Annotated in this window: 52 protein-coding genes, 1 pseudogene and 1 riboswitch (2 of these 54 only partly in view); of the genes and pseudogenes, 21 read left to right on the forward strand and 32 right to left on the reverse strand. The window is 70.1% G+C overall.

The window, feature by feature from the left end:
- On the reverse strand, window positions 1–495 hold the 5' portion of the coding sequence (locus U3653_RS30150) for a GlxA family transcriptional regulator (RefSeq protein WP_195083024.1). 441 nt of this gene lie to the left of the window's left edge; 495 of the gene's 936 nt are visible here — the first part of the coding sequence; it begins with the start codon at window positions 493–495; the stop codon falls past the left edge of the window.
- A gap of 71 nt (window positions 496–566) precedes the next feature.
- Here U3653_RS30150 and U3653_RS30155 point away from each other — a divergent pair, with 71 nt between their 5' ends.
- A complete protein-coding gene (locus U3653_RS30155) occupies window positions 567–902 on the forward strand; it encodes a cupin domain-containing protein (RefSeq protein ID WP_195083025.1) in 336 nt (111 codons plus the stop codon).
- 268 nt (window positions 903–1,170) lie between these two features.
- Here U3653_RS30155 and helR read toward each other — a convergent pair whose 3' ends face one another.
- The 7 genes and pseudogenes from helR to U3653_RS30190 form a co-directional block, all read right to left on the reverse strand.
- The gene (helR, locus tag U3653_RS30160; protein WP_195083026.1) at window positions 1,171–3,393 is read right to left on the reverse strand and encodes an RNA polymerase recycling motor ATPase HelR; all 2,223 of its coding nucleotides are present in this window, start codon (window positions 3,391–3,393) and stop codon (window positions 1,171–1,173) included.
- A gap of 148 nt (window positions 3,394–3,541) precedes the next feature.
- Window positions 3,542–3,718, reverse strand: a pseudogene (locus tag U3653_RS30165) (nitroreductase family deazaflavin-dependent oxidoreductase); the annotation flags it as partial.
- 2 nt (window positions 3,719–3,720) lie between these two features.
- Window positions 3,721–4,704 carry a glycine betaine ABC transporter substrate-binding protein gene (locus U3653_RS30170; RefSeq protein WP_195083028.1) on the reverse strand — a complete coding sequence of 328 codons (984 nt, stop codon included), beginning with the start codon at window positions 4,702–4,704 and terminating at the stop codon, window positions 3,721–3,723.
- On the reverse strand, window positions 4,701–5,438 hold the full coding sequence (locus U3653_RS30175) for an ABC transporter permease (RefSeq protein ID WP_195083029.1): 738 nt from the start codon (window positions 5,436–5,438) through the stop codon (window positions 4,701–4,703). The genes U3653_RS30170 and U3653_RS30175 overlap by 4 nt, the downstream gene beginning before the upstream one ends.
- Window positions 5,435–6,715, reverse strand: coding sequence for an ATP-binding cassette domain-containing protein (locus U3653_RS30180; protein ID WP_195083030.1), 1,281 nt, complete (start codon window positions 6,713–6,715; stop codon window positions 5,435–5,437). Before U3653_RS30180 ends, U3653_RS30175 begins: the two co-directional genes overlap by 4 nt.
- Window positions 6,712–7,356, reverse strand: coding sequence for an ABC transporter permease (locus U3653_RS30185; protein WP_195083031.1), 645 nt, complete (start codon window positions 7,354–7,356; stop codon window positions 6,712–6,714). The genes U3653_RS30180 and U3653_RS30185 overlap by 4 nt, the downstream gene beginning before the upstream one ends.
- A 629-nt stretch (window positions 7,357–7,985) precedes the next feature.
- On the reverse strand, window positions 7,986–8,567 hold the full coding sequence (locus U3653_RS30190) for a TetR/AcrR family transcriptional regulator (protein ID WP_195083032.1): 582 nt from the start codon (window positions 8,565–8,567) through the stop codon (window positions 7,986–7,988).
- A gap of 91 nt (window positions 8,568–8,658) precedes the next feature.
- On the opposite strand from U3653_RS30190, the gene U3653_RS30195 reads away from it, so the two are divergent.
- Window positions 8,659–9,594: an SDR family NAD(P)-dependent oxidoreductase gene (locus tag U3653_RS30195; RefSeq protein WP_195083033.1), complete on the forward strand. Its 936-nt coding sequence runs from the start codon at window positions 8,659–8,661 to the stop codon at window positions 9,592–9,594.
- 88 nt (window positions 9,595–9,682) lie between these two features.
- Here the strand turns inward: U3653_RS30195 and U3653_RS30200 are convergent, their stop codons facing one another.
- Together U3653_RS30200 and U3653_RS30205 are read right to left on the reverse strand one after the other, a co-directional pair.
- The gene (locus U3653_RS30200) at window positions 9,683–10,609 is read right to left on the reverse strand and encodes a helix-turn-helix domain-containing protein (RefSeq protein WP_323124640.1); all 927 of its coding nucleotides are present in this window, start codon (window positions 10,607–10,609) and stop codon (window positions 9,683–9,685) included.
- Between the two features lie 41 nt (window positions 10,610–10,650).
- Window positions 10,651–12,390 (reverse strand): hypothetical protein, encoded by a 1,740-nt coding sequence (locus U3653_RS30205; protein WP_323124639.1) that lies wholly within the window; start codon window positions 12,388–12,390, stop codon window positions 10,651–10,653.
- A gap of 175 nt (window positions 12,391–12,565) precedes the next feature.
- On the opposite strand from U3653_RS30205, the gene U3653_RS30210 reads away from it, so the two are divergent.
- The gene (locus U3653_RS30210) at window positions 12,566–13,399 is read left to right on the forward strand and encodes a class I SAM-dependent methyltransferase (protein WP_195083034.1); all 834 of its coding nucleotides are present in this window, start codon (window positions 12,566–12,568) and stop codon (window positions 13,397–13,399) included.
- An 86-nt stretch (window positions 13,400–13,485) separates the two neighbouring features.
- Here the strand turns inward: U3653_RS30210 and U3653_RS30215 are convergent, their stop codons facing one another.
- Both U3653_RS30215 and U3653_RS30220 read right to left on the reverse strand, forming a co-directional pair.
- The gene (locus tag U3653_RS30215) at window positions 13,486–14,592 is read right to left on the reverse strand and encodes a class II histone deacetylase (RefSeq protein WP_195083035.1); all 1,107 of its coding nucleotides are present in this window, start codon (window positions 14,590–14,592) and stop codon (window positions 13,486–13,488) included.
- Between the two features lie 205 nt (window positions 14,593–14,797).
- Window positions 14,798–15,385 carry a hypothetical protein gene (locus tag U3653_RS30220; RefSeq protein WP_323124638.1) on the reverse strand — a complete coding sequence of 196 codons (588 nt, stop codon included), beginning with the start codon at window positions 15,383–15,385 and terminating at the stop codon, window positions 14,798–14,800.
- 244 nt (window positions 15,386–15,629) lie between these two features.
- Here U3653_RS30220 and U3653_RS30225 point away from each other — a divergent pair, with 244 nt between their 5' ends.
- Window positions 15,630–16,529 carry a MurR/RpiR family transcriptional regulator gene (locus tag U3653_RS30225; protein WP_195083036.1) on the forward strand — a complete coding sequence of 300 codons (900 nt, stop codon included), beginning with the start codon at window positions 15,630–15,632 and terminating at the stop codon, window positions 16,527–16,529.
- Here U3653_RS30225 and U3653_RS30230 read toward each other — a convergent pair.
- The gene (locus U3653_RS30230) at window positions 16,508–17,941 is read right to left on the reverse strand and encodes an amino acid permease (protein WP_323124637.1); all 1,434 of its coding nucleotides are present in this window, start codon (window positions 17,939–17,941) and stop codon (window positions 16,508–16,510) included. The two genes, U3653_RS30225 and U3653_RS30230, sit on opposite strands and share 22 nt — an antisense overlap.
- 157 nt (window positions 17,942–18,098) lie before the next feature.
- Between U3653_RS30230 and U3653_RS30235 the strand changes: the two genes are divergently transcribed.
- The 3 genes from U3653_RS30235 to U3653_RS30245 are packed head-to-tail and all read left to right on the forward strand — an operon-like array spanning window position 18,099 to window position 21,817.
- A complete protein-coding gene (locus U3653_RS30235; protein ID WP_195083037.1) occupies window positions 18,099–18,872 on the forward strand; it encodes an enoyl-CoA hydratase/isomerase family protein in 774 nt (257 codons plus the stop codon).
- Window position 18,873: 1 nt separating this feature from the next.
- The gene (locus tag U3653_RS30240) at window positions 18,874–21,024 is read left to right on the forward strand and encodes an acetate--CoA ligase family protein (protein ID WP_195083038.1); all 2,151 of its coding nucleotides are present in this window, start codon (window positions 18,874–18,876) and stop codon (window positions 21,022–21,024) included.
- On the forward strand, window positions 21,017–21,817 hold the full coding sequence (locus U3653_RS30245) for a crotonase/enoyl-CoA hydratase family protein (protein ID WP_195083039.1): 801 nt from the start codon (window positions 21,017–21,019) through the stop codon (window positions 21,815–21,817). Before U3653_RS30240 ends, U3653_RS30245 begins: the two co-directional genes overlap by 8 nt.
- Here U3653_RS30245 and U3653_RS30250 read toward each other — a convergent pair.
- A complete protein-coding gene (locus tag U3653_RS30250; protein WP_195083040.1) occupies window positions 21,814–22,326 on the reverse strand; it encodes a Dps family protein in 513 nt (170 codons plus the stop codon). The genes U3653_RS30245 and U3653_RS30250 overlap by 4 nt on opposite strands.
- A 176-nt stretch (window positions 22,327–22,502) precedes the next feature.
- On the reverse strand, window positions 22,503–23,405 hold the full coding sequence (locus U3653_RS30255; RefSeq protein ID WP_195083041.1) for an aromatic prenyltransferase: 903 nt from the start codon (window positions 23,403–23,405) through the stop codon (window positions 22,503–22,505).
- Window positions 23,406–23,582: 177 nt separating this feature from the next.
- Between U3653_RS30255 and U3653_RS30260 the strand changes: the two genes are divergently transcribed.
- From U3653_RS30260 to U3653_RS30275, 4 genes are all read left to right on the forward strand, one after another.
- Window positions 23,583–26,291 carry an ATP-binding protein gene (locus tag U3653_RS30260; RefSeq protein WP_195083042.1) on the forward strand — a complete coding sequence of 903 codons (2,709 nt, stop codon included), beginning with the start codon at window positions 23,583–23,585 and terminating at the stop codon, window positions 26,289–26,291.
- Between the two features lie 178 nt (window positions 26,292–26,469).
- Window positions 26,470–27,501, forward strand: coding sequence for an alpha/beta fold hydrolase (locus U3653_RS30265; RefSeq protein WP_195083043.1), 1,032 nt, complete (start codon window positions 26,470–26,472; stop codon window positions 27,499–27,501).
- 189 nt (window positions 27,502–27,690) lie between these two features.
- The gene (locus tag U3653_RS30270) at window positions 27,691–28,119 is read left to right on the forward strand and encodes an SRPBCC family protein (RefSeq protein ID WP_195083044.1); all 429 of its coding nucleotides are present in this window, start codon (window positions 27,691–27,693) and stop codon (window positions 28,117–28,119) included.
- Window positions 28,119–28,295: a hypothetical protein gene (locus U3653_RS30275; RefSeq protein WP_195083045.1), complete on the forward strand. Its 177-nt coding sequence runs from the start codon at window positions 28,119–28,121 to the stop codon at window positions 28,293–28,295. Before U3653_RS30270 ends, U3653_RS30275 begins: the two co-directional genes overlap by 1 nt.
- 121 nt (window positions 28,296–28,416) lie before the next feature.
- Here U3653_RS30275 and U3653_RS30280 read toward each other — a convergent pair whose 3' ends face one another.
- The gene (locus U3653_RS30280) at window positions 28,417–29,268 is read right to left on the reverse strand and encodes an alpha/beta fold hydrolase (RefSeq protein WP_195083046.1); all 852 of its coding nucleotides are present in this window, start codon (window positions 29,266–29,268) and stop codon (window positions 28,417–28,419) included.
- 214 nt (window positions 29,269–29,482) lie between these two features.
- Between U3653_RS30280 and U3653_RS30285 the strand changes: the two genes are divergently transcribed.
- The gene (locus U3653_RS30285) at window positions 29,483–29,788 is read left to right on the forward strand and encodes a hypothetical protein (protein WP_195083087.1); all 306 of its coding nucleotides are present in this window, start codon (window positions 29,483–29,485) and stop codon (window positions 29,786–29,788) included.
- A 33-nt stretch (window positions 29,789–29,821) separates the two neighbouring features.
- Here U3653_RS30285 and U3653_RS30290 read toward each other — a convergent pair whose 3' ends face one another.
- The 5 genes from U3653_RS30290 to U3653_RS30310 form a co-directional block, all read right to left on the reverse strand.
- Window positions 29,822–31,033 (reverse strand): Dyp-type peroxidase, encoded by a 1,212-nt coding sequence (locus tag U3653_RS30290; RefSeq protein WP_323124636.1) that lies wholly within the window; start codon window positions 31,031–31,033, stop codon window positions 29,822–29,824.
- A complete protein-coding gene (locus U3653_RS30295; protein ID WP_195083048.1) occupies window positions 31,026–31,598 on the reverse strand; it encodes a copper chaperone PCu(A)C in 573 nt (190 codons plus the stop codon). Before U3653_RS30295 ends, U3653_RS30290 begins: the two co-directional genes overlap by 8 nt.
- A 441-nt stretch (window positions 31,599–32,039) precedes the next feature.
- Window positions 32,040–32,567 carry a hypothetical protein gene (locus tag U3653_RS30300; RefSeq protein ID WP_195083050.1) on the reverse strand — a complete coding sequence of 176 codons (528 nt, stop codon included), beginning with the start codon at window positions 32,565–32,567 and terminating at the stop codon, window positions 32,040–32,042.
- A gap of 129 nt (window positions 32,568–32,696) precedes the next feature.
- Window positions 32,697–33,401 carry an endonuclease/exonuclease/phosphatase family protein gene (locus U3653_RS30305; protein ID WP_323124635.1) on the reverse strand — a complete coding sequence of 235 codons (705 nt, stop codon included), beginning with the start codon at window positions 33,399–33,401 and terminating at the stop codon, window positions 32,697–32,699.
- A gap of 75 nt (window positions 33,402–33,476) precedes the next feature.
- A complete protein-coding gene (locus tag U3653_RS30310; RefSeq protein WP_195083052.1) occupies window positions 33,477–34,106 on the reverse strand; it encodes a TetR/AcrR family transcriptional regulator in 630 nt (209 codons plus the stop codon).
- A 106-nt stretch (window positions 34,107–34,212) separates the two neighbouring features.
- Between U3653_RS30310 and U3653_RS30315 the strand changes: the two genes are divergently transcribed.
- Window positions 34,213–35,346 (forward strand): lipase family protein, encoded by a 1,134-nt coding sequence (locus U3653_RS30315; RefSeq protein ID WP_195083053.1) that lies wholly within the window; start codon window positions 34,213–34,215, stop codon window positions 35,344–35,346.
- A gap of 18 nt (window positions 35,347–35,364) precedes the next feature.
- Here the strand turns inward: U3653_RS30315 and U3653_RS30320 are convergent, their stop codons facing one another.
- A complete protein-coding gene (locus U3653_RS30320) occupies window positions 35,365–36,807 on the reverse strand; it encodes an MFS transporter (protein ID WP_195083054.1) in 1,443 nt (480 codons plus the stop codon).
- 155 nt (window positions 36,808–36,962) lie between these two features.
- On the opposite strand from U3653_RS30320, the gene U3653_RS30325 reads away from it, so the two are divergent.
- The 6 genes from U3653_RS30325 to U3653_RS30350 all read left to right on the forward strand — a co-directional run bounded on the left by U3653_RS30325 (window position 36,963) and on the right by U3653_RS30350 (window position 41,639).
- The gene (locus U3653_RS30325) at window positions 36,963–37,412 is read left to right on the forward strand and encodes a MarR family winged helix-turn-helix transcriptional regulator (protein ID WP_323124634.1); all 450 of its coding nucleotides are present in this window, start codon (window positions 36,963–36,965) and stop codon (window positions 37,410–37,412) included.
- Between the two features lie 84 nt (window positions 37,413–37,496).
- A complete protein-coding gene (locus U3653_RS30330) occupies window positions 37,497–38,192 on the forward strand; it encodes a response regulator (RefSeq protein ID WP_195083056.1) in 696 nt (231 codons plus the stop codon).
- 71 nt (window positions 38,193–38,263) lie between these two features.
- Window positions 38,264–39,274 (forward strand): HAMP domain-containing sensor histidine kinase, encoded by a 1,011-nt coding sequence (locus tag U3653_RS30335; RefSeq protein WP_323124633.1) that lies wholly within the window; start codon window positions 38,264–38,266, stop codon window positions 39,272–39,274.
- A gap of 287 nt (window positions 39,275–39,561) precedes the next feature.
- Window positions 39,562–41,010, forward strand: a complete 1,449-nt coding sequence (locus tag U3653_RS30340; RefSeq protein WP_323124632.1) for a DUF4153 domain-containing protein — start codon at window positions 39,562–39,564, stop codon at window positions 41,008–41,010.
- Between the two features lie 34 nt (window positions 41,011–41,044).
- Entirely contained in the window at window positions 41,045–41,323 is a 279-nt protein-coding gene (locus U3653_RS30345; protein ID WP_067809176.1) for a hypothetical protein, read from the forward strand.
- Window positions 41,316–41,639, forward strand: a complete 324-nt coding sequence (locus U3653_RS30350; protein WP_195083059.1) for a ribbon-helix-helix domain-containing protein — start codon at window positions 41,316–41,318, stop codon at window positions 41,637–41,639. The genes U3653_RS30345 and U3653_RS30350 overlap by 8 nt, the downstream gene beginning before the upstream one ends.
- A 54-nt stretch (window positions 41,640–41,693) precedes the next feature.
- Here U3653_RS30350 and U3653_RS30355 read toward each other — a convergent pair whose 3' ends face one another.
- The 5 genes from U3653_RS30355 to U3653_RS30375 all read right to left on the reverse strand — a co-directional run bounded on the left by U3653_RS30355 (window position 41,694) and on the right by U3653_RS30375 (window position 46,778).
- Window positions 41,694–43,139, reverse strand: coding sequence for an alpha/beta fold hydrolase (locus U3653_RS30355; protein WP_323124631.1), 1,446 nt, complete (start codon window positions 43,137–43,139; stop codon window positions 41,694–41,696).
- Between the two features lie 247 nt (window positions 43,140–43,386).
- Window positions 43,387–43,881, reverse strand: coding sequence for an SLOG cluster 4 domain-containing protein (locus U3653_RS30360; protein ID WP_195083060.1), 495 nt, complete (start codon window positions 43,879–43,881; stop codon window positions 43,387–43,389).
- On the reverse strand, window positions 43,878–44,720 hold the full coding sequence (locus U3653_RS30365) for a DUF72 domain-containing protein (RefSeq protein ID WP_195083061.1): 843 nt from the start codon (window positions 44,718–44,720) through the stop codon (window positions 43,878–43,880). The genes U3653_RS30360 and U3653_RS30365 overlap by 4 nt, the downstream gene beginning before the upstream one ends.
- Window positions 44,721–44,741: 21 nt before the next feature.
- Window positions 44,742–46,103, reverse strand: a complete 1,362-nt coding sequence (locus U3653_RS30370; protein WP_195083062.1) for a purine-cytosine permease family protein — start codon at window positions 46,101–46,103, stop codon at window positions 44,742–44,744.
- Window positions 46,099–46,214: riboswitch (TPP riboswitch) on the reverse strand. Its footprint overlaps the gene before it by 5 nt.
- Before the next feature lie 168 nt (window positions 46,215–46,382).
- Window positions 46,383–46,778 (reverse strand): hypothetical protein, encoded by a 396-nt coding sequence (locus U3653_RS30375; RefSeq protein WP_195083063.1) that lies wholly within the window; start codon window positions 46,776–46,778, stop codon window positions 46,383–46,385.
- Window positions 46,779–47,251: 473 nt separating this feature from the next.
- Between U3653_RS30375 and U3653_RS30380 the strand changes: the two genes are divergently transcribed.
- Window positions 47,252–48,508, forward strand: coding sequence for a cytochrome P450 (locus tag U3653_RS30380; RefSeq protein ID WP_195083064.1), 1,257 nt, complete (start codon window positions 47,252–47,254; stop codon window positions 48,506–48,508).
- A 12-nt stretch (window positions 48,509–48,520) separates the two neighbouring features.
- Here U3653_RS30380 and U3653_RS30385 read toward each other — a convergent pair whose 3' ends face one another.
- On the reverse strand, window positions 48,521–49,723 hold the full coding sequence (locus U3653_RS30385; protein WP_195083065.1) for a styrene monooxygenase/indole monooxygenase family protein: 1,203 nt from the start codon (window positions 49,721–49,723) through the stop codon (window positions 48,521–48,523).
- A 123-nt stretch (window positions 49,724–49,846) separates the two neighbouring features.
- Between U3653_RS30385 and U3653_RS30390 the strand changes: the two genes are divergently transcribed.
- Window positions 49,847–52,390, forward strand: a complete 2,544-nt coding sequence (locus U3653_RS30390) for a helix-turn-helix transcriptional regulator (RefSeq protein ID WP_195083066.1) — start codon at window positions 49,847–49,849, stop codon at window positions 52,388–52,390.
- A 74-nt stretch (window positions 52,391–52,464) separates the two neighbouring features.
- Here U3653_RS30390 and U3653_RS30395 read toward each other — a convergent pair whose 3' ends face one another.
- The 4 genes in view from U3653_RS30395 to U3653_RS30410 are tightly spaced (at most 36 nt apart) and all read right to left on the reverse strand, a layout consistent with a single transcriptional unit that may run on beyond the window.
- Window positions 52,465–53,142 (reverse strand): class I SAM-dependent methyltransferase, encoded by a 678-nt coding sequence (locus U3653_RS30395; RefSeq protein WP_195083067.1) that lies wholly within the window; start codon window positions 53,140–53,142, stop codon window positions 52,465–52,467.
- Window positions 53,143–53,151: 9 nt separating this feature from the next.
- Complete coding sequence (locus U3653_RS30400; RefSeq protein WP_195083068.1) at window positions 53,152–53,928, reverse strand: ATP/GTP-binding protein; 777 nt, start codon at window positions 53,926–53,928, stop codon at window positions 53,152–53,154.
- 36 nt (window positions 53,929–53,964) lie between these two features.
- A complete protein-coding gene (locus U3653_RS30405; protein WP_195083069.1) occupies window positions 53,965–54,927 on the reverse strand; it encodes an AvrD family protein in 963 nt (320 codons plus the stop codon).
- Window positions 54,928–54,938: 11 nt separating this feature from the next.
- Window positions 54,939–57,315, reverse strand: the end of a protein-coding gene (locus U3653_RS30410; protein ID WP_195083070.1) for a type I polyketide synthase. The gene runs 3,896 nt beyond the window's last position; 2,377 of the gene's 6,273 nt are visible here — the last part of the coding sequence; its start codon lies beyond the right edge, outside the window — the gene reads right to left on this strand; it ends in the stop codon at window positions 54,939–54,941.

Here is a 57,315-nt window from a genome sequence, read left to right on the forward strand (position 1 = left end):
GCACAGGTCGATGCCCGCGCCCGCTCCGGCGCTCGTGGCGACATCGCCGTGGTCGACATAGAGCACGTCCGGTTCCACCCGCACCCGGGGGAATTCCCGCGCCAGCTGTGCGGCGCGCGCCCAGTGCGTCGTCGCCGAACGTCCGTCCAGCAGGCCCGTGCGAGCCAGCGCGAACACTCCGGAGCAGATCGTGACGAGCCGCGCCCCACGGGCGTGTGCGCGCAGCAGCGCGCGGTGTACGGCGGCCGACAGCGGCGCCTGGACCGGCGCCCACCCCGGGATCAGGACGGTGTCGGCGGAAGCGAGCGCCGAAAGGCCCTGCGACACCTCCAGCGTGTATCCGGCCGAGGTCGGCACCGGCCCCGGCGTCTCCGTGCACACGTCGAATTCGTAATAGTGCGGCACTCCGGCCCGCTGGGTGCCGAATACCTCCGCGGCGCAGCCGAGTTCGAAGGTCGACTGCACCGGCCGCACCAAGGCGACCACACGATGCATGGCAAGATCGTACCCAGTGGTGTCCAACTGGACACTTTCTCGGAGCGCTCGCGCGCGGCACCGTGAGAGCTATGCATTCGGAAATCCTCGCCCAGGAGGGCTACACGTCGGTCTCCGTCGCGGACTCGCCGGTCCGGGAGCTGTTTCCCGGCATCCGGGTACGGCACCTCTGGACCGGGCCGTCCGGAGCGAGCGCCAACGTGCTGGAGATGGACCGGGGTACGTCGTGGCCGCACCGCGACATCCATGAGCCGGGCCCGGAAGAGGTCTACGTGGTAGCTGGCACGTTCAACGACGGCGCACGCGACTACCCGGCCGGGACTTTCCTGCACGCCCCGGCCGGATCGTGGCACGTGCCCGCCACCGCCACCGGCTGCACGCTGTTCGTCTTCTACCCGGAGGGTTAGCGGCGCCGCCGGTCATTGTGGACCACCGTTCACCGGGGTGAACGAAGGTGCGGTGGGAGCGGCGCTGGCCGGTGCCCGACGAATCCCATCAACGAATCGGCCGCCCCCCGAACCTCGTGCCGACGTCGTTCACCGGTGCGTCGGCGATCGACCCGGCCACGTCCTCGGGCCTACCGCTGACGATCGGAGATGCACCCCATACCAAGGCATCTATTTCGCAGAACACTGCCGCAATGGGTCTTCGCGCCGCACTGTCGACCGGGCCGGATCATTGTGATCCGGCCCGACTCGACACCCTGTGCCCGTGATCCCCGGCCCCGACGGGCGCCCCGGCTTCGGCGAGGCCGGTGAGCGCCCGCGGCAGTGGGCCTCGGTGCAGCACGCCGAGGCGTTGGGTGGCGCGGGTGAGGGCGACGTAGAGCTCGGCCGCGCCGCGAGGGCCGTCGGCCAGGATGCGTTCCGGCTCCACGACGAGGACGGCGTCGTATTCCAGTCCCTTGGTCTCCGCCGCCGCCACCGCGCCCGGCACATCCGGTGGCCCGATCACGACGCTGGTGCCTTCCCGTGCAGCTTCATCGCGCACGAAATCGTCAATGGCGGTTCGCATCTCGTCCGCGGTGACCTGCCGGGACCACGGCCGCACACCGCACGCGCGAACCGACTCCGGCGGCTGGACGCCGGGTGCGAACTCGGCGAGCAACTCGGCGGCGACGGTCATGATCTCCGCCGGGGTGCGGTAGTTCACCGTCAGCGATCGGTAGACCCACCGGCCGGGCACGTAGGGCTCCAGCATCGCGTCCCACGAGATCGCTCCGGCGGCCGACCGGCGTTGGGCGAGGTCGCCGACGATCGTGAAGGAGCGGCCCGGGCAGCGCCGCATCAACACTCGCCAATCCATCTCGGACAGTTCCTGGGCTTCGTCCACCACGACGTGCCGGTAGGTCCAGTCCCGGTCCGCCGCGGCGCGTTCGGCGAGTTCCCTGGTGTCGCGTTCGAGGAAGCGATCCGCCAGGTCCTCCGCGTAGAGCAGGTCGTGGGCGAACAAGTGGTCCTCGTCGTCCATCATGTCCTCGCGCCCGACCAGGATGTCCAGCACGCCCGCCGCGTACTCGGCCTGGGCCTTGCGTTCCCGCTCGGCGTCGTCGTCCGGTTTCTCGCGCCCGAGCAGATCGACCAACTCGTCGAGCAGCGGCACGTCCGACACCGTCCAGGCATAACCGTCGCGGCGCAACAGCGCCCGGTCGGCGCCCGCCGCTTCCAGCCGCTGCGGGGACTCGTACAGTTCCGCCAGCAACCGCTGCGGCGTCAGGATCGGCCAGAGGTCGTCGAGCGCGGCGGCGAACCGGGCGTCGTCCGCGAGTTCGGCGCGCAGGTCCGACCGCAGGTTCTCCCATGCGTCGCGGTCCTGCCTGGTCAACCAGCCCCGGCCGATGCGCGCTATCGCGCGCTCGGTGAGCACCCAGGTGACGATCTCGGCGAACACGGCGCGGGCTTCGTTGTGCGGCAGCCCGCTCGCCCGCGCCTCCTCCCGGCCCCACTGCGCGGTCTCGGCGTCGATGCGCACTGTGACATCGGATAATTCGATCGGCACCGGATGCTCCGGCAGCCGCTGCCGATCGGCCACGGCCGCCGCGAGCACGTCCAGGATCGCCAGGGAACCTTTGCGCCGCGCGGCCTCCGGGTCGTCCTCTGCGGTGACATGCAGGCCGGGCACCAGATCGCCGGTGGTCGTGAACACGACATTCGTCTCGCCCAGCGCCGGCAGCACGCGGCCGATGTGGTTCAGGAACGCCGGGTTGGGGCCGACCACGAGCACGCCGTGGCGTTCCATCCGCTCCCGCTGGGTGTAGAGCAGATACGCGACGCGGTGCAGCGCCACGACGGTCTTGCCGGTGCCGGGGCCGCCTTCGATCACCAGCACGCCAGGGTGGTCGAGCCGGATGATCTCGTCCTGTTCGGCCTGGATGGTCGCCACGATGTCGCGCATCCCCTCGCCGCGCGGCGCGTCGACCGCCGCGAGCAGCGCCGCGTCGCCCCGCTCGCCACCGTCGGGGCGGCCGAGGATCTCGTCGGTGAAATCGACCACACGACGGCCCTTGGTGTGGAACTGCCTGCGCCGTCGCATGCTCTCCGGGCTGGCGGCGGTGGCGACGTAGAAGGCGCGCGCCGCGGGCGCCCGCCAGTCGAGCAACAGCGGTTCGAACTCGTTCTCCGCGTCGAACAGGCCGATCCGGCCGATATAGGAGTGTTCGCCCGACAGCGCGTCCAACCGGCCGAAACACAGCCCGTTGTCCGCCACCTCCAGCCGCTTCACCTCCCTGGCCAGCGTGCGCACTTCGACGTCGCGTTCCATCGGGCTTCCGCCGTTGCCACGCAACGCGGCGGTGTACCCGCTCTTGGCTCGCGCGCGCTCGGCGTCGAGCCGAGCGTAGAGCCCGGCCACGTAGCCGCGCTCGGACCGCAATTCGTCCTCGTACCCCTGAGTTGACACAGGCCCCTCCGCTTTCCTGGCTCGACGATCCCGCGCGAACGCCGTTTCTCGCCTGCCCGAGTCGAGCAGCGGCGCCGCAGCCAGCGATTCTGCGGCACGACCCGGGTCTTGCCGCAAGCCCCCGGGTGCGCTATAGGTTGGAGGTGGAGGGGGTCAGGCGGGGCTCACCCGACTTGGCGCCCGTGGTGTGCGGCAAAAGAAGCCTGCCGCCCGGCAAGCCGCTGACCTCGCCGCCGTTGGCGCGGAACTCCGCGACCATGCCGCGGTTGAGGCCGTCCAGCGCGGCGGTGTCGGAAGCCAGTCCGTCGTAGTCGATCTCGGTCATGGTCACTCCACCAGCTTCTCGCTCTTCAGCCAGTCGTAGGCGACATCGGCGGGGTCCTCGCCATCGATGTCGACGCGGCCGTTGAGGTCCTGCATCAGTTCGTCGGTGAGGTGTTCGGAGATGGTGCCGAGCAGGGCGCGCAATCGCGGGTGACGCTCGATGACCGCGCCGCGCACGACCGCCGTGCCGCTGTAGGGCAGGAAGAACTTCCGGTCGTCGTCGAGCACCGCCAGATTCAGGTTCTTGACCCGCCCGTCGGTGGTGTAGATCATGCCGAAATTGCACGGGGCGCTCTTGGCCGTGGCCGTGTAGACGACACCGGCGTCCATCCGCGTGACATTCCCGGACGGGACGCCGTTCGGATCGTTGTAGGGGATCCCGTATTTCTGCAGCATCGGAATGAAACCGTCGGAGCGACTGAAGAATTCGTCGTCGACACAGAAGGTGCGCTCGGGCACAGGGAGCGCCGCCACATCGGACAGCGACTCGACGCGCAGGCGTTCTGCGGTCGGCGTCGACGCGCCGAACGCGTACGTGTCGTTGAAGTTGGCCGGCGGCAGCCACTCCAGATCGTGGTCGCGCTTCTCGATGTCGTGCACGCGCTGCCAGAGTTCGGCGGGGTCGGAGATCGTCTCGGTCTGATTGTGGTAATTGACCCAGCCGGTGCCGGTGTACTCCCAGAGCACATCGGCGTCGCCGTTCAGCTGAGCCTGCCGGGACGAGGCCGACCCCGGCGCACCGGTGAGGTCGGTGACCTTCGCACCCGCCGCGGCCAGGTAGGTCGCGGTGATCTTGCCCAGCAGGACGCCCTCGGTGAAGCTCTTCGACGTCACGACCAGCTCGGCGCCATCCAGCGGCCGGTCACCGCCGGGCAGGCGCGCGTCGTGGAAGGTTCCCGACGAACTCACCAGACCGCACCCGGCGACCGCGGCCGACACGACGAGTGCGCACAGCAGGCCGAGCACCCGGGCTCGTGGCGATCTCATGAGATCCCTCGCGGGGTCGCGGCCAGTTCGACGAGGCGGCCGAGCCAGTCGATGATCAGCGCCAGGAGTCCGACCAGGATCGCGCCGGAGACGAGCAGTTTGGGCAGGAAGAGGGTGACCCCGGTGGTGATCAGCGTGCCGAGGCTGGTCGCGCCGATGAACGTGCTCAGTGTCGCGGTGCCGACCAGGATCACCAGCGCCGTGCGCACCCCGTTGAGGATCACCGGCACCGCCAGCGGCAGCTCGACCTGCAGCAGCGTGCGCGCGGCCGAATAGCCGATGCCGCGCGACGCCTCGATGGTGCGCTGATCGACCTGCCGCAGTCCCACGATCGTGTTCTGCAGGATGGGCAGCACCGCGTAGACGACGAGGCCGACGATCGCGGTGCGGAATCCCGTGCCCAGCCAGAAGGTGAACAGCACGAGCAGTCCGACCGCAGGTGCGGCCTGTCCGATATTGGCGATATTCACCGCGACGGGCTCCAGCCGCTTCAGTGCCGGGCGGGACAGCGCGACGCCGAGCGGAATCGCCACGACCACCACGATCACCGTGGCCACCACGGTCAGCTTGATGTGCTGCACGATCGTGGTCTGCAGGTTGTCCCAGCCGAGGGACGCCTGCTCCGTCGCGGTGAAGCTCGTCGACCGGTACCACAGGATGTATCCGGCGGCGATGACGAGGATGACCAGCGGTTCGAACCACACGTCGATCGGCACGCGGCGCAGGCGGCTCATGACGGCTGGTCCGATCCGAGTTCCTCGTCGGCGGCGACCACCGGCGTCGGGGCCGGATCGGTTCCGTCGACGTAGGTCGTGTAGGACAGATCCGCCTCGTCGGCGCGCCCCTCGGCGAGCTTGGTCCGGATCACCTCGGTGACCGTGTCGATGCTCAGCGAGCCGAGCACCGCGCCCCTGCCGTCGGTGACGAGCGCGGCGCCTTGGCTGGTGGCGAGCATGGCGTCGAGCGCGTCGTTGAGCGTCGAGGATCGCGCCACGACGGGCAAACGCCGATCGAGGTAGTCGGAGACCTCCGGTTTGGTCGCCACTTCCGCGAGCGAAGGCCACGACCGCGGCCGCCCGGCCTCGTCGACCACGACGACCCAGGTCTGCCCCGCGGCCTCGGCCCGTTCGATGACGCCGCGGGCGGGTTCGCCGATCCGTGCGGTGACGACGTCGTCATAGGCGACGTCGCGCACCCGCGACACGGTGAGATACGCCAGCTTCGCGCCGGACCCGACGAACTCCTCCACGAACGGCGTGGCCGGATCGGTGAGGATCTCCTCCGGACTCGCGTACTGCTCGACGTGTCCTCCTTCGGACAGGATGAGCACCTTGTCACCGAGCTTGGTGGCCTCCTCGAAATCGTGGGTGACGATCACGATGGTCTTGCCGAGTTCCTGCTGGATGGCGATCAGGCTGTCCTGCAGGCGCACCCGGGTGATCGGATCGACCGCGCCGAACGGCTCGTCCATGAGCAGCACCGGCGGGTCGGCGGCGAGTGCGCGCGCCACGCCGACGCGCTGCTGCTGTCCGCCGGACATGTCCTTCGGCAGCCGGTCGGCGAAGGTGGCGGGGTCGAGGCCGACCAGATCCAGCAGGTACTCGGTGCGCTCGGCGATCCGCTTCTTGTCCCAGCCGAGCACCCGGGGGATGGCGCCGACGTTCTTGGCGACCGTCCAGTGGGGGAACAGCCCGCCGGACTGGATGACGTACCCGATCGACTGCCGGAGCTTGTCGGGGTCCTCTCGGGTGACGTCGCGGCCGCCGATGAAGATGCGGCCCTCGGTCGGCTCGATCAGGCGGTTGATCATCTTCAGCGTGGTGGTCTTGCCGCACCCGGACGGGCCGACGAACGCCACGATGTCGCCCGCATCGATCTCGAGGTCGAGGCGCCGCACCGCGGGCTCGTCCTGGCCTTTGTAGCGCTTGACGACCGAGTCCAGTGTGATGGAGGCGCCGGTCACCGGCCGTTGCGGCGTCGCGGGAGCGGGCCCGTCGGTCACGTCGGTCATGACAGTCCCTTCGCGATCGTGAGGCGTCCGAGCAGGACGAGGAGTGCGTCGAACACCAGCGCGATGATGACGATGAGGATGGTTCCGGTGAGCGCCATCTCCAGGGAGTTCGCACCGCCGAGACGGGAGAGGCCGTTGAAGATGAGCGATCCGAGGCCGGGCCCGAGGACGTAGGCGACGATCGCGGCGACGCCGACGATCATCTGGGTGGACACTCTGATGCCGGTGAGGATCACCGGCCAGGCGATCGGCAGTTCGACGGTCAGCAGAATGCGCCGGCGTGAAAGGCCGATTCCGCGGGCGGATTCGACGACCGAGGCGGGCACCGACCGCAATCCCACGATCGCGTTGCCGACCACCGGCAAAGCCGCGAAGAATGCCAGCATCACGAACGACGGCACCACGCCCAGCCCGAACGGAACCAGCAGGATCGCCAGCAGCGCCAGCGAAGGAATGGTCAGCGCGACTCGACTCGAGGTCAGCGAAAGCGCGGACAGCAGTGGGAACCGATAAACCGCCACCGCCACGAGGACGGCGACGACGGTGCCGACCAGAACCGTCTGGAACGCGAGCGAGGCGTGCTGATAGGTGAGGAATGCCAGCACTTCGCCCCGCCCCCGGATATAGCTCCATAAATTCACGGGATTCCCATCGTCAGGCGAAGACCGGTCGGGAGTTGTTCACGGACAGCCACCCGGACCGTCGAAAAGCAGTCGGTTTCGCGGGATCGATTTCCGGCGGCGTGCGGAAAGCGAATCGCCGCGCCGCCGAATTCGCGCTCCTTTCCGACCGTAACCGATGCGCTGCGACACAGGAGTTCGGCGGGCACGAGTCGTCCCGTCGGCAGGAGGGCTATGCGGCCCGTGTGACGGGTGCGGCCGTCGAGTAGCACTCGGCGTCGCACACGCTCATGCTGCTCGGCGCGCCGCCGACGGGAATGGCTCTGCTCGGCGTGCGGCGGATGAGCTCGCGGTGCTCGGCGGACATGCCACGGCCTTTCGCTCGAATCGGACGACCGGGTCCGAGGAAACCACGCCAACTCGGGTCCGGCCAGCATTACGGTCAGCCGGATCGAAATGGGCGGACCGGACCTTCCGCCGGCCGGGCCGACGCGATATCGCCACCGTGGCACCGCGCGGGCGTCGTCGCGGCTCTGGACAGGCCCGACCGCCGGTTGAGTGCCCTTGCTGGTGCGGGCGCGTCCCCGTGCACGACGATCCTCCCGACCGAGAACCGCGCAGTCGATGGGACCGCACGGCAGGGTGCGCATTCACGACGACGGGTGCGCGATCCGCGGTCGCAAGCCGTCGACGAGCAGGTCGAGCAGCCGCCCGGCCTGTTCCCTGCGTTCCTGGCTCTCGGTGGCGAGCGATATGCCGCTGAGGCCGACGAGTAGATCCTCGGCCGCGACGTCCGCTCGAAGGGTTCCGGCCGCCTGTCCCGCCCTCAGCAGCGTGGTGACCGCGGTGGTCAGGCGGTCGCGGCTTTCGGAGAACGGATCGCCGCCGGAGGCGATGACGGCGCGCAGGGCCTCGCCCATCCCGCGCTTGGTGGTGGTGTAGTCGACGAAGCGGTCCATCCAGGTGCGCAGCGCCCGGTCCGGCGGGAGGCCTGCCAGCAGGTCGGCGACCGAGTCGCACAGCCGGGCGAGCTCGTTGCGGTAGGCGGCGTCGACGAGTGCCTCGCGGGTGGGGAAGTGGCGGTAGAGCGTGCCGATGCCCACGCCCGCTTCCTTGGCGACGGCTTCCAGCGTGACGTCCGGTCCGTCGTGGGAGAACGCGCGCACGGCGACCTCGAGCAGCCGGTCTCGGTTGCGTCGTGCGTCGGCGCGCAGCGGGCGTTCGGTCGTCATCCATCCTCCCGGGGAACAAAGCGGAGGCATCTCCGGTTATGGGTAGTACCGGAGCGTCCTCCGGTTCGAGTCTACCGAGATGGGACACGTCATGACCGATCGCATCACCACCCCGTTCACAGCCGAGTCCACCGCGGCGGAGGTGCTCGCCGGCGTCGATCTCACCGGGCGGCGCGCCGTCGTCACCGGCGGCGCCTCGGGGATCGGCGTGGAGACCGCCCGCGCGCTGGCCTGCGCCGGGGCCGAGGTGACTCTCGCCGTCCGCGACCTCGCGGCGGGGGAACGCACCGCGGCCGATATCGCAGGCGCCACCGGCAACGACACGGTGCGTGTCGCTCCACTCGATCTCGCCGATCGAGCGTCCGTCGCGGCGTTCGTGGCCGCTTGGGCGGGTCCGCTGCACATGCTGATCAACAACGCGGGCGTGATGGCCTCGCCGCTGTTGCGCACGCCGCAAGGGTGGGAGATGCAGTTCGCCACCAACCACCTCGGCCACTTCGCGCTGGCCACCGGACTGCGTCGGGCGCTGGCCGCGGCGGGGACGGCGCGGGTCGTGTCCGTGAGCTCCAGCGCGCATCATCGTTCGCCGGTCGTGTTCGACGACATCCACTTCGAACGCAGGCCCTACGACCCGTGGTCGGCTTACGGACAGTCGAAGACGGCCAACGTGCTGTTCGCCGTGGAAGCCACCCGGCGGTGGGCCGAGGACGGCATCACGGTCAACGCGCTGATGCCCGGTGGTATCCGCACCAACCTGCAACGGCACGTGTCGGAGGAGGAACTCGAGCGGCTCCGCGCGGCCGCGGGCGGGGCGAGCGTGTGGAAGACGCCGCAGCAGGGTGCGGCCACCTCCGTTCTCGTCGCGGCGTCGCCCTTGCTCGACGGTGTCGGGGGACGCTACTTCGAGGACTGCAACGAGGCCGTGGTCGGTGTTCTCAGCGCCCGCAACGGAGTCGCCGAGTACGCGCTCGACCCCGACGCCGCCGCACGGCTGTGGCAGGTGTCGAGCGACACGCTGGCCGGGTGAAGATATGCCTCGGTCTCGAAGTTTCCCACCCGGGAGTGCGCCGACGGGAGCGCTCCCGGGCGGCGGGGCGCCGTGCGCCGCGGATCGCTCACCGGCTGGTCGGCGAGCCCGCCACGGACCGGCGCAGCGGCCGCGAACCCGGTGAGCAGGCACCGCCGACCGGCCAGTCCCGCTCGGCCGGAAAGAACGTTCCCCAGGCCCGGTAGCGATGCCGCGAGAGGGGGCTGAGCGGTTGCGCCGTGAGCGATCCCGGCGTGGTCTCGGCGAAACTCGACACGTCCCGGCACAGGTGGGACTGGTCGGTATAGCCGCAGGTCACCGCTACATCGGCGGCGGGAATGCCCGCGAGCAGGCCTTCGACCGCATGCCGGAACCGCACCAGCATCGCGGCGCGTTTCGGGGTGAGTCCGATCTTGGCTTCGAATCTGGCCCACAGCCGTTTGCGGCTCCACCCGCAGGATCGGGCCAGCGCATCGATGCGCACCTGTCCTCGGCCTGCGACGATGCGTTGCCAGCTCGCGGTGACTTCGGGGTCCGGCGTCCGGGTCGGCTCGGCACACCGCCGCAGGAACGAGTTCGTCAGCGCGAACCGTTCTTGCCACGTCGCGGCATCCGCGAGCCGCTCACACAGCGACAGCGCCCGGCGGCCCCAGAGATCCTCCAAGCCGACGACCGTGCTGCCCAGAGCGGCCGGGTCGATACTCGACAACGAATAGGCCTGCAGGGGCGACAAGCGCACCTCGACGCATTCGGCCCGCTCGGTACGCACACGCATGGTTCCGTGTGGGAATCCGGAGACGAAGCCGCTGAACGCCTGCCGCCCCGCCGTGCTGTCGACGACGAGTTCGTTTCCCCCGAACTCGATCAGCACCGTGACCGCGGGCAGCGCGGTGACCCGCAGGTCCAATCCGCCCGCGCCGCGAGCGCGATACCCGATCATCGCCGCGCCGCTCACGGCCGGACGGCGGAAAACCCATCCGGTGTCATGGCCCCGTTCGAGCCCGGTCGCTCCCACTCGCCCAGGCTGACCGCACCTCCCCGTACCGGAGTGTCCGGTCAAGGCCGGTCGACGCGGTCGAGAGCGAAGCGGGCCAGATCGGTGGAGATGATCTCCGGTCGCCCGCCCGATTGTTTCGCCGCGGCGGTGAGCACGTCGAGGTGGTGGTAGCCGGGGGCGATCACCGTCTCGCCGTGACTACGCGCCCCTGCCGCGACGACGATTCCGGCGCCGCCGATCAGGTTGAGGGTCCGATCGGCGAGGACACCGCCGGGATGGGTGCGGTGCCGGGTGATCTCGGGGGCCTGCGCTTGGAAGACGTCGAACGCCAGTCGCATCGGGAAGTATCCCTCGATGAAATCAAGCGGTTGCGCGGCGAGGCTGCGCGAGAGGTCCGCGATATCGGTGACCTCATGGGTGGCATCGGTGAACGGTGCGCCGTCGCGGTCGGGCACGCCCGCGGTCACGGCCGGCGCGTCGTAGTCGAGCCAGGTGTAGAGCGGGCCGCCGGGCTGATCGGGAATAGCTTTGCGATCCGGACCGAACAGCATGCCGGTGAGGCCGCGCAGCGCCGGGAACGCGGCGACGTCGCCGGGAAGCGGGAAGTCCTTGTCCGCGACGGAGCCGCCGTCGAAGAAGCCGAATCCCGCTTGCAGCAGGGCGAGCGGCTGGGAGTTGGCGTCGAGGAACGCGCCGAGCGCGGCGGCGTTCGTGATCCGGAAATCACGGACCGACGGGGAACCGGACGCGGCCGCCGCCGCGTCCCGCGACAGCAGCAGGCGGTAGGTGGCCTCCTGGTTGACATTGCCCGGAACGTAACGCGCGAGGTCGGATTCGGCTTCCGGCGCGAGATGAGCCGCCAGCCCCGCGATGCCGAGCAGGTTCATCGTCTCGGGGTTGATGACCGCGGGCAGAGCCAGCACTCGGGGCAGCACGCCTCGGTCCAGCGCTGCCTCGATCGCGGTGGAGCCGATGCCGCCGACGGAGAGGTCGAGGAAGTCCGGGATGCCGTTGAGCGCCGACAGCGAGGTGTCGATCGCGGAGTCCAGGGCGAAATAGCCCGCACACTGGTCGGCGCCCGCGACCCCGCCGAAATCCCATTCGGCGAAGAACGCGGTGAGGACCCCGCCCAGCGAATGCCCACCGCACAACGTCTTCCGCTTCCGCGACACCGGATCGGGCAGTTCCGTGGTGAGCAGATCGTATTGGTCCTGAACGGTCTGTGCGACACCGACGTGACCGAGCCACCCGAGCTGGTCGTCCGGCACCACGCCGCCGAATCGGCGGCCGTCGATCTCGGCGCCGCGATAGTAGTAGTCGACGGCGAGATGCACGTCGCGGGCCGCCAGACCGGCCTGCCTTCCGAGGTGGTCCTCCAGACAGTTGGAACGCCGGTCCAGCGCCCAGAACTCCAGGTGCCGACCCTGTTCCGCCGCTGCGGCAACGGTATTGCGCGCGAGACTGTCGAACGCGCCCGCGCCCTCGAAGATTCCCGGCTGCGCCACCAGCACGGCGTCGGCGTCGGCCGAGCGCACCGGGCCCGCGACATCTCGGTAGCGCAGGTACGACAGCCGGTCACAGGCGGCGGGATGCGGCCCGACCGAATCGGGCAACGGAAGGCGAAGGCTGACAACGGACTCCGCCACGGACGTGATCGGTGAGGAGGAGACCACCGTGGTCTCGATACGTTCCGTACCCTCGGCCCGCGCCGTGACGGCGGGTGTCGCGACCGCGACGATCAGTGCGGCGGCCGATATGCCGGATCTCAGGAATCGCAGAATTTCGTCCCGATGGCGCACGAATCTACCGTGGCTCACCAACAATTGCGTCGACATCGACGACCTCTCGTCACGACAGCGGAGCGGCCGTATCGCCGAAGTTTCCGCATCGGTGCGAGGAAACGTATGGCGGCGGCGCTCGGTTGTCAACGCCGGTGCTATCAGAATGTCTCGCAGCGGTCGGTAGGGTGGCGGCATGCGGGTCGGTGAACCGAGTAGTACCGCCATGGCCGTGGCGCGAGCGCGGGCTCAGCATCAGGTCGTCGATGAGCCGCCGGTGTTCAGCGATCCGCTGGCGTCGCGCATCGCCGGTGAAAGCGCCTTCGGGGCAACTGAATTCGACCGAGGCGTCGACGAAGATCTGGCTCGTCGGCGGCGCCTGTTCATCGCGGCGCGCAGCCGCTTCGCCGATGACGTCGTGGCGGCCGCCGTCGCCAGGGGTGCGCGCCAGGTGGTCGTGCTCGGTGCGGGGCTGGACACCAGCGCTTACCGCAATCCCCACGAGAACGTGCGATTCTTCGAAGTCGATCACCCCGACACCCAGGAATGGAAGCGGCGCAGGCTGGCCGAGACCGGAATCGCCATCCCGCCTTCGCTGACCTTCGCCCCCGTCGACTTCGAACAGTCGACACTCGCCGCCGGGTTGGCGGCGGCGGGACTGGACCGCACCGGCGACGCGGTGTTCGTCTGGCTGGGCGTCGCCGTGTATCTGACCAGGACGTCGGTCGATGACACGCTGCGCTACATCGCCGGTCACGGTGCGGCCGCGGAAGTGGTCTTCGACTACGTCTACCCGCTGTCCGACGCCGCGGCCGACGGCAGGCGGGCACGCGCGGATCGAGTCGCCGCGGTGGGCGAACCGTGGCTCAGTTTCTTCACGGCGGAGGAGATCCGCAGTGCGTTGCTGTCCTTCGGCTTCACCCGCGTCGAAGACCACACCGCGACAGAGTTGCTCGGCGGCTATGGCGTCGAAACCACCGCTCAGCCTGTCGACTCGGTGCCGCACCTCGTCCACGCCAGCACGGTGTGAGCCCACCTCGGCGGCCTGATGACCGCTGGCCCGTCGAATCCCGATGCGCCCGTTCGGTCACCACCACGGCGGTCGACCGATCGGAGTCAAAGGTCGGCGACCAAGGCCGCGGCCGCTTCGATCGCGGCGGCCTCGTGGTCGAGGAGGACATCTCCGCCTTGGGTCGTGACGATCGGGGTGTACGGGTCTTCCACGTACTCCTCGCCCAGTAGCTCGCGCAGCACGGCCAGCCCGCAGAACGGAACATAGTGCGGGCTGTAGCCGCCTTCTTGTACGAAGGCGATCCGGCCCGCGCAGGTGGCGGCGGCGATGTCCAGCATCCGGCGGGTCAGGTGCCGGAAGCCGCCGCTGGTGACCATTTGCCGAGCCAGCGGATCGAGGATGCTCGCGTCGAAGCCGGAGGCGACGATGATCAACTCGGGCGCGAAGGCGTGCAGCGCCGGTTCGACCACTCGGTCGATCGCATACAGGTACGCGGCGTCTCCGCTGCCCGGCGGGAGCGGCACGTTGATCGCGTACCCGTGTCCGTCGCCGGCGCCGCGCTCCTCCCGGTAGCCGGAGTTCGGCGGGAAGCACAGATGCTGGTGGATCGAGAGGGTCAGCACCGACGGGTCCTCGTACCAGATGTCCTGGGTGCCGTTGCCGTGGTGGACATCCCAGTCGACGACGGCGATGCGCCGCACGCCGAGGACCTCTTTGGCGTAGGCGGCGGCGATGGAGACGTTGTTGAAGATGCAGAAGCCCATGCCGGTGGCGCGGGTGGCGTGGTGGCCCGGCGGATTGACCAGTGCGTAACCGTTGTCGACCGTCCCCGCCAGCACCTGTTTCACGAGTGCGATCGCACCGCCCGCCGACAGCGCGGCGATCTGGTATCCGCCCTTGCCGAACGATGAGACGCCGTCGCCGGCGTCACCGCCCTTGGGCTGCAGATTCTCCGCCTTGATCCGCTCCAGATGCTGCGCGGTGTGCACCCGCAGGATGTCGGCCTCTTCGGCGGGTTCGGCCTTGATCGAGTGCACCTTGTCCAGCAGTCCGGACACCGAGACCAATTCGTGGAAACGCCGTTTGGTGTCGGGATGCGCGAGGTGGTGGCCGATCGGCTGGAGACCGACCGTCACGTCGGACGGGAACAGACTTCCGCTGCCGGTGTCGGCCCACCCGTAGAGGGTGTTCCATACGTATCCAGTTGTCATCGTGAACTCCTAGCGGTCGGCGGACCGCCACGCCGTCCGCCTGGGTCTCGTCCCGCCTGGGCGGGTGCTCGGGCTCATTAGAGGCACAGCAGCGACCGCTCCGCAACCGGACGAGTCGCCACCCATGGCGGCGCGTGCGCGATCTCTTCGCTGCCGAGTTGCGCACGTCCCGATCCGGCCGGGTCAGAACGTGCAGACTGCCCCATCAGGCCGCAAACGGGGGCAATGCCGCGAAATCCGGGGCCAGCCGGGCGGTGGGGACGGTGTGCGCGATCCAGCGACGGGCACGGCTGAGCGGATGATCGGGGAATTCCGCGTCCCAGCGCATGTCGTCGGCGGCGTTGTACGGTAGCCGCCCCCGCACCTCGGGAGCGTAGGGATGCGGCGGGTACATGCCGTCGAAGCCGATCTTGGTGGCCAGCAGGGCCTCGCGTAGTCCCGTGGTCCCGGCTTCGGGACACAGGATCTGGAGAGCAGCGCTGCTGCGGGCCTTCGGAACGATGACGGACGCGGCGAACACCAAGCCTCGGGGCTGGTTGGGCAGGGGCAGTTTCTCCATCCGCAACAGCGCGGGCTGCGCGTCGAGCCACACCACGAATGCCTCGATCAGACAGCCGTTCTCGGCGCTCCGCTCGGCCAGGCGACGGCGCAGGGTCGGCAGATCCGCCATGGGCGCGGGCAGATCGGGGACGAGGTCGAAGTACGACACGTTCACCATGTCGCCGGTATGGGGATTGCGCCAGGTCGCGGTGTCGACCTGCTCCAGATTCGCGGTGTCGAACGAGATGGGCACGCGCCCAGCGTATCCGGCCGTACGGACACGCGATCGTGCCGATGACTCGGGTTCGCGGTAGCCGCCGTCGGTCGGCGGCGATACGCATCGCGTCGGTCTTGGGCCGACAGGACCGCCGCCGGGGTCTCCTGGCCGATTCCATCGCCGGTCGGAGCCTCGGCTCGGCCATCGGAGCCGGAGGTGCGATCGGCCGGTCGGATAGATTTGGGAAGAAGCTGGTGGTCGATGTGGTGGAGGAGGCGCGGTGGGCGCGAATGCGGAGTCGGCGACCGGTCCGGCCACGTTCGACGATCTGGTCGGCGAGATCCGCGCCAGGTGGAGTTCGCTGTCGGCCTCGCACAAGAAGCTGGCCGAGCGGGTCCTGTCGGACCCGGAGGCGGTGGCGTTCATGACCGTGTCCGATCTGGCGAGCGCGGTGGCGGTCAACGAGGCGACCGTGGTGCGGTTCGCGAACGGTCTCGGGCTGAAGGGGTACCCCGGTCTGGCCCGCCTGTGCCAGGAACGGCTGCGGGAGCAGGCGCAGCTGCTGCGGCGTTTCGAAAACCTCGAGCACTTGATGGAGCAGGGTGCGGGACTGCGGGAGCGCCAAGTGGTGCTGGACCAGGCGAATATCGCCCGCTCCTTCGCCGGCATCGCGGACGCCACCTGGGACGCGGTGGCCACGCAACTGGCGCGCGCGCCGCGCGTGCACGTGATGGGCCTGCGCAAGTGCCACGCTCCGGCTTACCTGCTGGGCTACCTGCTCGGGCTGCTGCGGGAGGACGTCGCGAGCGTGACGGGGACCAGGGGCTCGCTGACGGACGAGCTGCGGCGCGTGCGCCCGGGAGATTGTTTCGTTGCCCTCTCGATCCATCGCTACAGCCTGGACACCGTCCGCGCGGCGCAGTGGGCCCGCAGGCGCGGCGCGCACGTGGTGGCCCTGACCGACACCCCGGTCTCGCCGCTGGCGGCGGCGGCGCACGAGACCTTCTACGTCGAGGCGTCGAGCGCCAGCGTGCTGCGGTCGATGACCGCGTTCACCTCGATCGTCCAGGCGATGTCCGGTGCGGTGGCCCACCTGCTCGGCCACGAGGTGCGTGAGACGCTGTTGGAAGAGGAACGACTCCTGGACGAATTCGGCGTCTACGCCGCCGACGGCGACTGATCTTCCGGTGCACGTGGCTGATTCACCGGCGCCATCGCCGCATTCCGGCCCGCGCGCCGCTGGTGCAGCCCGCCCGCGGCCACGGCCAGGAAGGTGACCACGAGAGTCAGCGCCAGCGGCGTCCGGGTGCCGGATCCGAACACCATGCCCACCACGATGCCCAGCAAAGTGACCAGGACCAGGTACGGCAGGTAGGAAGCCCCCCACATCCGCACCACAGGCGCGGCGGAATCCACGGCGGCGCCGTTGCGCCGTCCGGCGATGTAGGTGGCGCAGATGTACAGGTAGACGATCACCGCGACCGCGCCGGAGGAACTGAGCAGGAAGCTGAAGACCGCCCCGGTGGGCAGGAAGTAGTTCGCGGCCACGGCCAGGAACCCGGCGCTCGCGGCGGCGAGAACCCCGGCCGCAGGCACGCCGGAACGGGTGGTGCGGCCGAGTGGTCGCGGTCCCTCGCCGCGCTGGGCCAGCGAGAACAGCATGCGCGATGCGGAATAGAGCCCGGAGTTCAGGCACGACAGCACCGCGGTGAGCACGATCAGATTCATGATGGTCCTGGCGCCGGGAATGTTCAGCAGGTTCAGCACCGCGGTGTACGGGCTTTCGGTGATCTCGGCGCTGTCCCAGGGCAGCAATGTCACGACCACCAGCATCGAGCCCACGTAGAAGATCAGGATGCGCCCGGCGACGCTGCGCATGCTCGACCGAACGGCGTCGACCGGATCGGCGGCCTCACCCGCGGCGATGGTCACCAATTCGGTGCCGAAGTAGGAGAAGAAGACCGTCAGCGACGCGGCCAGCAGGGGAGTGAAGCCGTTGGGCAGCAAGCCGCCTCGTCCCAGCAGGTTCGTCGTGCCCGGCGCCGCGTAATGCGGGAACGCGCCGCAGATCGCGGCGATGCCGATGCCGATGAAGACGACGATCGCGGCGACCTTGACCAGGGCGAACCAGAACTCGAAACGCGCGAACGAGCTGACCGCGGCCAGATTGACTCCGGTCAGAACGCACAGGAAGAGCAAGGCGAACGCCCAGGCGGGCGCGGCGGGCAGCAGTTGGTTGGCGATCGCGCCACCCGCGACGGCCTCGAACGCGACCGTCACGCACCAGTGGTAGCTGTAGACCCACCCGACCGACAGCCCGGCCCACGGCCCGAGTTCACGTGCGGCGTAGCTGGAGAACGAACCGGTCTCCGGACTGGCCGTGGCCAGTTCGGCCAGCATGCGCATCACCAGGATGACGACCACGCCGGTGCACAGATAGGCCAGGACGATGCCGGGCCCGGCGGCCGCGATCGCGTTGCCGCTGCCGACGAACAAGCCTGCGCCGATGACGCCGCCGATCCCGATCATCGTGAGCTGACGAGTGTTGATGGCGTGCTGCAGATTTCCCGCAGGGGGGATTGCGGTGGGCACGATGCCTCCCAAGGACCGTGGGCTGTGACCCGGGTAACGGATGGTCGGTCATGCAACGCCGCCCGCCTCGCGTTTGCAAATTGATTTGCATTCACTGCTGGGAATGCAATTTGTATGGCATAGTGTGGCTTCGACCCCGAGCAGGAGGAACTGAAAGATGTCCACGGTGCTGGTGAGCAGGTCCGGTCCCATCGCGACGCTGACGCTGAACCGCCCGGAGCGGCTCAACGCGGTCAGCGAGGAGCTCTACGAAGCGTTGATCGGTCATCTGGTCGTCGCCGATTCCGATCCGCAGGTGCGCTGCGTGATCCTGCATGGTGCCGGTCGCGCGTTCTGCGCGGGCGCGGATCTGAAAGCGCACCGCTCCGGCACTCGAACGCCCGCCGAGCAAGCGCATTACCTCGATCTCGCGCAGCGCGCGTGCGAGCAGATCCAGCGGATGGACACGCCCGTGGTCGCCGCCGTCGCGGGCTACGCGCTCGGCGCCGGTGCCGAGCTGGCCGTCAGCGCGGACTTTCTCGTCATGGCCGACGATGCCCAGATCGGCTTTCCCGAGGTGAGTATCGGGACGTTCGTCGGCGGCGGAGTCACCCATCGACTGCCCAGGCTGATCGGTCTGCGCCGGGCTGCCGACCTGCTCATCCTCGGCGAACGATGCGACGCGGCAAGGGCCTTCGACTGGGGGCTGGCCTACGCGTCCGTCTCCGGCGACATCCTTCTCGACACCGCGCGCGGACTCGCCGAATCGCTGGCCGCCAAAGCTCCGTTGCCGCTGGCGCGGATGAAGGCAGCGCTGCGCCGTGACGATCCCCTCGACGTCGCCCTCGCCACCGAGCCGCGCCAGATCCTCGAGTTGATGGCGACCCGGGACTGGGCCGAGGGCGTCGCGGCCTTCGCCGAACGCCGCACTCCTGTGTTCGAAGGAAAGTGACATGACCACACTCGACGCACCGGTCCGCACCGCGCTCGAACGGCTGCTCGACCCCCACTCCATCGTGGTGGTCGGCGCGTCCGCCGACCCGGCGAAGCGTGGGCATCAAGTCCTCCGGGCCCTGCTGGAGGACGGATACGCCCATCCCGTCTACCCGGTCAACCCGAACGCGGACCGGATCCTCGGCCTCGACGTCCTCGCCTCCATCGATCAGGTTCCCGCGGGCGCCGACGTCGCGTTGATCGCCGTGCCCGCGGCGGCGGTGCCGGGAGCGCTGCGGGAGTGCGCGGCCGCGGGTATCGCCGGAGCGGTGGTGCTGGCGAACGGTTTCGGCGAGATCGGGGCGGAGGGCGCCGACCTCGCCGCGGCGCTGGCCGAGGTGATCGAGGAGACCGGGATCCGGGTGATCGGCCCGAACACCTCCGGACTGCTGAATCTGACCTCCGGTGCGAATCTCGTCGGTCTGCCGGATGTGCCGCGCGGACCGATCAGTGTCATCACCCAGAGCGGGAACATGCTGTTGTCGCTGGTGAACGACGACCGCGCCGCGAAAGGTCCCGGCTTCCACGCGTACGTGGGGCTGGGTAACCAAGCCGACGTCCGCTACGACGAATGCCTCGTCGAACTCGCCCGTCATCCGGAAACCGGTGTGGTGGCGATCCACTCCGAGGGATTCGCCGACGGGCGGTCGTTCCTGACCGCGGCCGCCGCGACTGTGCCGGAGACGCCGGTGGTGCTGCTGCGCGGCGGGCGTTCGGAGGGTGGCCGCCGCGCCGCGGCCTCGCATACCGGCTCGATCGCCGGTTCGGACGCGGTGGCGACCGCCGTACTGCGCCAGGCCGGGGTGGAACTGGTCGACCGTTCCGACGAACTCGCTGTCGTCGCCGCGGCGCTCGCCACCTGCGTTCCCATCGCTCCCGGCCGCACGGTGGCGGTCCTCAGCGACGGCGGCGGTCACGCCGCGTTGGCGGCGGATGCCATGGCCGCGCAGGGCATCGAAGTGGCGCGGCTGAGCGAGCGAACCCGGCGGCAGTTGCGGCGGCTGCTCGGCAGCGCCGCCGCGGTGGCAGGCCCGGTGGACATCGCGGGCGCCGCCGACGCCGACCCGATGGTCTTCGCCGAAGCCGCCGAGATCCTCATGCGCGACCCCGCTGTGGGTCTCGTGCTGATCATCGGGCTGTACGGCGGCTACCATCTGCGGTTCGATCCAGCGTTGCGCGAGGCCGAAGACGCCGCCGCGGGCGCCTTGCTCGCGCTCTCCGCCGAATACGATGTGCCGCTGTTGATCCAGAGCTGCTACGCGAGTCTCGATATCGCCAACCACGACCGGCTGCGGGCGGGCGGCGTACCGGTGCTCGGCTCGATCGAGCACGCCGCACGGGTGGTCGCCGCCTTGCAGCGGCGTGGCCGCGTGCGGGCCGACCGCGCCCGGCGTTCCTCACTGCTGTTGCCGCCGCCGGCTCGGCCCATCCCGGGATCGGGAGTTCTCGACGAGCCCGCCGCGCGGCGGGCGCTGGCGGACGCGGGAGTCGACGTCGGCGAATGGACCTTCGTGCGCGACCTCGACGCGGTGGGCGCGGCCGTCGCCGCGTTCGGTCGGCCCTGCGCGGTGAAAGTCGTCTCCCCGCAGGTGATCCACAAGTCCGACGTGGGAGGGGTCAGGCTGGGCGTGGTGGCCGCAACCGCGAGCGAGCACGCCGCGGCCATCGTCGACGCGGTCACCGCGAAAGTGCCCGGCGCCCGCATCGACGGCATGATCGTGACGCCCATGGCCGACGCCGGTGTGGAGTTGCTCGTGGGCGCCACTCGCGATCCGGTCTTCGGGCCCGTGCTGGCGTTCGGCACCGGCGGGGTTCTGGTCGACGCGGTGCGGGACGTCACCTTCCGGGCGGTCCCGCTCACCGAATCGGAAGCGGGCCAGATGATCCAGGAGACGATCGCTTCCCGGATGCTCGACGGCTACCGGCATCTGCCCGCGGTCGATCGCGACAGTCTCGCGCGTTTTCTCGTCCGTGTCGGGGACTTCGTTGCCGAGCACCCGGAGATCTCCGAACTGGATCTCAATCCGGTGATCGCGTCGGGGTCCGCCCGCACCCCGGTCGACGTGCGAATCGTGCTGGCCGAGAACCCCGCCGGAGATCGCGATGAGTGACCCGCTCCTCATCGAACGGACCGGGGATGTGGTCGTCTGGACCTTGAACAACCCGCAAGCCCGCAATCCGATCTCCGAAGCCGACACCATCGCCGCCATCGAGGACGCGGTGGCGTCGGCCAACCGGGATCACAGTCTGCGGGCGGCGATCCTCACCGGCGCGGGCCCGGCGTTCTCCTCCGGCGGCAACGTCAAGCACATGCGCACGCGGACCGGGATGTTCGGCGGCACACCGGCGCAGCTGCGACAGGCATACCGGCACGGTATTCAGCGCATCCCGAAAGCCCTGTACCACTGCGAGATACCCACCATCGCCGCCGTCAACGGCCCGGCCGTCGGCGCGGGGTTGGATCTGGCGCTGATGTGCGATATGCGCGTCGCCGCCACCACGGCGGTCTTCGCCGAGAGCTTCGTCAAAGTCGGGCTCGTCCCCGGTGACGGCGGCGCCTGGCTGCTGCCGAGGGCGATCGGCATGGCAAGGGCCTGCGAGATGGCCTTCACCGGCGAGCCGATCGATGCGAACACCGCACTCGACTGGGGACTGGTCTGCGAAGTGGTCGAGCCGAGCGCCCTCATGGCGGCGGCCCGCGGGCTCGCCGCCCGGGTGTGCGGCAATCCGCCGCAGGTGCTGCGGATGACCAAGCGGCTGCTGCGTGAGGGAACACACCAGAGCTTGGAAAGCCTGCTGGAACTCTCGGCCGCGATGCAGGCCGCCGCGCACCACACCGAGGACCATCACGAGGCCCTTTCCGCCATCTCGGAGCGCAGACCTCCCGAGTTCACCGGCGGCTAGACCTTGCGGTTCTCCGACTTGATCAGCCACGCCAGTTTCTCCAGCGAGGCGGTGATCTGATGGAGCAGATCGCTGGTGCTCGGGTCTTCGGCGTCCACGGCGTCGTGCACGTCGCGGATGGTGTCGATCGCCGCGTACGTCCTGGTCGTGATGAGATCGACGACGTCGGCGGAGTTCACCTCTTGGGCCGGGAAGGGCGGCAGGCTGGTCGTCGCGGCGACGGTGTCGGACCGTCCGTCGGGCACCGCGTCGAGGGCTCGCATCCGCTCGGCGATGGTGTCGCTGCCCTCCCTTGCCGCGTCGACGAGTTCGTCGAGCTGCAGGTGCAGATCGCGGAAGTTGGTTCCGACGACGTTCCAGTGGGCCTGCTTACCTTGCAGGTGCAGTTCGATGAGATCGACGAGGACGCGCTGCAGGTCGGCCGCCAGCCGCGGGGAACCGGTGAAATTCCGGACCTCGTCGGCGAGACGACGATTGGTTCGCTTCTGGGTCTGATGTGCCGTGGTCATGGTTGCACTCCTTTCGGATCTTCATGGAGAACAACGCCTGGCTTTATTGGAACAATTCCAGATTATGCTGTCGGCTGGGTCACTGTTCGTCGGTGGCCTCCTCGCCGCCGTCCGTCCGGCGGTATTTCACGCGGCGGCAGAGGGCCCGTCCGGTCCGCGCGTGAGGTACGCCGCGTCTACTTCGCCGGTGGCGGGGCGCCGCCGCCGGGGATGGCGGCAGCGTGGACGGTGGTGTATTCGGCTTGCACTTTGTAGTAGCGCGATCGCGGGCCGTAGGCGGCGTAGAGGGTGAAGCCGCGTGGGCCCTCGAAGGCGCGCGGGGCTCCGTCGACGAAACGGGTCAGCACCGGATCGAGGTGACGCGGGAAGTTCTCTTCCTGATAGCGCTGCGGGAAGCAGACTCGCTGCATGCGCGGCGATGTCCAGGAAAACGTGCGGTAGACGTTGAACGTGCCGTCGAACAGGGCCAATTCTTCGTCGGTGGCCGCCACGAAATCCAGATCGGTCAGGATCGTGGCGATGTCGTCGGCGCCGACCGCACCAGGGGGCAGCACCTGGGAGTACAGGTTCATGGTTCGCGCGGGGAAATCGACCGCAAGGATGCCGACCTTGCCGCCGTAGCGGGTCAAGTGCTCGGCATGCGAGCGTGCCGCGTCCGGGATACCGGGAAAGGCGAGCATCCGCTCGACATCGAGGACGTCGGCGAAGAACAGCCAGACCTTCTGCACACCGCCGGTGAGGGAGAGGTCGACGGCTGATCCCGCCGGGATCTCCGCGCAGACCTCGTGCAGCAGTCGCTCCATCGGATGTCCGGTGAAGCTGATCAGTCCGGCTTCGCGCAACGTCTCCACCAGCTCGGCCGGTGGACCCGAGTGCTGCACCCTGGCGTTGACTTCGCGGTCGGGGACCGGATGGGTCGTGGTGCGCACACCTACCACCGAGCCGGTCCACAGCTCGGCGAGGGCTTCGAGCACCGGATCCACCACGGCGGGGTCGTAACCTGCTCGGGCCAGGCGCGCGAATTCCCGCAAATCCCGGCGCAGCCGGTCGAGCGTGACAGTGGCCGATGCGCTGCTCATACGTCAACCCCGAATACTCTCACCGCCAGGTGAGAAGCCAAGTCCGTCAACAACGACTCGTCACCCTAGCCGCGCGGCCGTCCGGCCGCTACGCGGTTTCGGGTCTGTGTTTCGCCCGCTTCGGTAGGGTTCGCGGCGGGAGCCGGGCACGAACGGAGCCGGAAAGGAGCGCGCACCATGCCGCTGGTCGGGCGGGATGACGAGCTGAAAGAGCTGGTAGCGCTCGTCGAGGGCCCCGGGGATCGCCACGGGGTTCTGATCCGGGGTGAGGCCGGGGTCGGGAAGTCGGCGCTGGTTCAGGAGGCGATCGCCGCGGCGGCCATCTCGGGCTCGCGGGTGCTGCGGACGGCGGGGGCGGAGTCCGAGCAGAACTACGCCTACGCCGGGCTGCACCGGCTGCTGTATCCGCTGCGAAAGTCGCTGGACGGGCTGCCCGCCCGGCAATTCGACGCGCTGACAAGCGCTCTGGGCCTGTCGGACAGCGGCGAGGAACCCACGGCATATCTGGTCGGGCTCGCGGCGCTGACGCTGCTGACCGACGTGGCGGCCGAACGGCCGCTGCTTTGCGTCGCGGAGGATGTGCAGTGGCTCGACCCCGCCAGCGCGGAGGTCCTCGCGTTCGTCGCCCGCCGCATCGATGCCGAGCCGGTCGCACTGATCGCCACCCTGCGCGAGGGGAATGGCACGCCGCTCGCCGACGCGGGGCTGAGCGTGCTGAGGCTCGAACCGCTGTCGGAGGACGACGCCGCCGCGCTGCTGGACCAGGCGGCCCCCGGGTTACCCGCGCGAATCCGCGATCGGCTGCTGGCCGAGGCGCACGGCAACCCGCTGGCGCTGACCGAGCTGCCGACCGCGGTGAGCGATCTCGCGGAGCTTCCCGCGCCGCCGCCGCTGACCGAACGGCTGGAACGCGCTTTCACCGCGCGCAGCGCGACGCTGCCCGCCGCCACCCGGACCGCGCTGCTGGTCGCCGCACTCGACGACAGCGACTCCGCCACCGAGATACTCGCCGCGGCGAGCGTTCTCCTCGGCACACCGGCCGAGCTCGAAATCCTCACGCCCGCTATCGAATCCCGGCTGCTGGCCACCGGGCCCGGCACCGTCGTCTTCCGGCATCCCCTGATGCGCTCGGCTTTGATCGCGACGGCGACGGCCGACGAGCGTGCGCGCGTCCACCGCGCGCTCGTCGACGTCATCACCGACCCGGAACGGCGCGCATGGCGGCGGGCCGCGGCCGCCGCCGGCCCGGACGAACAGGTGGCGCGCGAGTTGGAGGAGGTCGCCGAACGGGCGCGGCACGGCGGCGGCGCCGTCACCGCATGGGAGCGAGCCGCCGACCTCAGCGGCGACCCGCGGCGGCGCGCGGACCGATTGCTGCGCGCGGCCGAAGTCGCCGTCGATTCCGGCCGCCGTGATACCGCCGAGCGGCTCGTCGCGGCCGCGCGCGCACTGCCCACCACATCCCGGCAGCGGGCCACGGCGGCCTGGCTGCTCAGCGGATTCGACGACGGCGTACGCGAAAGTCCCTCGCGGATCGGCGAGTTGGCGAAGCTGGCCGCCTCCGTCGCCGCCGACGGGCACCCGGACGCGGCGATGCGGATCCTGTGGGGTGCGGCGATGCGCTGTTTCTGGGCCGAACCCGAGCCAGGGGCGCGCCCCGCGCTGCTGGCCGTGGCCGACGACCTTCCCATCCCCGACGATGATCCGCGCCTGGTCGCGGTCTCCGCGTATGTCGCTCCCTTCGAGCGAGGGGAACGGGTTATCGGCATGCTGCGCGCCCTGGCCGCGGGCGCCGGTCGTGCTCCCGAGGTCGACCGGTTTCTGGGCAGCGCGTCCCTGCAGGTGGGCGCTTTCGATCTCGCCGCCCACTTCTCCGCCGCGGCCGCACCGGGATTCCGCGCCGACGGGCATCTGGGGCTGCTGCCGCGTGCGCTCACCGTGCAGGCGTGGAGCCTGGCTCGCCTCGGCGATCTCACCGCCGCCGCGCCCGCCGCGGCCGAGGCCGCGGACTTCGCCCAGGAAACCGGTCAGCCCTTCATGTATGGGCTCGCCATCGCCGTGCAAGCCGAAATCGCCGCGCTGAGAGGTGATTACGCGCAGGCGGCGACGCTGGCGGGTACTGCGGAACGGGTCGGACTCGCCGCGGGCGCACGACCGGTCCTGGCCACGGTGCGACTCGCGCGCGGGCTCGCGGCGCTCGGCGAGGGCCGGTACGACGACGCCTTCGCCGATCTGCGCCGGTTGCACGATCCGCGGGACCCGTCGTATTCGCCCGCGCTGCGCGCCTATTTCCTGGCCGAACTCACCGACGCGGCGATTCGGGCCGGGCGGGCCGACGCGCTGCGAGATGTGCTGCGCGACCTGGAGCGAGCCGTGGCGTCCACGCCCTCGCCCGCTCTGCACATCGGATGGCGATACGCCCATGCCCTCTTGGCCGACGACGACGCAGAAGCTCACTTCACCAGCGCGCTCGCCGAAGACCTCACCGTCTGGCCCGCCGAGCGGGGGCGGCTGCACCTGTCCTACGGTGAATGGCTGCGGCGGCAGCGCCGGGTCGTCGAATCCCGCACCGAGCTGCGCACGGCCAGGGAGATCTTCGACGCGCTCGGGTTCAGCGCGTGGAGCGAACGAGCCCGGCTGGAACTGCGCGGTGCCGGGGAATCGAGCCCGAACCGCGACCCCGACGCCCGCGACCGGCTGACGCCGCACGAGCTGAGCATCGCCAGGCTGGCGGCCCAGGGGCTGACCAACCGGGAGATCGGGCAGCGGCTGTACCTGTCGCATCGAACCGTCAGCACTCACCTGCATCGGATCTTCCCTAAGCTCGGCGTCAGCTCCCGCACGGATCTGGCGGCGCTTCTGCCCGCCGACGACGCGACCGTGTGACGCGCGCCGGGCATGCGCCGAGCGGGCGGCGCACCGTCCCCGATGACCGACGGCGATTACGTCATCCGACGCTCGCGACGGCATCCGGTCGCTGCCTAGCGTCATCGGCGTGGCCGGAAAGGGCGATGAGCTCCGGCTCGGCACCACCGGCCCTCCGCGAAGGCTACTAGGAGTTCGGATGACCATCAGCAGACGACGACTGTTCGGCGGAGCGCTCGCGGCGGGCGCCACGGGCCTTGCCGGGACCTCGCTGGCGGCCTGCGCCGCCGACCGCGCCGCCGCACCGGGCGCCGACCTGCGCGCGGGAGCGGGAGCCAACACCACACTCGGTCCGGTCAAGCAGATCGATGCCGGGGTCCTGAACGTCGGATACGCCGAATTCGGCCCCGCCACCGGGCAACCCGTCGTGCTGCTACACGGCTGGCCGTACGATCCCTACAGTTACGCCGATGTCGGGCCGCTGCTCGCCGCGGCCGGGTACCGGGTGATCGTTCCGTATCTGCGCGGCTACGGATCCACCACCTTCCTTTCCGATCGGACCGTGCGCAACGGCCAGCAGACCGCGATCGCGCGCGACATCGTCGACCTCATGGACGCCTTGCACATCGATCGAGCGGTGCTCGGCGGATTCGACTGGGGCGCGCGGACGGTCGACGTCATCGCCGCACTGTGGCCGCAGCGCTGCAAGGCGATCGTGTCGGTGAGCGGATATCTCGTCACCCAGATCGCGGCCAATCAGCAACCGCTCGCGCCGGAGGCCGAACTCGGCTGGTGGTATCAGTACTACTTCGCCACCGAGCGCGGGCGGCTGGGCTACAGCCGCAATCGCCGCGAATTCAACAAGCTGATCTGGCGGCGCGCGTCCCCGCAATGGAACTTCGACGACGCCACCTACGAACGCAGCGCCGCCGCCTTCGACAATCCCGATCACGTCGACATCGTCATCCACAACTACCGATGGCGGCTCGGCCTGGCGCCCGGTGAACCCGAATTCGACGCCTACGAACGGCAACTCGACGGAGCCACCGTCACCGTGCCCGCCATCACCGTCAGCAGCGATTTCGACGGCGCGGCCAAGGACGGAAAAAGCTACCGCGGCAAATTCGCCGGCAAATACGAGCATCGTGTGCTCGACGGCATCGGGCACAACGTTCCGCAAGAGGCGCCACGCCCGTTCGCCCAGGCCGTGATCGACGCCGACCACCTGTGAGCGCGCGGTGTACGTAGGGCCCGCCATCGCGACGGCGTCGCCGAGCAGCGGATTACGTCAGCACAGCGTCACACGACGGATTCGGCGGCCTGCCCGCGACAGCGATGCTCGATGAGCGTCCGGAACCGCCGACACGGGGCCGGAATCGCAGACACAGACCGCATCGATCGATTCTCGAGGAGCAGCCCGATGGCCACCGTTCGCTTCCACCTGCTGTCCACCCTGTCCCCGGCCGAGGTCGTACGCGTGCTCACCGATTTCGGCCCCGCCCGCGCCGAAGCATGGCCGAGCATCGACGCCGAGCACTTCGTCGTGCACGAGCGCGGTGACACCTGGGCGGAGGTCACCGAGGGCACCGCGGCCGCGTGGGAACGCGCCCGTTACGAATGGGATCCGGCCGGTGACACCGTCACCGTCACCACCCTGGACTCCAAACTCTTCGGCGCGGGCGGCGGCTGGGTCTTCCGGGCCGCCCCCGGCGAGGACGGCACCCGGGTCGACGTGGAATTGACGCGCACTCCGCGGACGGTCAAAGGCAAGATCCTCGCCGCGCTGCTGCCCTTGGTCGGCCCGTCCTCGCTGCGCAAGTCCTTCGCCGGCCCGCTGCGGGCAGCGTGATGACCGCGCGGCATGCGGCCACGCACGACAGCCCGCTACCCTCCGAGCCGCACCCCGGCAGGCAGGCGGCGGGCGCCGTCGCCGCGCTTTTCGCGGGCCCGGCGGCGCTGTGGCTGGGAGCCGAGACCGCGGTACTGCACGGCCGGGGACCGGCGGTGTGGGAGTTCACCGGCTGATCGTGACCGCGCTGTGCCCGCGCGGATTTCGGATGCTCTGTGACCGCTAGGACTGCTCGGTGCGGAGGATATTCAGCCGTAAGCCGCTGGTCGCGAGTGGGTTCAACGGCCGGGCATGTGGTCAGCGGGTGGCCCGCGCGGCTTGCTCGATCACGTCGGCGACCACATCGGGGTGCGAGACGGCCACGGAGTGCGAAGCGGCGACCTCGGTGATGCTGGCGTGGGCGCGCTCGGCCATGAACCGCTGGGCCGCGACCGGAATGTTCCGGTCTTCGGTGGTGATGACGTCCCAGCTGGGTTTCTCGGTCCATGCCGCGACGGTGGCCTTCTCCTCCAGCGCGGACTGCGCGATCGGCCGCTGGGCGGCGGCCATCAGGGCGGCGCGGTCGGCGGAGACATCGGCGGCGAACTGCTGAGGGAATTCGTCCTGCTGGATATAGAGGTCCGTGCCGGCGCCGCCGTCGATTCCGGTGAACGGCACCGGGTTCAACGTGCCGCGCAGGGTGGAGCCCGGATACTTTCCGGTCAGCTCCAGCGCGGTCTCGCCCGGCGCGGGCAGGAAGGCGGCGACAAAGACCAGCGCCTTCACCTCGTCCTTTCCGGCGGCGGCCGCGCTGATGACGGAACCGCCGTAGGAATGTCCGACCAGGATCACGGGGCCGCCGATGTGGTCGACGAGCGCCCGCAGCGTGGTGGCGTCCGCGGCGGGTCCGCGCAACGGGTTGGCGGCGGCCACCACGGGATAGTGGTCCGCGCGCAACTTCTCGATCACGTCGTTCCAGCTGGATCCGTCGGCGAAGGCGCCGTGTTCGAGGACGATCGTCGGTTTCGGCGCGTCCTCGGTGGGGCCGGCGTGCGTGGTTCTGCTCGCGGTGCACGCGACGGCGAGACCGCCCGCGGCGATCGCGGCCGCGATCGCGGTGGTTGCTCGGGTGGTGCGCCGCCGGATGCGACCGCGTCCGATTTCGACCATGTGGTTCGTCCTTCGTACGGGTGTGGTGCAATTCGTGCGATCTACTGTCGGTCGTGCGGCATACCCGCCACATCCGTCAGGTGACGCTGCGCGCGACGTAGTTCCGGCGGTCGAGTAGTCGCGAAATGCGCTGTCGCCCGAACCATGGCAAGTTGGCAGCGTGAACGTGTCAGAGTTGATCTACAACGTCGTAGTCGTCGCGCACCTGCTCGGAATGGCCGCCGTGGTGGGTGGTTACGTGGCCGGGCGCCCCAACGTATCGGACGTCATGGTCTGGGGCGCGCGGTTGCAGGTGGTCACCGGGCTGGTCCTGGTCGGCATGGCCGAATCGATCGACTCGCTCGGCAAGGATCCGAACATGGTGAAGATCGGCGTGAAGCTGGTCGTCGCGGTGGCGGTGGCGGCGTTCGCCGAGATCGGGCACGCGGACGAGAAGCGAGGCAAGCCGGTGCCGTGGCTGAGCGACGCCGCCGGCGTGCTGGCGATCGTGAACGTCCTGGTGGCCGTGCTGTGGACCTGAGATGTCCGGCGCCCCCGCGGCGCCGGACATGCCTCACCCCTCGAACAGCGATTGCCCGAGATAGCCGCCCGGTGCGGCTACCCCGGGCGGGATGGCGAACACCGCGGAACCGATCGGGGTCGTCCACACATTGAGGGCGTCGAACTCCGCGAGCCGGCGTTGCACCGGAAGGAACTGGCTGTCGACGTCCCGCTGGTAGGCGGCGAACAGCAGACCCGAGTTGGACGTGGCGCCCGGCGTCGGCGCGTCGTCGTAGTTGTAGCCGCGGCGCAGGAAACGCTCGCCGTCGCTGGTGTGGTGCGCGCGAGCGATGTGTGACGACGGCGGGATGACCGGAATCCCGTTCGTGTCGACGGCCGTGAAGTCCGGCTCGTCGAACTCGTGGTGTCCGGTGAGCGGCGCACCGTCGGCGATGGTGCGGCCGATGGTGAGTTCCCTTTCTTCTCGGTCGATTTGATCCCAGGTGTCCAGCGTCATCGCGATCCGCCGCAGGACGCACGAGGTGCCGCCGCCCAGCCAGGGCTGCGCGGCCCCGTCGTCCCACACCAGACGGTCGAATTCCGGTGTGCCGGGCGCCAGGTTCACCGTGCCGTCGACCTGGCCCATCAGGTTGCGCGGTGTGCGGCCGGGAGCGGCATCACGGAACCCGCGCTGCACCCAGCGCACAGTGACCAGCGAGGTGACGCTGCGGCACAGCACACGCACCGTGTGCGACACCGTGGTCGCCTCGTCGGCGCACACCTGCAGGAGCAGATCGCCTCCGGTCCAGGCGGGTTCGAGCCGATCGATGGTGAACGGCGGCAGCGGCCGCAGCCAGGACGGCTTGCGGTGCTCCAGCCCGGCCGCCACGAACATCGCCGGCCCGAAACCCACCGTGACGGTGAGCCGCGCCGGGCGCAGCGCGAGTTCGGGTTCGGTGTCCGCGAGGGCGGGGCGGCCCTCGGTCAGCCGGGCGGCGTCGCCGGTCCATATCTTCAGCAGGCCCACGAGGTCGTCGCGCCGGACGCCCGGTCGCAGATCGACGGCGACGAACGCCGCGTGCGCTTGCGGGCGGGTGCCGATACCCGCTTGGTGCGCTCCGTAGAACGGCTCCGTCGCCGCCCACGGCGATGGATCGGAATCCCGCCGTCCGATGCGGGCGGCCGCGCCGAGCCCGACACCGGCGACGCCTGCCGCGGCGGCCCCGCCGCCCAGCAGACGCCGCCGGTTGATCCGTGCGGGACGCGGTCCGTTCCGGTCAGCCACCGTGCGCGGGGGTCTGCGCGCCCGCATGTGCCTCGCCGCCCGCGTGGTCGGGCAGGTAATTCTCCTGGTTGCCCGCGAAGTCGCGCACCTGAGCGGTGAAGGTGGTGGTCGAGCCGTCGTCGAAGGTCAGCGTGACCGACGTCTCCGACCCCGTGCGCAGGGGCCCGCGCAGGTCCATGAACATGATGTGATCCCCGCCGGGGCGCAGCTGGGTGCGGCCGTGCGCGGGAATCACGAAGCCGCCGCGTTTGGGCCGCATCGCCTTCGTCCCGTTCGCGTCGACGACCACTTCGTGCAATTCGATCCGGCCGGAGGCGGGACTGGTGGCCGAGACGATGGTGCGCGGGGTGTCGCCGCTGTTGATCAGGTCGCCGAACGCGGCCGACATCCCGCTGTCGGCGGCCTTGACCCACTGGTCGGAGATGGTCACCGCGTCGGCTGATGCGACGTCGCCGGTCTTGTCGGCCGACGAGCACGCGGTCAGGAGAAGGGGCACCGCGGCGGCGGCGAGCGCGCCACGCAGGAGGCGAGCGGCCCGGGGTGGAAGGAAAAGGTTGTCAGGCATGGGGACTCCACAAGTCGTGAGATTCGGTGGGTGCGCGCCGACGAAAGCGCAGGCGCATCGGCCGATCCGTCGGCGGGCGCTGGTCAGCCGTGCTGTCGGTGAACACGTCGAGCATCGCCACAAGACCGGGAACTCCGGCGGCGGGGGCTTCGATCGAATCCTGCAGCCGCACCGCGGATTCTTCGAGAACGCAGTGCACGGGATTCGCGGCGAACCGGCTCGTCGGCTCGATGCCCGTGTCGGCTACCGCAGTCGAACCCGGTGCGGGACGGCGTGTGCCGGCCATAGCGGACGGGCGTGTGCCAGCTGCGGCGGACGGCGTTCGTCCCTGTGGACGACGGCGTTCGCCGACCGCGTCGGACGGCGACGATCCGAGGTCGCGGACCGAGCGTCGAGTGTGGGGCCGGGACGATGGCGCTGCTCGTCGGCGCGAGGTAGAGGTCAGCGCGGCGGTGGCGGCCCGCGCAGGCCGCAGCCGGAACCGAGCAGCGGGCGACGTGGATGGGGCGGAGCATGCTCGAACGCGGGCGAGCCGATCCGGACCGGTGCGCTCGGCCCTTCGCCGAGCACGCGCACCGTGCGGCGCACGTCGGAAGCCGCGCGCAGCACAGCGTGTTCGGCGGCGCGGATGAGCAGCGCGCCGAGCGGGACGGCCGCCAGATGCGTGCCGAGCATGACCGAGGTCGCGCGCGCGTCGTGCTGATGCGGGGCCGACAGCGTGGACGCGATGTGCGCGACTGCTTGCGCCACCGCGAGCGTGGCCATCATCTCGCCGATGCCGTGCCGGTGGGGCCGCGCCCCGGCCAGCACACCCACCGCCGCGCAGGCGGCGATCAGCAGCGCGACAGGCGCGGCCCCGGGCGCCATCGTGCCGCCGCCGAGCGCGTGCGCGGCGATGCTCACCGCTGCGGCGGCGGATCCGACGAACGCGCCGCGCAGTCGCGCCGCCATCATCGTCGGATTACGCACCGGCTCATACTACCGTCTGTCGTAGCTTTTGTTCGCATCGGAACGGACCTGTGCCGGGATGTCCAGCCGAGCCGCGCAATCGCGCCCAAACGCTCTGCGGTGCAGCGTTTCCGCCTGCCGGCCGGAGCCTCACACCGTGACGGTCGCGTGCACCAGATTGTGGTCGGACACCCCGCCGATGTCGTCGACCGACGCCGCCGTGACGGTCGCGCCGTGCACCACTACGTGGTCGATGTGCTGCGATTTCGCGCCCGAGGAACGCGGGCGGGTTGGTAGCCCGTCGGCGCTGTGCTCGGCGACCACGAAGTCCTCGCCCAGCGCGGCGGCGACGGTGGCGCGGTCGGTGTTGAAGTCGCCCAGCAGCACCGCGGCGTCCTCCGCTGCGTCGGTGGCGAGTTCGGCCAGGCGGGCGAACTGGTCGGTGCGCCGCCGGTCGCCGGTGACGTGGGTGGCGATCACCGTCAGGCCGCCGACGTCCACGACCAGCGCGCCCTTGCCGTGATCGTGGGCGAAGGATTCGGCGGTCACCTCCCTGCTCGGCCCCGCGGTGAGCACCACGAGGTACTCACCGCCGTCGAGCAGCGAGCTGGGCATGCGCCGCGGCGTCGGCAGCCGCTGATACCGCATCGCGTGGAACGTCCGGTCCGGCAGGGCCATTCGCAGGCTCGCCAGCTGATCGCCGCTGACCTCCTGTAACGCGATGATCCCCTCGGTGCGTTCGGCCACTCGCGCGGTGACTTCGGCGATCCGCGCGCCCTCGTCCGGCCAGCGGGTGGCGACGTCCTCGTACCAGTTCTCGGCGTGGACGCGATGCAGGACGTTCCAAGTGGCCACCGTGATCACCTTCGCGATGGTATGCGAACCGGGTGAAACAGGTTGCGGTGCGGGCTGTGCCGAGGCGGTGCGCGATCAGCTCGCGCCTTCGATGTCGATGCCTTGCTGCAGCGACTCGACCGCCTGATCGAGGACGCGGTACAGGGCCGGCACCGAGTGGTCCGCGCCCAGCATCCAGTGGTCGAGGCCGACGCCGAAGGCCGCGAAGCAGGCCGAGGCCGTGAGCTGCGGTCGCAGATCGTCGGCGGGAAGCCCGGCGCGGGCGGCGAAGTTCAGCGCCATCGCGCGCTGGCGTCCCAGTGCTCCGATGAAGTTCTCCCGCCGCAATTCCGGGTTGCCCACCAGCAGCTGCCTGGCCCGGCGCGCCGTCTCCGCCTGGCGGTCGCGCGAGCTGGTGTCGTGCTCGTCGAGCAAGAAGTCGCGCAGCGCCGCCCGCAGCGCGGTCAGTACCGATTCGCTCGCCGGGCGCCGGTCGACGGCGGCGAGCAGCTGCGCCATGAGGTCTTCTTCGTGGCTGAAGACCACCGCGAGTTTGGACGGGAAGTGACGGTGGAAGGTGCGCCGGGACACCCGCGCCGCGTCGGCGATCTGCTGCACCGTGGTCTGCTCGAACCCGTGGGATTCGAACAGCCGCAGCGCCGCGTCGACCAATTCCCGCCGCACCCGCGCCTTCTCGCGGTCACGCGCACCGTTCACACCCGTCATACCCGCTCTCTCCCCGCGATGTCACCATCATTGGTGTCTCAAAGTGACACTTTAGCCGCTACAGTGTCTCGGCGAGACACCAAACCGATGACCGAGAGGTGGCGCCATGTCGGTGCGACGTACAGCAATCACCGTGGCCGTGGCCGCACTGCTCTTCGCGGGGCCTCCGCTGGGTTCGGCCGTGGCGGAGCCCGCGCCGGGCGCGGCCGCGGGCACGGTCGTCACCGACGAGGCGCTGCCCGAACAGCTGTGGGTCGAAGGCACGGGCGCGGCTCGCCGCTTGACGTACTGGACCAGGACCTCCGACGACCGGCCCGCGCTGGCGAGCGGCGCCGTCTTCGTTCCCGCCGGCACGCCGCCGAGCGGCGGCTGGCCGGTGCTGTCCTGGGAGCACGGGACGGTCGGCCTCGCCGACGAGTGCGCGCCGTCGACCGCAGGCCGCAGCAAGCGCGACCTGGACTATCTGGCGACCTGGTTGCGCCAGGGCTACGCCGTCGTCGCGACCGACTACATCGGTCTGGGCACCCCGGGGCCGCACGCGTACCTGGACGGACGCGCCGAGGCGCACGCGGGGATCGACATGGTGCGCGCGGCCCGCGCCGTCGACGATTCGCTGTCGTCGAAGTGGGTGGCGATCGGTCAGTCCCAGGGCGGTGGAGCCGCGGTGTTCACCGCCTCGCTGGCCACGGCCTACGCCCCCGAACTCGACTACCGCGGCGCCGTCGCCACCGGCCCCGCCTCCAACGTCGTCGAGGCCGCCTCGTTCCTCGGGCCCGACGCGCCCCCGATCGACAACGCGCACCTCACCGCCTATATCGCGTACGTGATGAACGGACTGAAGGCGGCGCGACCGGGCTTCGATCTCGACAGCTATCTCAGCCCGGTCGGCAAGCAACTGGCAACCGCCGCCGAATCGCTGTGCTTCCAGCCGCTGGCCGACCGCGCGCAAGGAATCTCGGTCGACCGGTTGTTCTCGCGCCCGCTCGCGGACGGCGATTTCGTCGCAACGGCTCGCCCGGTCATGGACGTTCCGCTCACCGGCTACGACCGGCCGCTGTTCATCGGGCAGGGCACCAACGACACCGACGTCCCCGCTCCGCTGACCGCGAAGCTGATCGCCGATATGGAATCGCACGGCGTCCGGCCCGAGGTCCACGTGTATCCGGGCAAGGATCACAGCGCCACGATGGCCGCTTCACTGTCGGACAGCATTCCGTTCGTCGCGCGGCTGTTCGCCTGACCCGAGTGCGGGCCGCGCTCAGGCGCGCGCGGCCGCGGGCTCGAGGTCGGTTGTCTGCGGCAGTCCCTCGGTGGGCTTGCGCACCGGGATGGCCAGTGCGACCAGCGCCGCGAGCACCGAGACGCCACAACCGATCAGCAATCCGGTGCGGAAACCGGCCTCGGTGGGGATGGTGTGCCCACCGAGGCGGGTGCTCATCTGCGCGAGGACCACGCCGACGACCGCGGCCGACACCGTGGTGCCGATCGAACGCATCAAGGTGTTGAAGCTGTTGGCGGACGCGGTTTCCGACAGCGGGACCGCGCTCATGATGAGCGCGGGCATCGAGCCGTAGGCGAGGCCGACGCCACCGCTGCACACGCAGGTCACGATGAGCAGCCCCCAGGCGGACCCCATCAGCACGACCGAGGAGCCGTAGCCGATGGCGATCACCAGGCTGCCTACGGCGAGCGTCACCTTCGGCCCGCGCGCGGCCGAGAGCCGGGCGCCGAGCGGGGAGACCGCCATCATCACCAGTCCGGCGGGCGCCATCCACAATCCCATCGCCAGCATGGATTGTCCGAGGCCGTAACCGGTCGCCAGCGGCAGTTGCAGCAATTGCGGCACGATCAGCGACTGCGCGTACATGGCGAATCCGACCACGATCGAGGCGGCGTTGGTCAGCAGCACCTGCGTGCGCGCGGTCACCCGCAGATCGACCAGCGGATCCGCCGTCCGCAGTTCCCACCAGCCCCAGACCGCCAGGACCACGACCGCGACCGCGAACAGGCCGACAACGGTTCCGCTCGTCCAACCCCAGTCGCCGCCCTTGGACACCGCCAGCAACAGGCACACCAGCGCCGTGCCGAGACCGAGCGCGCCAGGAACGTCGAAACCGCCGCCGCCGCCGCGCGTCGGGATGGCGGGCACCAGCAGCCAGATCAGCGTGGCCACACCCGCGCTCAGCACCGCCGAGCCCCAGAACAACACACGCCAGCTGGCATTCTCGGCCACCGCCGCGGCCAGCGGAAGCCCCAGCGCGCCACCGATGCCCATCGACGCGCTCATCACCGCGATGGACGTGCCGAGCCGTTCGGCGGGCAGCACGTCACGCAGCGCGCTGATGCCGAGCGGGACCACGCCCATGCCGATGCCCTGCAGGCCGCGACCGGCGATCATCGGCACGACCGAACTCGCGAGCGCGCAGACCAGCGATCCGGCGATGAGCGGGACCGTGCACGCCAGCAGCATGCGGCGCTTGCCGTAGAGATCGCCGAGGCGTCCGGTGATCGGGGTGGCCACCGCGCCGGCGAGCAACGTCGCCGTGATCACCCAGGATGCGTTGGACACCGTGGTGTCCAGGATCCGGGGCAGGTCCCCGATCAGCGGCACCACCAGGGTTTGCATCAGTGCGGCGACGATGCCCGCCGCCGCGAGTACGCCGACGATGCCCTCGGACCGAGCTGCCGATGGTGCTGTCACGCGGGTCTCCCTCTCTCTCGATTCTTGTGCATAGTACACATAAATTGCACTATGCACAACAATTGTATTATGCAAATGCGCTGGTCTCGCCGTGGGGGTGTGGTATAGGTGCGGAGATGAGCCCGGGAGCTGGCGAATATCGGCAGGAGCGTTGCGTGGACAAGCCCGTATCTTCGGTGGAGTTCGAGACCATGCTGCTGGGGCGGCACAGCCTCAGCGCCAAGGCCCGCCGGGGTCGCGGCCACCTCGACCGCAGCGCCTACACGGTGCTGAGCAGGCTGCGCGTGCAGGGCCCGATGTCCGTGGGCGAGCTCAGCGACGCCTTCGGCCTCGACACCTCGACGCTGCACCGGCAGACCACGGCCATGCGTGGAGCCGGCCTGATCGAACGCATCCCGGATCCGGACGGCGGCATGGCGCGCAAGTTCCGCATCACCGCCGAGGGCGGCCGCCAGCTCGATGCCGAGCGCGCCTACAACGTCCGCGCTTTGGAGAACGTGCTGGCGGATTGGTCGGCCGGGGACGTCGCCGCGTTCGCCGGATTCCTGAAGCGGTTCAACACCGACATCGAACGCATCGACAAGCGTCCGTGGCCCCGGCCGTGAACGCCGGCCCACGCCGGCGAATGCACACGAAATCTCCACAATCGGCGCCGGAACTCTCCACAGCCGGTGGCTAGGGTTCGGTGCATGGAACACAGCGCACCGGCGCAGGCCGCACGGCGAATCCTGGTGGTGGACGACGAGATGACCATCGCCGAATCCGTCGCGGCGCGCCTGCGGGCGGAGGGGTACACCGTCGAGCTTGCGCACGACGGCCCCTCGGCCGTCGCCGCCGCCGAGGCCGTCGGCCCCGACCTGGTGGTGCTCGACGTCATGCTGCCGGGGTTCGACGGATTGGAGGTGTGCCGCCGCATCCAGGCGCGCCGTCCGGTGCCCGTGCTCATGCTCACCGCGCGCGCCGACGAAACCGATCAGCTCGTCGGACTTGGCGTTGGCGCGGACGACTATCTGACGAAGCCGTTCTCGTTGCGCGTGCTCGCCGCCCGGGTGCACGCGCTGCTGCGCAGGCTCGACCGGGCGGCCGCCCCCGACGGCGCGACGATCCTGGTGGGCGACCTGCGCATCGATGTCGATCAGCGCCGGGTCTGGCGCGCGGAGGTCGAGGCCGTGCTCACGCCACTGGAGTTCGATCTGCTCGCCCGGCTGGCCCGTCGCCCGCGCACCGTGCTCGCGCGCGAGCGGCTGCTCGAAGACGTCTGGGACTGGTCCGACGCGGCGGGCATCCGCGCGGTCGACAGCCACATCAAGGCGTTGCGCCGCAAACTCGGCGCCGATCTGATCCGCACCGTGCGGGGCGTCGGATACGCCTTGGAGGCCCGGTGAGCGCCGGTCCCGCGCGCATTCCGGAGGTGGGAAACGAAAAGCGCGCAACCTGTTGCGCCCGGTGGCGCCGGGTGAGCGACCGGATAGCCGAGCTGTTGCCACGGCCGTTGGACCCGGTGAAGTCGATCAAGCTGAAGCTCGCGGTCCTCATGCTGTGCTCCGGCGGCGTCGCGTTCGGATTCTTCCGGTTCAAGATCGGCTGGCTGCCCCCGCGCACCACGCTCACCGCGGTGGTGATCGCGTTGCTCACCTCGCAGTTCCTCGCCCACGGCATCACCAGGCCGCTGCGGGAGATGACCGCGGCGGCCAAGCGCATGGCCCACGGCGACTACACCCTGCGGGTGCGGGCGAGTTCGCGCGACGAAGTCGGGCAACTGGCCGAGGCGTTCAATCAGATGGCGGCCGACCTCGCCGCGGCCGACCAGCAGCGCCGCGACCTGATCGCGAACGTCTCGCACGAGTTGCGCACGCCCATCACCGCTTTGCAGGCGGTACTGGAGAACCTCGTCGACGGCGTCTCCGAGCCGGACCCGGCGACCCTGCGCACCGCGCTGGCCCAGACCGAGCGACTCACGCTGCTGGTCTCGGAACTGCTCGACCTGTCCAGCATCGAAGCGGGCGCCTTCCCGCTCGACCGCGAAGAGCTGCCGATCGCGCCGTTGCTGGCCGACGTCGTCGCCGAGGCGGAGGTCATGACCGCCGCGCTCGGGCGCGGCGTGCGGTTCCGCACCGACGTGCTGCCCGGCGCCGCCCGCGTATACGCCGACCGTGCGCGTCTGCATCAAGTGCTGCTGAACCTGCTCGACAACGCGGCTCGCCACGGGCCAGCGGGCGGGGAAGTCCGCGTCACCGTGCGTGGCGCGCAAGGCGAGGTCGTGATCGACGTCGAGGACGACGGCCCCGGCATACCGCTCGCCGAACGCGCCCGGGTGTTCGACCGGTTCACCAGGGGCGGCCGTACCGCGGGCGGGGGCACCGGCCTCGGCCTGGCCATCGCCCGCTGGGTGGTCGATCTGCACGGCGGCACCATCGCCGTCGCCGAGCCGGGCTCCCGGATCCGGGTCGTGCTGCCCGGCCGCTGATCCATCCCCTCATCCGACCCGGACCGCCAAGACGGCGCCGGGGTGATTCCGCACGCCTGTCGAAGGGACGAACCATGCCTCCGGAACCCGAATCCGACCCTGCGCCCGCGGTGGTGTGGAGCACCGAATCCGCCTCCGCGGCAACAACTTCCGGCACTGCGACGAGTGCGCCTCCGGTCGCCGGATCGGAGGGACCGGCGGCGAGCTCCGCCGCGCAGGACGGCGCGTCCGTCCGGCCTTCTCCGGGCGGGCCGACCGTCCGGCAGCGACCACCCAAGTGGCGGCGTGTGGCCTGTCCTGCGGGCGTGGTGCCCGCCGCGCTCGTCTCGGGTCTGGCGGCGGCGATTCTCGTGCACTGGGACCGGCCCGGCATCGGCTGGCTTCTCGCGGCCGTTGTGGCCGCGACGGCGGTCGTCCTCGTCGACCGCAACGCCCGCAGGGCGGTGGCGAGCGCGACGGAAGACGCCGTCGCGAAAGCGGCGCAGAAGGCCGGAAGGCCTTCTTTCAGGTGGATTTCCGCGCGCAGAGCACGGCTGGCGGGACGGGTGTGGTGGGCGACGCTCGCGCTGGCGCTGCTCGCGGTAGGCGCCGTCCGCGCCGCGGGCTGGCTGTTCGCCTTGTGCGTGGTCGCGGCAGCTGTCGCCGGTTCGCTGGCCGTCGTCGGCCGCCGCTCGGCGAACGGCGTCTTCTACGACACGCTGGCCGTGGGGCTCGAAGCGGTCGCAGCGGTGCCGTGGGCCTACGCCGGCACCGCCGGGGTGCGCGGTGCGAACGCGCCGCGGGCCAGGCGGCTCGGGGTGTCGGTGGCGGTGACCGTGGCGTTGCTCGCGGTGTTCGTTCCGTTGCTCGGCAGCGCCGACGCGATGTTCGCCGCGCTGCTCGATACCGTGACGCCGGACCTGGACGTGCCCTCGGTGGTGCGGTGGATCGTGCTGTTCGCAGTGGTCGCGCTCGGCGCGCTCGGGGCGTTGTTCGTGCTCGCGGGTCCGCCACCGCCCGCTGCCGCCCGAGCGGGTGGGCGCACGCTGCGCCGCTCGGAATGGGCGCTGCCGGTCGGTGCGCTCGCCATCCTGTTCGCGGCCTTCGTCGCGACCCAGTTCGTCGTGCTCTTCGGCGGCGACGACCATGTCAGGAAGACGGCGGGCCTGACCTACGCCGAGTACGCCCGCACCGGGTTCTGGCAACTGTCGGCCGTCACCGTCCTGACCCTCGCGGTGCTCGTGGTGGTGTTGCGCTGGGCGGGCCAGGACACGCCCGCCGACCGCTGGTGGCTGCGCGGGCTGCTCACGGCGGTGAGCGTGCTCGCCTTGGTGATCGTCGCCTCCGCACTCGGCCGGATGTGGACCTACCAGCGGGCCTACGGCTTCACGGTGCTGCGCCTGCTGGTGGAAGCCTGCGAACTGTGGCTCGGTTCGGTCTACCTCCTGGTGCTGGTCGCGGTGCTGCGACTGCGCCGGGCGTGGCTGCCGCGCGCCGTGCTCGGCACCGCCATGGCCACCTTGCTGGCGCTGGCCGTGCTGGACCCGGAGCGACTGATCGCCGAGGAGAACATCGTTCGCTGGCAGCGGGGCAAGGCGCTGGACACCGAATACCTGGTCACGCTCTCGCCGGACATACTGCCCGCGACCGAACGGCTTCCCGAGCCGCTGCGATCGCAGGTGCGTGCCCGGCTGCGGTCGGGTCTCGGCGACGACACGTGGCAGAGCTGGAATCTGTCCCGGGCGAGAGCGCGGTGAGCTCGCCCGCAATACACTTGTATTATCGCTGATCGTGGGTTATAACTGGCCTGAGTGGGCACTGTTGTCGCTGGTGGGAATCGACCCGCGCGAAGTGCTGCAGGTGCTCATGGGCGCTCGCCGATGGCCTCGGCGGGCGCGCGGCCGGAACGAGCTCGCGGTCCTGACGGTGTGGGGCCGGACCGAGGCGGGCCGGCCGCTCATCGTCGCTGTCCGCCGCACCGAGGGCTGGCAGTGGGACATTCTGGGCGCGGTCGAGATGACCGAGGCGCAGGTGGCCGAACTCGAGCGTTGGGAGCACGCCGATGACTGACTATCCGACGAATCCCGAGGACGTCCGGGACTTCCTGTCCGATCTGGAGTACAGCGACGCGCCGGTCGACGCCGCCGAGCTGCCCCCGCCGCTGCGCGCCGAGGACACGGTCACCGTCACCACCTCGCTGCGCATCCCACTGGAACTGCACCAGCGGGTGAAGAAGGCCGCCGAGCAGCGCAATGTGACCATGTCCGCGCTCATCCGCGACTGGATCGAACTGGAACTGGCCGCCCTGGACAACGACCAGCCCATCTCGCGCGCCGACGCCCTGCGCGCGCTGGCCGCCCTGCATCCCCTGCGCCAGTCGGCTTAGTCCGCCGCGGCGGGTGCCTCGCCGCTCGGTGGCAGGGTGTCGCCGTGTCCTCGGTCAGGATCCGGCACCGGTTCCCTCGCGGGTCAGCACGCGGTCGAGTTGTGTGGCGAACTCGTCTGCGGCGGTGCGGTAGCCGATGTGGTCGCCAGCGAACTCGACGAGGTCGAGGCCGAGTTCCTTTGCGAGTGCGGCGTTCGGGAAGCCGGGGAAGGTGTCTCTCGACTCGCGTCCGACGCCGAGTACCAGGCGGTCGGACGCCGCGCGCAACGCCGTCGGATCCGGGGTGTACCGGGGATATTGCCGAAGCTCGTGTTCCAGCCAGAACAGCAGGTTCTGCTGGATCCTGGTCACCATCGCGGCGGCTTCCGGCGGCAACTGGTCGACCGGGGGAGGCGGCGTGGACCGCATGCCGATGCCGGCCGCGAACGCCGCCATGGCGGCGGCCGTGCCCTCGGTCCTGCTCTGTTCGTGGATGCCGTCCAGGAAGGTCAGCCACTTCTCGCTGTCGGGCAGCAGCGTGGCCAGCGGTGGTTCGTGGGCGACGAGCGTGCGCACCAGTTCCGGCCGGGCGCGCAACAATTCGAGCGCGACGATCGCTCCGGAACTGCTGCCGAGTACATGGGCGGGCCGGTCGGTGAGGTGTGTGAGCAGCGCGGCGGCGTCCGCGCCGTCGGTGACGATGCGATCGTGCGGCGGCCCGTCGAGGGGGCTGCGGCTGAAGCCGCGCCGGTCGTAGGCGACCACGGTGTAGCGGTCGGCGAGTCGTTCGGCGACGGCGTCGAAGCCTCCGGCGTCGCCGTTGCCGCCCGGAATGAGCAGCAACAGCGGGCCGGTGCCGCGGATCTCGTAGTAGAGGGTCGCACCGGGCACGGCGAGAGTGTGCTGGGTCGGTACATCCATGGGAAACGCTCCTGAGAGATGAGTCAACTGGCGCAACGCTTCCCGGATGACCGGTAGCGCGGGAACGGGGGGATCGGCCTCGACCCATCGGTCGATGGCCACGTACAGCGCTGCCGTGACCGCCCCGGCCATGATTCGAGGGAACATGTCGGCATCGTTCGCGCGGCCGGTGCGCTCGGCGATGGCCTCGGCCAGCGCGCCTTCGATCACCGCCTGTGATCTGCGGTATTCGCCCTGCAACGACGGTGCGCGGGTGATCAGGCGAACGCCGGCGGTCCAAGCGGAATCGGGTGGTTCGGTGTCGCGGAACTCCGCCAGCACGGCGTGGATCACCGCTGGCCACAGCGGTTCGGCGGCCGGTCGGGCGCGCAGGTCGTCCGCGATCCGGCGGGCCCGGTCCACCGCCACCGAGCAGACGGCCTCGTACTTGCTGGCGAAGTAGTTGTTGAACGTGCGCGCGGAGACTCCGGCCGCCGCGGCGATGTCCTCGACGAGAACGTTGTCCAGCCCGCGCTCTACGGCCAGTCGCAGCGCCGCGAAACCGAGCGCCTCGCGGGTGGCGAGCTTCTTGCGCTCGCGCAGGCCCAGGACGAATGCCACACGTCCACCGTAGCGAAACTTGCGTGACGCGCAAGATTGCGTGATCGGAAAGAATTGGGGGAGGGCGGATTCGGTAGCTGGGCAACCCGGACCGGCCGTGGCAGTGTCGAATTCGCTGGAGACAGCGAATCTTGCGCGGATCTATGGCGTAGTACGGGCGAGCCGAATTTCGCCTGGGTGCACTGGCGGTGCTCGGCGATGACCGGTCGCCGACAGTTGTCTGTCCGCCCCGGATCGATCGGCGGTCTCAGGCCGGTTCGCAACCGATCCCGTCCAGCGCCCGGCGCACCGCATCGGCCGGGTCGGCCGTGTTCACCGTCGCCGCCATCGGCCGTCCGTGCGCGTCGCGGATCTGCCAGCCGCCCAGCGCGACAACCGGAATGCCGCCGCGCCGGCGGGCCAGTGCGACCTCCGAGAGCGTGCCCCACGAGCCGCCGATGACGATCACCGCGTCCGCCGACTCGATCAGGATGGCGTTGCGCGCCTCGCCCATGTTCGTGAACAGCACCGCGGACAGGCCGGGACACACCGCGGCGCGGTCGGTGTCCGGCCGCACGCCGATCACCAGCCCACCGGCCTCGGCGGCGCCGGCGGCGACCGCGGCCATCACCCCGGACCCGCCGCCGCACAGGACGGTGACTCCCGCCCGCGCCAAGAGCCCGCCGACCGCACGCGCCCACTCCGCTTCCTGCGGTGTGCACTCCCTCGGCCCGCAGACCGCGACCTGCCGCGCCGGCGTCACTGTCCCGATCCCGCCGGCCGTGGCGACACGACCGACGCCAAGCGTTCCCGCAACGCTATGGCGTCGCGCGGCGCCCGCACTTTCGCGTCGTTGTCGAAATAGGTGTAGACGTCCAGCGTTCCGGCCCACGCGCGGATCTTCTCCGCCCACATCTCCAGACCCTCGTCGGTGTATCCGCTGACGTAGAGCTCGTCGTGGCCGTGCAACCGGATGTAGACGAAGTCGGCGGTGACCTCTTCCAGCAGCGGATACTTGCCCGCCGCGTCGGCGACGACGAGGGCTACGTTGTGGCGGCCGAGCAGATCGGTGAACGCCGGGGTCACAAAGCTTTCGTGCCGGATCTCCATGGCATGCCGGATCGGCCGGTCGGCGTCGGTGCTGGTGTACGGGGGGTCGACGCGGTGATCGTGCCGCCGCGCGATCTCCGCGGCCTGCTCGGTGCCGCGCGGCAGCCGGGACAAGAAGTCGTCCAGCACGTCGGCGTCGAAACGGAACGTCGGCGGCAGCTGCCACAGGATCGGGCCCAGCTTGGGTCCGAGCGCCAGCGGGCCCGATGCCAGGAAGTTGGCCAGCAGGTCGTCACCGTCGCGCAACCGCTTCATGTGCGTGATGAATCTGCTGCCCTTCACCGCGAAGAGGAAATCGTCCGGCGTCTGCTCGGCCCACTTCTGGTAACTCGACGGGCGTTGCAGCGAGTAGAACGAGCCGTTGATCTCCACACTGTCGAGCTGTTCGGACAAATAGGTCAGCTCGCGCTTGTGCGGCAAACCCTCCGGGTAGAACGTCCCGCGCCAGGGCGGGTAGACCCAGCCCGACGTGCCTATCCTGATCCGGCCCATCTCTCCATGGTGGCAAACGCGCTACGCCGATGGCGTCCTCGCCGCCTTGCCGACCAACCAGGCCACCGCCAGCGCCGCCAGGAACGACAGCAGCGATGCGCTCATCCACGCCTGCGGGGTGACATGCAGGGCCTGCCGGACGCGCTCCCAGAATTCGGTCCACACTCCGGCATCACCCGGATTGATCAGTTGATATACCGCGAACCCGGCCAGCCAGGCGAGCACCATGCCCCATCGCGCGGGCGCGTCCGGCGCGGTGTTCCATGCGCGGTGGGCACGCAGGAAGAAATCGGCGACCAGCACGCCGAGCAGAGGCACGAACACCGAACCGATGAGTCCGAGGAATCCGAAATAGTTCGTCATGTCCATCCACAGGGCCGACACCGTGATCAGCGCGCCGAGGCCGATCGAGAGCACTCTGCGGTCGACGCGCGGCGCGAGATTCTGGATCGACACGGCGGTGGAGTACACATTGGCGAAGGACTGGTCCGCCTCCCGCAGCACAAAGACGAAGAAGAACAGCGCGCCGAGGCTCACCTGCAGAAACGGTGCGTACGGCCCGCCTTCGCCGGTCGCCAGCGCCAGCGCGAACAGGCCGAGGACGTAGGCGACGATCTGGGTGAGCCCGTACGCGCCGCTGGCCGCGCCGAACGCGGACCGGCCGGTGCGGGCGTGCCGCGTGTAGTCGGCGGCGACCGGCACCCACGAGATCGAGACGGCCAGCGCGGCGTCGGTGGCGACCCAGAACAGGTTCCAATCGACGCCGAACGGCCCGCTTCCACTCGGGCCGGGGTTCGCCCGCAGATCCGGCAGACCGGCGCGGAAGAACTGCGCGTAGAACCAGATCAGGGCGATCACGACACCGGCGGTCACGAACCTGCGCAGCAGACGGACCGAGCCGAGCGGCCAGATCGTCAGGACGGTCGTGAGCGCGCCCGCGACCACGACGTAGAGCCAGCGCGGACCGCCGCCGAACAGTTCCCCGGCCGCGTCGCCGATGACGATCAGCTCGAAGGTCCCCCAGCCGATCAATTGCGCGATGTTGAGCACGGTGGGCAGGTAACTGAGTCGCGCGCCGAACAGTCCGCGCAGCAGCACCATCGCGGGTTGCCCGGTGCGTGCGCCGGTGAGCGCCGCCGCGCCGAGCATCAGTCCACCCACCAGGGTGCCGAGGACGGTCGCCAGGATGCCCGCCGCGATCGAGATCCGCGCCGCGCCCGCGGAGTCCGGCGCGAGCACGGTGTACGCGCCGGAGAACGCGATGAGGCTGACGCCGAGATTGGCCCAGAACGCACTCTGGTCCCAGAACGAAAGCACCTTCGGGGCGGGCTGATCGAGGGTCAGCGGGGCTTCGCGCGGCGCGCTCGTACGGGTCGACGACATGACGGAAACGCTCTCCCTACGCCGGCATTACCCGGACAGGTTCATGCGGTCGGCGGCGCGTGCGGTCCGCCCTCTCAGCCCGGCCGTGCCCGAGCTCCCGCGGTGAAGTGATTCCGGCGAATAGTACACCCGCGCCAGTTTTCGGGAGCCGGGGACGAGGTCCGGACGCCGAAGGGCCTCGAAGTGATGAGCGGTGCGGCACCCACCGCGCCGGCCCGCTTCCGGGGCATCGCCGACACGCACTGGCCGCACCGGCGCCGCGGTGGCCGCCCGCGCGGTTCAGCCCATGAGGAACGAGGCGGCGAACCACGCCAGCAGGACCAGCACCGCGCCGACCAACGCGCCAGGGAACATCGCGCGCCCCTGCCGGGCCGCCAGCAGCGACAGCAACGCGCCCACAGCGAAGCCGACGATCCCGCCGCCCACCATGATCCAGACGCCCGCGCTGGTATCGACCCGGCATTCCGGCTTGGACTCGCAGATGCCGCCCGCCATCAGGAACCACGGCGCCAGGACCGTCGACATCGCAGCCAGCGTCGCGGGCAGGAACCACAACAGCGCGCTCACGACGAGATCCGCGGTGCGCGGCGGCTCGACGGCGGGGGTCTCGGGTTCGCGCGTCGGATAGCCGGAGGGGGTCGTGCCGTGGGACACCTGGTTGAGGTAACCGTGCATCGTGTCTCGCTATCGCTTGTCGGGGGAGTCGGCCGGGCCGATGGAAGTTATACACCAGCCACGTGCACGTCGAAGTGCTTGTCTCCCCGCAGGATGCGGGCGAACGGCGTGCCTGCCGTCCCGGATCGGATGCGTCCGTCGATCCTTCCGCCGGTAGCGAATACGGAGCGTCACTGCGGGATTCGCGCGCGCCCGGTGTCGCCGGGGCGCGGCTGTCGGGGATCGTGGCCGGTCCGCAGCGGTGAGTCGTCCGCGATTTCGTTGCCGTGCGGAGGGGGCGGTCGCATCACCGCAGGTCGCGCGTCATTACCGATGCCCGTGAGCTACCTACGCGACGATCCTGTGTGTCGATCCGCTGCGCGGTCGGGACGATGCGTCGCAGTGGTGCGCCGTATGGGCCGAGCGCCGTCGCGACGATCCGCGCCGAGTGCGCCCGCGCTCGGTGCGAACGCTCCTACCGTGAGAGTGACGCGTTGACCACACCCCGAGACTTCGACCGCACCGCGGACGCCCCTGGCGCGCATCATGGTTCGCCCATCGACCACGACGTCGAGCGCGTATCGCTGTATTCCCCGGAGTTCGCGGCCGATCCGCATCGCTCCTACCGCGACATGCGCGCCCGCTACGGCTCGATGGCGCCGGTCGAACTGGCGCCGGGCGTGCCCGCGACGTTGGTGCTCAGCTATCACACGGCGGTGCGAATCATGCACGACCCGGCGCACTTTCCCGCCGACCCGCGCACCTGGCAGGCGAACGTGACCGCCGACTGCCCGGTGTTGCCGGTGCTGGAGTGGCGTCCCAACGCCATGCGCAGCACGGGGGAGGAACACGCGCGCTACCGCCAGGCGAACACCGCGAGCATCGACGCCGTCGACCTGCACGCCTTACACGAGACGGTGGAGCGGATCGCTGTGCCGCTGATCAACACCTTCTGCGCGACGGGCAGCGCCGATCTGGTATCGCAGTACGCTCTACCGCTGGCCTTCGAGGCGATCAACGCCATGCTGGGCTGCCCGCCGGAGATCGGGAAGGAAGTCGCCGCCGCTACCCGCGCCGTGTTCGACGGAGTGGACGCGGAGGAGGGCAACCGCCTGCTCGTCACCGCGCTGCTGCGGCTGCTCGAGCACAAGCGCGCCGAACCGGGCCTGGACATCACGACGCGGCTGCTGCGGCATCCGGCAGGCTTGGACGACACGGAGGTGATCCACCAGCTCGTCGTGCTCTACGGGGCGGGGATCGAACCGCTGCAGAATCTGATCATCAACACCCTGGTGCTGATCCTCACCGACGACCGGTTCGGCGGCGATGTCCTTGGCGGGAGCCTGTCGACCCGAGACGCGCTCGACGAGGTGTTGTTCACCGATCCGCCGATGGCGAATTTCTCGGTCACCTATCCGCGCCAGCCGATCCTGATCGACGATGTCTGGCTGCCTGCCCATCAGCCGGTCGTGATCAGTTTCGCGGCCTGCAACAACGATCCGGCGATCAGCGGGCACGACCACAGCGGCAACCGATCGCATCTGGCGTGGGGCGCCGGACCGCACGCGTGTCCGGCCCGCAGCGCGGCCTACCTGATCGGCCAGGACGCGGTCGACCAGTTGCTGGACGCGCTGCCGGAACTGCGGCCCGCCGTGCCGGTGCGCGAATTGGCCTGGCGGCCAGGACCTTTCCACCGCGCTCTGACCGCGCTGCCGGTCACTTTTCCCGCGACACCGCCCTGGCGGCCCTAAGCGCGGAATCGGTCAGGACGGCGCGGTCGCCGCGAGCCGGGCGAGGTTCGCCGGCCGCGCGAAGGTGTTCGCGAAGGCGTCGGCCAGTGTCGTGTCGTGCTGGGCGGCCAGCATCATCTCGCGCATGGCGGGCGGCGGATCGAGCACCGTGGCCGTCCACCGCGCGGCGGGGTGGGCCACGGCCGTCAGCCACGGCGCGGCCGCCCACTCCATCCACGCGCGGTCGTAGGGGCCGTCGGGATCGTGCAGAATCGCCTCGCCGTAGCGGATCGCGCAGTGCACGGCGTTGTTGGCGCCCTGAGCGCCGCCCGGGTCCATCCGGCAGACGACGTCGCCTCCGCCCAGCACCGGCTTGCCCGACGGCAGGATGCCCACCGGACGGCGCATGACCGGAGTCACCGCGCCCACCAGCGTCGCCCCGGCATCGGTCGGCTCGGCATGCCGGTACCGTTCGGCGATCTCGGCGGGCAAGTGGGCGTTCAGCAGTTCCCTGGCGTGCGCCCAGCGTCGCGCGGGCGTGCCGTGCTGCTCGAACCCGTCCAGCGCACCGCCGGGCCGCGCCTCGAAAAGAAGCATCTCGCAGCGGCGTTCCTGCCCCGGCCGTCCGGTCAGGCCGGGATAGGAGATCACCTCACCGTGCTCGGGCAGCGCGGTGTAGGAACCGAGGCCCTCCGGGTCCGGCTCGACACCGTCGAGGTACAGCACCGCCAGCCGTCGCATCGGCGCGGCGTGCACCGGCCACGCCGCATCGGCCTCGAAACAGCCGGCCAGCTCACGACCCGCCCGGGTCACCACGGTCAGGTCGTGCTCGGCGGCGTGCTGGTCGAGTTCCGGTACCGAGAGTTCGGTGATGCGCAGATCACCGCCTTCGGTCAGGAACTCGCCGAGCCAGCGGGCGAACACCGTCCGCTGATCCACGCTCTGCGCCGGGCGGGTGAATCGTCCGGTCCAGGTGACCACCACCGCGCGATCGACGGCCATGGTGAACCGGATGCCCTCGATGTTCGGCGCGGTCGAGCGCCAGAATCCCAGGCCGAGATCCGCTTCGAGATCGAGCGTCGGCGGGAATTTGACCTGGGTGCTGGTCACGGTGCCCGCGAGCACCGCTTCGGCATCGCGATCGGCGACCAGCGTCACCGACCGCCCGCCGCGCAGCAGACGGTGAGCGAGGGGTAACCCGCATTCGCCCGCCCCGAGTACCAGTATCCGTCCCACCGTCGTCTCCTTCCGATCGTGCGATCGACTGCCGCGCCAGCGCAATCGTCCGCGTATAGGTGGGTCGCGCACATCGGTAGAGACTCGGGAATCGGGGGAGCGACCCGACTACGCTGCCCTGCTGTGTCGGTAGGACGTGCGTCGGGTCCGGGGTCTGCGCCCCCGGGCGCCAGTGATTTCGTAGGGCGTCAGCGGGAACTGGAGAAGATCGGGATGGCGCTGCTCGGCGGCACCCGCCTCGTCACGCTGATCGGTGCGGGCGGCATCGGCAAGACCAGACTGGCGACCGAGGCGGTGCAGCGGTTCCACAAAGCGCGGCGCGTTCCGGTGCATTGGGTGCGCTTGGCGCTGCTTGCGCGGGGCTCCGACGCGGCGGCGGTGGAGGAGCAGGTCGCGCGCTCGCTGATCGATGCCGACTTCTCCGGGCGGTCGGCCTGGGAGGCGGTGCTGGACACCCTGCGCCGCCGCGACGCGGTCGGGCGCACCTTGCAGACCATCCTGGTGATGGACAACTGCGAACACGTGCTGGACGGCGCGGGGCGGGTGATCGCCGACCTGCTGGACGCGGCTCCGGGGCTGACCGTGCTGGCCACCAGCCGCGAGGCGATCGGATGGGTCGACGAACAATTGGTGCCGGTACCCGCGCTGTCGCGGGAACAGGCGCTGACGCTGTTTCGGGCCCGCGCCGGTCTGACGGGGCACACCGTCACGGAGGAGGAGAGCGAGCTGGCGGCGGAGATCTGCCGCCATGTGCACAACCACCCGCTCTACATCCGGTTGGCGGCCGCACGGCTGTTGCGCCGGCCGCTGCCGATGATCCTGCGTGACCTCACCGGTGAGGCCGGCGACCGGCGGCTGCGCTGGTCGCACGGTCCCCGGGTCGGCGCGGACGCACGGCACCAGGGTATCCGCGACGTCATCGCCTGGTCGTATGACCTGTGCCGGGACAAAGAGCGGCTGCTGTTCGACCGGCTGTCGGTCTTCGCGGCCGGGTACGACGTCGATCCGGACAACGCGGACCCGGCGCAGTCGGACGTCGGCGCCGAACTGGAGGCGATCGAGGCGGTCTGCGCCGACGACGAGCCGGACGGGTTGCGCCGCGGGGAGATCGAGGGCCTGCTCGAGCGGCTCGCGGACCAATCGCTGGTCACCGTGCATCTGACCGCCGCAACGGTGCGCTACTCGCTGCTGGAGAGCGTCCGCTTGTTCGCCCAGCAGCGTCTGGCCGAACGCGACGGTGAACCGGCGCGGCTGGCGCGCAGGCACCGCCGCTACTACCGCGACAAGGTCGTCGCGGCTCGAGCCGGATGGTTCGGGCCGGGCGAACAGGACCTGCTGAATTGGGCGCGCGCGGCCTGGGACAACCTGCTGTGCGCCATGGCGGGCAGCCTCGCGACTGCGGAGGAGGCCGCGGTCGGACTGGAGATCGCCGCCGGTCTGATCGCGCTGCGCAGCCCGTTTCTCGCCGGTTCGCTGCGCGAACCACGCCGCTGGGCCGAGCGTACGCTGGCCGCGAGCAGGGCGCTGGACCCGCAGCCGGTGCCGCTGCAGGTGACGGCGATGTCGCTGATCGCGTGGATCTGCCTGTGCCAGGGCATGCACCACGACGCCGAACGGATGCTCGACGAAGCCGTCGCCCTCTGCCTGCCCGACCCCGCGGCCCGAGCGGGGTGGCGGGAGCGACTCGACGACCTCGATCTGCCCGCATCGATCGACTTCGCCAGGGGCGCTGAGCTGATGCTGCTGCCCCGTGACGTGCGCGCGATCGCGGTGCTGGCCCGGGCCCGAGAGAAGTTCTCCGCCGAAGGCGACCGCGGTGGGGCCGCGATGGGCGAACTGTTCGAAGCGCTGGCCGCGGCGTTGCTCGGCACACCGGCGCAGGCTCTGGAGATCTCCCGGCGGCATTCGGACCACGCCGAACTCTCCGGCGCGCGGTGGGCGGCATCGTGGGCCGGACTGGCGCGGGGGATCGCCTTGACCAAGCACGGCGACCCCGACCAAGCGGTCGCCGTGATACGGGCGTCGCTGACCACACAGCTGGCGATGCGCGATCAGTGGGGCGTGGTGTGGGCCGTCCACATCCAGGCATGGGCGCTGGCGCGCCTGATCCGCGATACCGGATCCGAACGCTCCGGCACGGTGACGGCTCAGGCGCGCGATGTCGCGCGGCTGCTCGGCGGCGGGGCGACGTTGCGGGAGCGGATCGGCGTGAACATCGCCAATCTCGGACCGTTCGCCAGTGAGACCGAGGTCGCCGCCGACACCGCCCGTCAGGTTCTGGGCGAGGCCGCCTTCGCGGTGGCGGAACAGGAGGGCGCGCTGCTGCGTCCGGAGCTGGGCGAGGTGGCGCAGTTGGCGCTGGGGAAGTTGTCGCTGGACCGGCTGCCCGTCGAACATCCGGTCCGGCGTCGCCGACCCTCGCAGTGGGAGGAATTGTCGGCGGCCGAACAGGACGTGGCCGTGCTGGCGGCGGCGGGCTGGACCAACACCGCCATCGCAGCCCGCCGCGGCAGTTCCTTCAAGACCGTCGACGCCCAGATGGCGGCGGTCCTGCAGAAACTGATGATCGCTTCCCGCGAGGACATCCTGGCGTTGGTGCCCGCCGACCGGCAGGCCGAGGTGACCGAGGAAGCCGCACGCAAACCGCAGCGCGCCCGTCGTACCTGAGACCGGAACGCGGGCCGGGCGACGTCTCGGCCGTGACGCCGCCCGGCCGGGTCACCGGTCGGACCGACCGCTGCTCACTCGTCGAGTTTGCGCGCGGTGATCTGGATGCCCGGCTCGCCCGCGATGCGGCGCACCGTCGCATCGGTGACCGGGAGATCGGCCACCAGCTCGCGGCCGTCCTCCAGGTCGATGCCGTAGCCGGCGATGTAGGTGCGGAAGAACGGCAGGCAGGCGCGCGCCATCGGCTGCGGCAGCTTCCAGCGGTCGACGAACGCCCGCGCGTCCTCGAAGGTGCAGCCCCGGTCCGCCTCGATCACCAGCAGCAGGCCCCCTGGCCGCAGCACCCGGATCATCTCCGACAGGCCCTTGCGCTGATTCGGCCAGTGTTTGATCGAGCCGGAGCTGATCACCGCGTCATAAGCGGCGTCGGGGAACGGCAGGTCCATCGCCGAGCCCTCCCGGAACTGGATCCGGCTGCCCAGGGGCGCGCCGCGCTTGCGCGCCCTGCGCACCTGCTGCGGGGACAGGTCGATCCCCGTCAGCCGCAACGTGGTTCCGGTGGTGGCCAGCCCCACCGCGAGTTGCCCACCGCCGCAACCGACGTCGAGCACCTGCGCGCCGTCGTCGAGCTGGGCGACGATGTCGTCGAACAGCGTCGGGGTCATCTCCCGCACGGCATCGGAGATGAAATTGTCGTAGAACCACGAGTCGATCGGGTTGTAGCGCTTGGTCTTGTCCAGCAGGACGGTCATGGCGTGCTCCTAAACGCGGGTGGCGAACTTGATCTTGCGGCCGAAAGTGTGTGGTTGCTGCTGGGCGATGATCGTTTCCTGGACGCGCTCGCGGCTGCTGCGCACGATCTCCATCGCCTCCTTCACCGCGACGTCGACGTCCATCACGGTGGGGATGTCGAGCATCGAGACGATGGATTCCAGGCGCTGTTCCGGGGTGCCGCGCACCGTGACGACCGGCTGCCCGAGCTCACTGATCGCGTGCAGCAGTTGCCGATCGGAGATGGCGCGGTAGCGCTCGTCGACGGGCCGGTGGCCGTCGGGGTCCATCGGCACCTCCACCGGAAGGTGGAAGAAGATGTCGTAGTTCTGCCGGGCGCGCTGCCTGGCCATGTCGCCGTAGGCGTTGAGATAGCGGCGGTAGAACGGCCGGCCGGGCAGGGTGAGGGTGTTCTTGACGGCCTTGTGCCATCGCGACGATCCGGGGTTCGGCCCGGTGATGAGCCGCGTGGTGCCGTAGACCCACTCGTTGAGCACCGAGCCGTCGGCGATGAATCCGCCTTGGGCGTCCAGGATCGCCTCGGCCTGGATGCGCAGCTCGAGCCTGCGGAAGCCGAGCGCCATCAGTTCGGTGGTGCTCAGGTCCTGGAACCGCATGCCCGGATAGAGCTCGGTGACCACCTCGCGCGCGGAGGAGGCATCCACCCGGGGAATGCCGGTCAGCAGGGACAGGGCCGTGGAGGTGGTGGTTTTCCCGGTCGAGTAGGTCCCGGAGATCACGATGCGTCGATAATTGTTCGCCGACATGAGAGTGCCTTTCTGAACGTTCGGAAATGCGCGGGGTTAGGCGGGCAGCCGGTGCGCGAGGTCGTATCGGATCTCGCACCCGGCGAAGTCCGACGCCCAGCTGGAGATGCGCCAGTCGTCGCCGCCGAAGGCGAGGACCATGGATCGCGCCATGCGCGTGGTCGCGGTGCCCGCGGTGAACGGCGCCGGGGGAGCGGAGGCGCGCGCGGTCATCCGGCGCATCCACAGCGTTTCGCTGTCCTTGCGGGCGATGTTGTCCAGCTCGTAGAGCACGACCTGGGACAGCTGCGCCAGGATCACCGTCGCGTCGACCAGCGTGACGGAAGGCTGATAGGCGTCGGCCACGCCGTGCCAGGGCCCGGCCGGATCCGGTTCCGCGAGCGCGAAATCCGCCTGTGCCCGGCTGCCGCCGTCGGAGACGACGACATTGCGCAGGTACTGTCCGCGGGCGTACACCCCGCCGTGGAAGTACCCGCGTCCCGTCTCGTGCACCGTGCGCCGTGCGGCGTGGGCGGGCTGCGGTGGCGCGGGCAACGCCACGGTGGCCTCCAGGCTCATACCGCCGCCCAGTGCGCCGGTGATGCCGATCGTGTTGCCCTCCACCGCGACGACGGTCGCGCTGATCGGGAACTCCGCCAGCGACTCCGTCGCGATGGTCCCGCTGCTGAACTGGACGAAAGGCACCCAGCAGGAACGGATCTCGGCATCGGTGAGCCCGTAGCACTCACGCAGGATCACCTCGAGCAGCCGGTAGCCGAAGATCGAGCAATCGATGCTGCTCACGTGCGGGACCAGCACCCTAGTGCTCTTGCGCGACCAGTCCAGCGGATAGTGCACGCCCGCGGTCGCCGACAGCCGTGGCCTGTCCTCCGCGTCGCGGTCGAGGGTGATGTCGAAGATGCTGTGGGTGATCCGTTTGTAGCCTTCGCCGAAGAACCGCCCGTCCCGGTGCCCGAGCACGGTGTCGATATCGGCGTAAGCGATGAGTTCGGTGGACATGTGGGTGCCTTTCATGCGGCCGCGGCGTCGGGCTCGGCGAACTGGCTGACCACTTTGGCGCCGATGCCGCGTAGCGACAGGCCCCTGCTGAGCTCGAGCGCGGAGATCTTGACGTCGAGCTCCTTCTCGGTGCGCGCCCCGAATTCCATCGCCATGAGCGAGTCCATGCCCAGATCGGTGACCGGCTCGTCGATGTTGATGGTGTCGGTGTCCACGCCGAGCACCACCGCGAGCTGATCGGCGAGGCGCTGGGCGACGAAGTCGGCGCGCTGTTCGGTGGGCAGGGTGAGGATCTCGGTGCGCAGTGCGCCGCCTGCCTCGTCGCCGACGCCGATGTCGGCGAGCAGTTGGCGGAAGCGACGCGTATCGGTGGACGGCCGCGCCACGCGCGACCACACCGTCCAGTCGATGTCGGCCACCGCGACCTGCGGGGCGTCCAGCGCCAGGCATTCGCGCAGCAGGGCGGTGGCCCGGTCCATGTCGATGGGCAGGAAGCCGATCGACTTGACGTAGTCCGCCAGCGCTTCGGTCTTGTCGGCCATGCCGCCGCCGCTCATGAAGCCCCAGTTCACCGCCAGCGCCGCGGCGCCGCGGGCACGGCGGTCGGCGGCGAGCGCGTCCAAGGCGGCATTGGCGGCGGCGTAGCCGATCTGCGGGGTGATGCAGCCCAGCGCGCTGATCGAGGAGTAGAGCACGAACATGTCCGGCTCGATGCCGGCGGCCTCGATCGCCCGGTCCAGATGCTGGGCTCCGCGCACCTTGGCGAACAGATCGTCCAGCGACTCCTGGGTGATCTGCGGGATGGGCAGGTTGTTCACCACCCCTGCCGCGTGGAAGACACCGCGCAGCGGGGCGACCGACCGGATGCGCTCCACCAGGGCAACCGTCGCGGCATAGTCGGCGACGTCCACTCGCTCCTCGATCACCGACACGCCCGCGGCGGTGAAGGCAGCGACCTGGTTCCTGGCTTGCGGGGTGGACGCGCCGCTGCGGCCGACGAGCACCAGTGTGCGTGCGCCCTCGGCCACCAGCCAGCGCGCGGTGGCCAGACCGAAGCCGCCGAAGCCGCCGGTCACCAGATAGCAGCCGTCCGGATCGATCCTGGGATGGGCGAGCTTCGGGCGCACCATCGGCCGTTCCTCGCGCAGGTCGAGCACGACCCGGCCGATCTGATCGGATCGCGCGACGGACTCGAACGCCGCGGCCAGCTCCGACACCGGATAGGCCTGATACGGAAGGTACCGGTACGTGCCCGCACGCAACGCCGCGTGACTGGCGCGCATCGGCGTGCGCAAGAATTCCGGATCGTGGGCCAGCGCCCGGTCCATGTCGACGGAGAAGAACGTGAGATTGCGGTCGAAGGGAGCCAGTTCGATGACCCCGCCGGTGTAGATGTCGGCCTTGCCGATGTCGACGACCCGGCCGAATTCGGCGGCCACCCGGAAGTTCTGGCGCAGGATCTCACCGGGCGCCGAACTGTAGACCACGTCGACGCCGCGGCCGCCGGTGAGTTCGGCGATCTCGTCGACGAAGTCGGCCGACCGCGAGTTCAGCACATGGTGCGCGCCGAGCTCGCGCACCTGCGCACGCCGCTCGGGGGTGCCCGCCGTGGCGATCACCGTCGCGCCGATGTCCAGCGCGACCTGCACCGCGGCCATGCCCATGCCGCCCGCCGCGCCGTGCACCAGCACGGTCTCCTCCGGCCGCAGCCGCGCCAGGGTCCGCAACCCGAATTCCGCGGTGAGGAACGGCAATCCGGAACCGCACGTCAGCGGATCGTAGGCTTCGCCGGGCAGCAGCCGGTGCGGCATGGTCGCGCCCGCGTCGACGGGCATGGTGACGTACTTGCGCAGGATGTCGCGGGCGCACACCATCATCCGGTCGCCGACCGCGACATCGGTGACGCCGGGCCCGACGCGCTCGACCACGCCGGAGCCCTCCATGCCGACCGTCGTGCCGAAATAGGTGCCGGCGAGTTCCTTTTCGGTGAGCACGCCGATGACCTTCATCGCGTCCTTGTAATTGAGACCGGCCGTCTCCATCCGGATCTCCACCTCGCCGGGGCCGGGTGCGACCCGATCGGTCTCGCGCAACGCCAGATCCGCCATCAGACGTGAACGGGGAATCTCCACCACGAACGAGGCGTCCGGGTCCGCCAGCGGGGTGGCCCGGTTGCGCTCGTCGAGATGCGCGCCGAAATTGCGGTCCAGCCGCACCGCCCAGTGGTCGGTTCCCCGCACCGCGATCTCGTCGAGCACGTCGTCGGAGAAGACGAGATCCGCAGGCGGAGTCTCGGAGCCCGCGTTCGCGTCGACGAGCCGCCAGCCCGCCGCGGATTGTTCGTTGAGCAGGGCGCGCCGCGCGCCCACCAGCGCGCCGTGCGAGACC

The organism is Nocardia implantans, from assembly GCF_035544775.1.
GTDB lineage: Bacteria > Actinomycetota > Actinomycetes > Mycobacteriales > Mycobacteriaceae > Nocardia > Nocardia implantans.

Bases quoted from the DNA above. Each gene is read 5' to 3' on its own strand.
- U3653_RS30255 (WP_195083041.1), bottom strand. From the start codon at position 23,405: ATGAGCAGCGCATCGGCCACTGTCACGCTCGACCGGCTGCGCCGGGAT.
- U3653_RS30275 (WP_195083045.1), top strand. From the start codon at position 28,119: ATGACCGCGCGGCATGCGGCCACGCACGACAGCCCGCTACCCTCCGAG.
- U3653_RS30350 (WP_195083059.1), top strand. From the start codon at position 41,316: ATGACTGACTATCCGACGAATCCCGAGGACGTCCGGGACTTCCTGTCC.
- U3653_RS30330 (WP_195083056.1), top strand. From the start codon at position 37,497: ATGGAACACAGCGCACCGGCGCAGGCCGCACGGCGAATCCTGGTGGTG.
- U3653_RS30170 (WP_195083028.1), bottom strand. From the start codon at position 4,704: ATGAGATCGCCACGAGCCCGGGTGCTCGGCCTGCTGTGCGCACTCGTC.
- U3653_RS30295 (WP_195083048.1), bottom strand. From the start codon at position 31,598: ATGCCTGACAACCTTTTCCTTCCACCCCGGGCCGCTCGCCTCCTGCGT.
- U3653_RS30240 (WP_195083038.1), top strand. From the start codon at position 18,874: ATGACCACACTCGACGCACCGGTCCGCACCGCGCTCGAACGGCTGCTC.
- U3653_RS30215 (WP_195083035.1), bottom strand. From the start codon at position 14,592: ATGACAACTGGATACGTATGGAACACCCTCTACGGGTGGGCCGACACC.
- U3653_RS30370 (WP_195083062.1), bottom strand. From the start codon at position 46,103: ATGTCGTCGACCCGTACGAGCGCGCCGCGCGAAGCCCCGCTGACCCTC.
- U3653_RS30180 (WP_195083030.1), bottom strand. From the start codon at position 6,715: ATGACCGACGTGACCGACGGGCCCGCTCCCGCGACGCCGCAACGGCCG.
- U3653_RS30405 (WP_195083069.1), bottom strand. From the start codon at position 54,927: ATGTCCACCGAACTCATCGCTTACGCCGATATCGACACCGTGCTCGGG.
- U3653_RS30270 (WP_195083044.1), top strand. From the start codon at position 27,691: ATGGCCACCGTTCGCTTCCACCTGCTGTCCACCCTGTCCCCGGCCGAG.
- U3653_RS30250 (WP_195083040.1), bottom strand. From the start codon at position 22,326: ATGACCACGGCACATCAGACCCAGAAGCGAACCAATCGTCGTCTCGCC.
- U3653_RS30395 (WP_195083067.1), bottom strand. From the start codon at position 53,142: ATGACCGTCCTGCTGGACAAGACCAAGCGCTACAACCCGATCGACTCG.
- U3653_RS30400 (WP_195083068.1), bottom strand. From the start codon at position 53,928: ATGTCGGCGAACAATTATCGACGCATCGTGATCTCCGGGACCTACTCG.
- U3653_RS30375 (WP_195083063.1), bottom strand. From the start codon at position 46,778: ATGCACGGTTACCTCAACCAGGTGTCCCACGGCACGACCCCCTCCGGC.
- U3653_RS30260 (WP_195083042.1), top strand. From the start codon at position 23,583: ATGCCGCTGGTCGGGCGGGATGACGAGCTGAAAGAGCTGGTAGCGCTC.
- U3653_RS30265 (WP_195083043.1), top strand. From the start codon at position 26,470: ATGACCATCAGCAGACGACGACTGTTCGGCGGAGCGCTCGCGGCGGGC.
- U3653_RS30155 (WP_195083025.1), top strand. From the start codon at position 567: ATGCATTCGGAAATCCTCGCCCAGGAGGGCTACACGTCGGTCTCCGTC.
- U3653_RS30285 (WP_195083087.1), top strand. From the start codon at position 29,483: ATGGCCGCCGTGGTGGGTGGTTACGTGGCCGGGCGCCCCAACGTATCG.
- U3653_RS30235 (WP_195083037.1), top strand. From the start codon at position 18,099: ATGTCCACGGTGCTGGTGAGCAGGTCCGGTCCCATCGCGACGCTGACG.
- U3653_RS30210 (WP_195083034.1), top strand. From the start codon at position 12,566: ATGCGGGTCGGTGAACCGAGTAGTACCGCCATGGCCGTGGCGCGAGCG.
- U3653_RS30315 (WP_195083053.1), top strand. From the start codon at position 34,213: ATGTCGGTGCGACGTACAGCAATCACCGTGGCCGTGGCCGCACTGCTC.
- U3653_RS30245 (WP_195083039.1), top strand. From the start codon at position 21,017: ATGAGTGACCCGCTCCTCATCGAACGGACCGGGGATGTGGTCGTCTGG.
- U3653_RS30365 (WP_195083061.1), bottom strand. From the start codon at position 44,720: ATGGGCCGGATCAGGATAGGCACGTCGGGCTGGGTCTACCCGCCCTGG.
- U3653_RS30195 (WP_195083033.1), top strand. From the start codon at position 8,659: ATGACCGATCGCATCACCACCCCGTTCACAGCCGAGTCCACCGCGGCG.
- U3653_RS30175 (WP_195083029.1), bottom strand. From the start codon at position 5,438: ATGAGCCGCCTGCGCCGCGTGCCGATCGACGTGTGGTTCGAACCGCTG.
- U3653_RS30310 (WP_195083052.1), bottom strand. From the start codon at position 34,106: ATGACGGGTGTGAACGGTGCGCGTGACCGCGAGAAGGCGCGGGTGCGG.
- U3653_RS30280 (WP_195083046.1), bottom strand. From the start codon at position 29,268: ATGGTCGAAATCGGACGCGGTCGCATCCGGCGGCGCACCACCCGAGCA.
- U3653_RS30190 (WP_195083032.1), bottom strand. From the start codon at position 8,567: ATGACGACCGAACGCCCGCTGCGCGCCGACGCACGACGCAACCGAGAC.